Source organism: Cupriavidus sp. GW821-FHT02F09, from assembly GCF_059421605.1.
In genome coordinates this window covers 1-45,150 of sequence record NZ_JBWKVH010000053.1, presented here as the reverse complement: position 1 = coordinate 45,150, position 45,150 = coordinate 1, and the positions used below count along the sequence as shown (strand labels likewise).

Here is a 45,150-nt window from a genome sequence, read left to right as displayed (position 1 = left end):
CCCACTTATCGATAGGTGGGGACCTATTGTGCTTATCGGTGCTTCAGTGTCTAGACGGTCATGACCGGGTGCTTACGTATCACCCAAGGCGGAAAAGGTGTAGCAGACGCGTACAAGCGGATTCAGAACGATTGCGGGACGCCAGTAACCGTCGCTTTTTGCCTCGAGGCGCCAGGTCCGATTAACGAATGTCTGAATCCCGTTAAGTATGGCCTCAGCGACGTCATTCCGGCGCGCAAGTCCCAACTGACGGCGGATGCCATTCAAGGACCGTGGACCGCGTGGTCCTTTGTCTGTGACATGAGCAATCCGAAGAAGCAGACATGTCTGCCACCCAAAAATATTGCGGGAGGCGGGGCGTTTAGAGACTGACTGAGGGTGGCGCTACGCCAACCTCGCAACCACTATTAAAATTTCTTGTGGGACACACTGATGGCTGCTGAACTCTTCTAACTGGACGTTAGTAAATTAGGACACCAATGGCAGAGAAGGGGCGGTAGGGGCCTGTCGCATCTCTCATCTCAAGGTTTGTGGACACAGGTAGTTACTAGCTACCCTTTGGTGCCCTGGGACGCCACCATCCTGAGCGGGACGCAGCCGTTTCCGGCCAGCGTCACCGCCCGACGGCTACCCTCAGAAGCTTCAGACCCCGCACAAACCGACCAGCGTCCCGTCATCCTCAAGACGCTGCCGAACGCACGGGCGAAAACCCTGTTGCACGCCGCGTTGCAACCGCCGTAGCCATCGCATCTCTATCCTCTGCATTCCGGATTCTCCAGCGCCAGCTAACACTGCGAGATGGAGAGCTTACCAAACGTCGATGGACCGCGGCACGCCCCTCCGGGCATTCGCCCCCGGCCCGTTTGGAAGCAGCAGCCGCCTCGAAGAGGCGGTAGGTGGTTGCGAAGATCGACTTTCAGTATATACCTTCTGGAATGAACCAAATCGACCGCCTCTGGCTAACTAATCCGACCCTCGCCTATGCCGACTGGCAAGCCCGCGAGGCCGCCGGCGCGGACCGGCGCCCGTTCCCCGCGCGCTCCGTCGTCCAGCACGAGGCGATGTTCGAACGCTTCCGACGGCACCTGTTCGCGGTCGACGAGACCCTGGCCACCTTCGGCTCCGACCACATCGCCGCCTTCTGGCAGGTGCCGGAGGCTAGCAGCTACAGTGCAGCCACCCGCATGCGATACCTGAAACTGCTCGACCGGCTGTGCCGCCACCTGGTAGCCATCGGCGTGCGACAAGGCAATCCTGCCGAGAAATTGGCACGCGACGGTCAGTGGCCAAAGGACGACCCTGCTCCGATCTTCCTCCCGGAGGACGCCGATGCCCGGCTGCAGGCTTACGTTCAGCCGCATGCTGGCGACGATCTCGCGATGCTGCGCAGCCGAGCAATCGTCGCGTTTTTCCTGGGAACCGGTGTCACGGTCGCGGAGAGCCGAGTTGCCCAGGTGATCGACCTGCAGCCCGCGGCCGCGCCGCCCTATCTTCATGTTCCTGCGCATGGCGCGCGTGAAACCCGCACCGTGCATCTGGACACGTTCGCCGTACCCATCCTTTCGGCCTGACTCGAACGCCGTGCCGCCCTGCCGATCGCTGGGGATCTGCTCTTCTCGCTCAAGGCCAGCGGCACGCCAATCACGGAGATAAGCCTCGGCAGGATCGTGCGCGCTGCACTGGAGACCATCGCTTTCGAGGCGGACGACATGAGCCCCCGGATCCTGCGCAATACGTTCTGCCGGCGCCAGCTGCTCGCGGGCCGCTCTCGCGACAAGGTCAGCAAGGTGCTCGGACTGGCTAGCAACAGGACCTGCGATCGTATCGCGGCGACGATTGACGCTGCGTAAGCCCGCAATCCGTGGTTCCCTTGCGGTGCGCGAGATGAAACGGTGAGTCACAGATCGATTGGTTTTTGCTATTCTCCACGGAGCGCTTATGCCGCCGTCCGCTGAAGAAGCTCAAGGACGCCGCAGCCTAAACCACGTGCGAGTGCGAGGTGACGGGAGCCCTTGTGGCTCCCTCTGATTTGCTTGGTTGCTGCCGACTTGCATCAGAGCAACTCGATCGCAATTTCGCTCGCCGATAGATCACGCTCAGCTCAACGGGCGCGGCATCAGCACTGCTGCATCACATAGCGGGCAACCCGGAAAGGCATGCGCGCAGTGTATTCTAGCCGTGGGGCATCGTGATGCGCCGCCATCGATCATCTGAGGGGATCAAAATGGACGTCCAATTTGAATTGTTCAGCCCGCGCTGGGGCCACAACGATACGTATACCGTGGGACTGGAGCGCGACTACATGGAGATCAGCATGCAGGTGCGGACAGCGCGGGCAGAGTACCGGGAGAATCGCGATCCTGAGTGGAGTGGTGAGGCAATTGAAGATATTCTGTCCAACGACAACATCGCTGCACCGGATAACCTAAAGGCGCTGTTCGAGTTTGCGTGGCTGTCGTGGCGACGTAGCGAACTGTCCGACGAACAAGTGGGGGCGGAGCTTCAGGCACTAGCAACCTGGATTAATGCGATAACGGCAGCGAAACCGCGCACCGATTTCTGGAGGCGCTATTTTTAACCACACGCATTCTCCGGAGATACAGTGCGGCAGCGGTCGCGGCGAGGAACCTCCGCTTCCCGATAGCCCAGAAAGGAAGAAAGCCGCTCCCCGTAAGGAGAGCGGCCCACTTGAGATGAGTCTCGGCAAGATCGTGCGCGCTGCGCTGGAGGCGATCGCTTTTGAGGCGGACGACATGAGTCCCCGAATCCTGCGTAATACATTCTGCCGGCGCCAACTGCTCGCGGGCCGCTCGAGCGAGGATGTCAGCAAGCAGCTCGGCTTGGTCAGCTCCAGGACCTGCGACCGAATCGCTGCCACGATCGAATAATTGTCGCCGCATGATCGAACCTGCAAGAGTGTTGGAAATGCGACGGTGGGTCACAGTTCGCATGGATTTTGCTATCCTCCACGCAGCGCCGATGCCACCGACATGCTGGCGCTTCACTCAACATACGACGAGCACCCATCCATATGGCAACCAAAGCAAAACCTGTCGCGAAGAGCGCCACGCCTGTGGCCAAGAAGGCAGCACCGGCCAAGAAGACCGCCGCCGCCGCTGCCCCAGTCGCCAAGCCACTGGCGGAAAAGTTCAACAAGTCCAGCCTGCTCGCCCACCTGGTCGCAAAGACTGAGCTCGATGCCAAGACGGTAAAAACCGTGTTGGCTCATCTGGAGAACACGGTACTGAGCGCCGTGCACAAGAAGGGCGCTGGCGAATTCACGCTGCCCGGCCTGCTCAAGGTGGTGGCCACCCAAGTGCCGGCAACCAAGAAGCGCTTCGGCAAGAACCCGTTCACCGGTGTGGACCAGTGGTTTGCAGCCAAGCCGGCGAGCGTGAAGGTCAAGGTTCGCCCGCTGAAGAAGCTCAAGGACGCTGCGCTCTGAGCAAGGCATCGTGCCGCCGGATACCCTTGCCGGGCATCCCGGCGGCGCACGACAATCAGAGGCCACGCAACCCACAGCCGCGAGACGCGTGCTTTCCGCCGAATCCGGCTGCCAAATCGCCGCAGAAGCCGCTATGATTGGAGCTGTCGCAACAGCGGCAGGAAGCAAACAGTTCACCGAGCCGTTGACGGATCAACCGCTCAACGCACCCCGCCGGCATTGTCCATAGAGCGTCTGCCCATCCAATTGGCATCGGCATGCGCCTCTCTTCGCGCTCATCTCCTTTTTAACGCCGAGATTTCGGCAGAGGGAGAAAACGTTGAACACCGCAATCGAAACTCAACCCGCCGCGCGGGTAGCGGGCCATAACCAGATCTTCCGCCTGGAAGAGTTCGCGTCTGGCCGCTACGATGTCTACTCCGCGATCAATGGCCTGCGCGCCGGCTCGCTCATTGGCGGAAATGGTCAATGGTGCGCCGAGCAGGGCAGCAAGCCTCTGGGATATTTTGGGACCAAGGACGATGCCGCCATGGCGCTGATCCACGCCCGAGGGTTCCCGTCCCAAACGCTCTTCGAGCAGATGCGTGCCTTCGTCGAAGGTCCGCTGAAGCCACTGCAGCACTACCAGGACGACTTCTACAAGCACGATCGGGCCTATCTGGATGAGTGGCAGAATGCCACCGACATGCTGTGGTTCGTGACCGCCACGGCGACGCATCTCGTCCCGCTGGATCTGGACGAGATCACCAAGCGTGAGGGCAACGCCATCCTGGAGGCGCGGGATCCGGCGATCACGGGCCATCCGCTGCACATCCATCACCTGGACGTAGCGACAGGAAGGATGCGTCCATGCACGTTCGACAAGGCGCACTCCCTTATCAATAGCCTGACGCAAACCTATCGGCTTGGCTGGGGGAACCTCAAGAAGCATGGGGAGACCTTGGCGCGCGTCACCATCATGGTGAATCGTCCGCCGGCGCAAAGTCCCATCGCCAATGTCGCAATGGCTGTCACGCGCGAGCCTTCGCCGAAGGAAATCGCGGTGCTTCGCCGCTTTGCCGCCTATGCGGCCGTCCGCCATTTCGGCACCCTGTTCGCGGCCGTCGGTCACGTTCGTATCGCCGACGACGAGCGAGCCTACTTCGACTCCGCGCAAGAATCGTAACCTCCCCACCCCGGCTGATACCGGGGTGGAACCCCATCAAGCTTGTCCGTCCGGAGTCCTTTCGCCAGGCAGCAGCCTTGGGACAGGGTTTCCCCTGCGCTTCTTTCAACTGCGTCGTAGGACGCAAAGGAGCAAAAGATGGACCTCAGCAATTCCCGGCTCGGCGACTGCCAGCCGCTCGACAGCCTGCAGACGGCCAGCATTGGTATCTGCCTCACCACCGACCCGCGCATCACTCACCTCGAAGACACGCCAATCACTGGCGCCGTCATTGTCTACGGACGCCCGGCCAAGCAAGTCTGGGCCTCGCAAACGGCACACCCGTTTGCTGACCCGGCCACGCCGTTCGTCCGACTGCAATAGGAGCCATGGCATGACCAAGGCTATCGTCGTCTTCCGGGGAACATACCCGGGGGAGTACCCTGGCTCCTCTACCGAACTCCCGATCGTCTGGGACCAGACCGGCCACCACACCAATGTGACCGCACTGACGAGCCATCCCAATCTCCAGCTTCCGGCGAGCAGTGCAATCCAACTGGTCTGCCGGCTTCGCGCGCCACTGACCGTGCGGTCGGCTCCTGCAGGATGGCCAATAGGTGAGTCCGGAGAAATACCTGGCCACCTGGCGAACCGCCCCGCGGGTGTGCCACTCACGCGTAGCATTTTGTCGACAGCAGCAACCTCTGATGTACCAAGCCACGCCCTACCCTGGCGTGGCTCTTTGCTTTGGTTCAACGCGGCATTGTGAGCTGGTTGGAGTCAAGCTGATACCCACCGCAGAATGCGGAGCGACGGCCGAGTTCGACCCAACGCGGGCGCTCACTGGTACCGCCACCGTGAAGTGAGTTCAGCACATATCCCAGCCGAACAAGACTTGCTTACAGTGCCGACAGACAAACTTGTACAGTGCTGACGACCCTCCTGGCTGATATCCGCGCGTCGCGAATTCCCACCCTTCGTCGTTCTGTTTGTACTCACGAATCCAATTGAGCCTTGTTTCTTGAGATGCCTGGCTGACGTCCTCGACTGTAGCGTCCCCATGGAACTCACAGGCGTCATTGCAGTGAGCAAGCCATGACTCCTGCTGCCACGAGATATAACCCGGCGTCCGAAGACTGACTTCTTCGGCGACGTTGTCGGGAACACTTGCCTGACGCAGTGGATAGTTATCAGCAAAGGATACGCCGAGCTTGCGCGCCGCTGAACCGTCGGAAATGCACCAGGGGCACAGCGACTCATTCAGGTCGTTGATGCCATAAACGGGGCCTACGTAAATGTAGCCTCTCGGTTGATCGCAGCATGCGCATATTCTGTCACTGGCTACTATAGCGCCCGTGGCTTCAGGATTCGGGTGATAGCGAAAGTGGGGAAGTAGATCTGACATGATCTGCCGCAGCGAGGGTCGGTTGGAGGAAATGTTCCGCTCGACGCGTTTATACCAGAACGGCCGTTCCTGGCCCCGGAGAGGTCAGCGCGAAGAGAACCATTCCAAGAATTCATCGGCGACATCAGGATGTCATCTCAAGGACAACCACCGAGGTCAGCATCGGCTGGCCGGTCTTGATCGGGCTTTCGCGGTCGAAGCCAGCCAACGGATTCTTTGCGGACACGTCGTCCAGCGAGTGGCCGATCAGGCCATCGCCAGCCAGCGGGTCGCACTGCGCCGGGTCCACCGGGTCGCGCATGGTGCGCTCGGCTACGCCTTGCAGGTTCGCACCGGCAGCGCGCTCCGAGGCGTCCGGCATGTGGTTTCCACGCGGGACAAACAGGCGGCCCGTACCACCGAGGGCCGCGCCCATGATGGCCTGCTGAATCAGGGCCGGCACGTCGAGGTCTTGGTTGCGAACCTCGCGCATGGTGATTTCCTGCGCCACGTTGCCAGCAGCACCGGCAGCCGCTTCGTACAGCAGTCCGCTGGAGCGGGCAGCTACTGCGCCACGTGCCACGTTGACCACAGCGCCCGCGCCAATGGTTGCGGCCAGCATTACAGGGTCGCCCCAGCCAGCGGCAAATTGCATCGCGCCAGCGGTAAAGTCGGCGATGCCGCCGGTCTGCTCGTACCGTTTCTGGAAGTCGGCCCGCTCGATGGCGTTGCCCATACGCTGCGACCAATCCTTGTCGGATACCGCGCCCAGCACGTAGTTGCGGAGGTCGTCGTTCGCCCACACTGCGGGCGTCTCCTCGCGCATCGACTGCTGCTGGTCGTCACGGATGGTCCAGTTCGGCGTGGCCGCGTCCTGCGTGAAGGCGCGCTTGATGTCGCCGGCCAGGGTGTCCCAGCTTGCGGCTTGCGCGAAGGACTCCACCGCGCCCACTTGGTGCGTCGAATCCGCGGCGACCTGCATCGTCTGCGTAGACGCGTCTTCAAGGATCGTGGTGTCCGTCTTGCCGATGGGGCCTGCGTCGCTCGCGGCGGCTGCATCGGACATCGCCTGCACCTTCCCCCGGAGGCGGCGGCTCCGGTCCAACGTCTTCGCCACGGTGGACATTCCAACCGCGCCACCCCCGACACCACCCGTCTCCGCGCCGTGGCCGTAGATCGTGTCCACGTAGTCGTTCGTCTCTTCGTTGTCCCACTTCTCAGGCTCCCAGCCCGAGTTGTAGGCCCGCAGTGCATCCGGCACGTTGCCGAACTTGGTGAGGTTCTGCCGCATGACATGCCCGTGGGCCGCCAGCGCGTCGTCGAAGTTCGTCGGGTCAATGGTGCGGCCCATCTGCTTCTGGACGTTGGCGAGGGTCTTCGGCATGAGTTGCACGTAGCCCAGCGCACCCTTCGGGGACACAGCGTTCGGGTTCCAGTCGGATTCCTTCGTTATCTGCTTCGCGGTCAATCCTCGCGGCAGGCCCAGCTCCTCGTCTTGGGCGTAGGCCTTGTTGATCTGGTCCTGAGTCGGCATGTACTTCGCCATGTGATTCTCCTTGTAGGAAACGAGCATTGCAGGGCGGACTCGATTGAATCCGCCCCACACTGCCCGCTCAGTTACTCGATGCCGGCTTTGCGCATGGCTTCTTTTCGGTTGGCCTCGAACCCGGCTGGGTCGAGGGTCGGGGATTGCACAGGCCCGGGGGCCTTGCGTGTGCCGCGCTCCTTGGTCAGTCGGGTAATCTCATCAGCCACCGGCTGCGGCATGAGATTCACGATGGTCGGCCCCTGTAGAGCGGCCTTCGTGTCGTCCTTCGGGAACATGAACACGGTGAGCACGCCGTTGCCGACTTGCCGACCACTGCGGATGCCTGCGTCGATTCGCGGGCGCGTTCAGGAGGGTGCCTACGGGGGGAACACGGCCTCGCGTGCGCGGTGTGTGGCCTCGCAAAAATGCCGATCAAATTTTCGGTCGGCACTCCAATAACGGCTATACTATCCAGCACTTAGTTGCAAAACGAAGAAAAAATAGGGTCAAATCCGAGTCTTCATGTAGAGGGAGCATCACTTGAGCCTGCAAGCTGTTCAGCGTCCGATGAAGGACCAGCTTATCCAGTACATCGCGTCGCGGACGCCTGCCGTGTTCTTCCAACGCGTGGTGGAAGAAATTGAAGCTGCGCACTTTGTCGCGCATCAGCACGCCAGCACCTTTGAAGAGCCTGAGCGGTATCGCGTTCAACCGCAACTTCAGCATTACCGCTCCAATGAAGCGCTTCGAAAAGCAGCATTAGATGCCGGGATGGAGGTCGCCGCTCCTCATACTGAACCGAAGGGGGAGCGCTTTAGCCTCGTGGCATGCGGCGAGATTCGCTTCGGGCAGATTTGTGTCGCCTTCAACAACCGCACCCCTCGGCTGGCGAAGCACCGCGAGGCGATTGCGGCCGTGAACGAGTCGCTTGAGCCGGTCAATGCCGATCTTTTCAGCGGCCCGGTCGCGCCGATCCCAGATGGCCTTGGATGCCTTATCGTGGCTGTCCGTCAGCACGGAAGGGACTCACAATCGGTGCCCTTTAGTGTCATGGTCGGCGTGCCCTATACCAACCTGCGTGATTGGCATTTGTTCGTGCCCGTCTCCGACGTCATGGCCGCGTACCACCCGGCAGAGCAGATCGAGGTACCGGACTTGGCGTTCGCAACTCTGAAACGCCGCTTGCGCGGCTCTGAAAGCTAACAATGCGTACTGGAGTTACAGGCTTCCAGCCTGAGCGCCTGACACAGGCCCGCCTTTGCAAAGGACTAACGCAGACTGCGCTAGCGGCAAAGGTCGGGCGTTCGTCAGGCACCGTATCGAAGTGGGAAAAAGGCGACCAAGTTCCAGAGTCGGACGCTCTGGAACGGATAGCGGAGCACCTAGGCATGCCCGGCTCGTGGTTCCTCGCGAAGGTGCCAGAGTACGGCGACAGGGTTTGCTTCTATCGAAGTAACACCTCAGTCACCAAAGAAGCGCAGACGATTGCAGACATACGGCTGAAGTGGCTCAACGAAATCAGCCTCGTGTTGCAAGATTGGGTGGATTGGCCGGTAGTGAACGTGCCCCGCCTCGGTGCAAACGATCATCTGAAGATCACTGACGCTGACATCGAACAGGCAGCGGCAGAGTGCCGACGTAGGTGGAATCTCGGCCTTGGCCCCATCTCGGATGTCGTGCTGGCGATGGAGAACGCGGGTGTAATTTGTGTGCGCGAGGAGCTAGGGTTCACGCGCATGGATGGTGCTTCCCAATGGTTCGACACGGATGGACGCCCCTACGTTTTCTTGGCAGCCGACAAGGCGAACGGAGTCAGGAGTCGATTCGATGCTGCGCACGAACTCGGCCACCTGGTCTTGCATCGAGACATAGACGATCTTGAATTTCAGACTCGCTACCCGGAGATAGAGCGGCAGGCGCATCTATTTGCCGCAGCGTTTCTTCTCCCTGCAGAAACGTTTGCCGCCGAGTTGATCCGCCCCAGCTTGGACACCTTCGTCGCTCTGAAAGCCCGGTGGAAAGTGTCGATAGGGGCAATGATTATGCGTTGCAAGCAACTTAACATCATTGACGAAGACTACGCTGTGCGTCTGTGGAAGAACTACAGTGCTCGCGGCTGGCGCAAAGGAGAGCCGCTGGATGAGCGTGTAGGCTTTGAGCAAATCCGCTTACTTCCCCGCACCATCAATTTGCTTCTCTCAGATGGCGGACTGACCAAAGACGGACTGTTGGACGCGATTGGCTTCGGGGCGGCTGCCACTGAGCCTCTGTGCAGTTTGCCCTCGGGCTTCTTCAGCCAGCAATCAAGCGTGTCGTCGCTGGAAGTCGTGCGCCTCAGGAGGGAAACCCCTAGCGCCGGGCAGGTTCGCTCGAATGCTGGCGCACAGGTATTCGCTTTCCCGCCGAAGGCATAGCATAAAAGGCCACCAGAGCTAGTTAGGACACAACAATGGAAGAACAAACGGGATACCGGTTGCTACGCCTGAAGGATCAGATTGTCGAGCACTTCAACGCTGGCAACTGGGAAGAACTGGCGCTGCTGTCTGGGCACGCCGACGTAATTCACAATCACAACCGCCTCCTGCGCAGTTTGAGCTTTGGCGACGAGGACTACGAGGGCAATGTCATTCAAGTCCTCCGCCAAATCACTGCACGTGATCCGCGAAAGCTGGAGGTGATGGAGAATTACGTCAACAAGAAGTTCGGTGTTGACGTGAACGCCGAGTTCATTTCCGCAGCCCCGGCGGAGCGGAAGATTACCTTTGCACCCAGCGTGTTTCAGATTCCTAGCGGGCCGATCAGATCAGACCAAGTTGCGGTGATGATGCCGTTTGCACCGAACTTCACGCCGGTCTACGACGCCATCAAGAATGCCGCTTTTCCCCACTTCGAATGCGTTCGCGCGGATGACATCTGGAATCACACGACGTTCATACAGGACATCTTTTCGTTGATCTATTTGTCGTCAGTGGTGGTGGTTGATTTCACCGGCAAGAATCCCAACGTCATGTATGAAACAGGGATTGCCCATACACTCGGCAAGCATGTTGTTCCGATCACACAATCCCTGTACGACCTGCCGTCTGACATGCAGCACCATCGCGTACTGCAGTACCTCCCGAATGGTGAGGGCTTGCGCGCACTGGAACATAATCTCAGCAAGAAGCTAGAAAGCCTTGCGCAAACCGACGGGCTGCCCTTCTGATTTGACGGGAGGACGACGCCAGCCGCGCCACCTTCCATCTATCAGCACCATAAATACCGACCACTCCACCCTCGGCGTGGCCCAGGAGGGCCATGCAAGATTCTTGCAACCGCCATGAACGACATGCAGCAGCAGGTAGAATACGAGGCACAACTGGAGGGTTCAATAAATGGCTGATGAAAAAATGGTAGCGCCTCTACGTTGCGGCCTCGTGATGCCGATCTCAGACATCGAAGGGTATCCACCCGGACATTGGGCGGAAGTTAAGTCAATCATCACGGCTGCCGTCCGTTCACTGACTGATTTGCAGTTTGAAGTAGACCTCGTAAGTTCATCAGAGGTGGCCGGCGTGATTCAGCGGCGTATTGTTCAGCGACTCTACAGCGACGACATTGTTGTCTGTGACGTCAGCGCAAAGAACGCCAACGTGATGTTCGAGCTTGGGATGCGCCTCGCCTTTGATAAGCCGACGGTGCTCATTAAAGACGATGTGACACCCTACATCTTTGATACCGGCCCGCTGGAACACATCGAGTACCCCGCCAGCTTAAGGCACAGTCAAATTCAAGTGTTCACAGGGGCGTTGGCTGAGAAGGTGAAAGCCACGTACGAGCGGTCACGCGAAAACGCAGATTCGACCTCGTACCTAAAGAGCTTCGGTACATTTGAGGTCGCCAAGATACCGACTAAGTACGTCGAAGGCCAAGACGTGGTTATTGGGGAACTGAAGCAGATGCGGCAAGAGATAAGCGTTCTTCACCGTGTCGTGGCTGATACACATGCATCTTCGCGAAAGGCGCTTGCGGTAGCTCATTCAGCACAGTCATTGGGGTTGGGGTTGGCGGCTCCTGGGCTTGGTATGGTGCCGCCATCGCCCAAGGCTATGGCAATCTTAACCGGGGAACCGCTGTCAACCGCCGAGAAGAAAAACCTGCTTGCAGATGCGTTGCTCCGTGGAACTACAGGGGCCAAGGGTTAGGGAAAGTCGTGTCCCGCCTCTGCAAGCAACGCCACAGCTTCAATAAGCCGCTTGGCGGGCAAACCATCCCCGGCACCATAAGTCCCGGCCACTCCACCCTCGGCGTGCCCCATGAGGACCATGCGCACGTCCGGTGCAACGCCAGCGGCCCGACACATGTCGGCGAACCCGTGCCGCCAGGAATGGAAGGTGATACGCGTGTCAGCGATCTTGAGCGTCTTGCGCAGGAGCCGCCCGTATCGCTTCGAGAAGGCAGCAGACACGATGCCATGCACACCCGCCTTGGCGGGGAATAGCGGCCCCGCAGAGCGCGTGCTGGCCCACTCTGCGAAGTCCCGCACCGGCTCGGCCAGTGGAACCCATCTGCGGCTGCCCTCGTTCTTGAGGCGCATAGCCGCGCCCTCGCCGTGCTCACCCTCGTCGGTAATCATCAGTCCCGGCACGCCTTCCCGCTCTTGCACATCCTCGCGCCGTAGCTGATGCAGTTCGTTTAGCCGGGCACCTGTCCAGCGTGCCAGCCGGGGCAGCCAGTACATAGCCGGGTCGGATTCCTTCACGCCATCGGTGGCAGCCATGACGGACTTCATCTGCTCGGGGCTGTACGGCTTCCGCAGTTCTACGGCCCGCTTCGGGAGAGGCAGTTCCGCACCCTCTGCCGGATTCACGTCGATCAGGCCCCGGCCCTTGGCGACACCAAGCAGCAGCCGCAGGAATCCGATTTTCTTGTTGACGGTCGCCACACTGGCCCCTGAGGTCAGCCACTTGTCCCGGATGGCAACGATGCTTGCTCTCGTTACTGCGTGTATGTCCGGGTCCCCTGCTTCGCGGACGGCTCTGCGCACAGCGTCTACGGTCTTGCTCGTCGGCTTGCGTTCTAGCTCCCATGTCGGGATGAGGGATTCAAGATTCTGACCGGAGGCAGCGGCCTTGCTGGATTGGCCCGACGACGCCCTCTGAGGCGCTATGGCGGCCTTTATCGCCGGAGGTAGGGGGCCAGTACCAGCCTCGGCTCTGCGGCGCTCTACGATGCCAATAACGCGCATCAGCTTGTCCGCTTCTTCCTCGGCGGCTTCCTCGGCGTACTCGTCCGCGATGTACAGCCCGGCTGCTTCTTGGTCGGCCAGTTCAGCCGCGTCAATCTCTGCCTGCGTGACTTGCTGAGGTGCAGGGGCCGGGCCAGTCGAGATGGGGATCAGCTTGCCGGCAACGTCTACGAAGTCGGTATCGTCGGGCCATGCTGCCGGGCCGGATGGCTCTGCCCTCATGGCCTGCCATTCGTCATCAAGCTCAACAGATACCTTGCGTGCCAGACGTTCGGCCTCGGGACGATCCTTCGTGCCCAAGCTGCGGATAATCTCGCGCTTGCCGTTGTGCTGCTCAATGAGGTCTAGGGGAATCTTGCGGCGGAAGTAGTAGACGCTGCCGCGCTTCTGGATGTTGGTAGCCATCGGGTTCTCTACAGGTACGGGTGTAACACCTGCGCGGCATAGTGTACCGCTGGAACCCGCCACAAAAAACAAAACCCCGGAAGACCGCAATCTTCCGGGGTTCCGCCGCCAATACGATGTAGTGGCGGAGACGGAGGGATTCGATGTAACTGGTCGAACGCACGCTTGCCCTGCTCCAGGGTCAGTTTCTGTCGGGCCATGCTGTTCAGCAGCTTGACCGTGAAGGCGACAAATTCGTCGCCAAGCAAGGGAAACGGTTCGAGGGGTGCCCAATTGAAGAATGGCTCCGATGCCCGGGCAAACATCCCACGCAATGTCGTTTCCGAGCTGCCCGCGAAGATGACCTTGATGCGGTCTTTGCGAATATCGAGCGCCGCGCGTAGTGCATGGGCAAAATCACTGTGGTCCGCACCCGCCAGGTGCCTGAGCTTCGTCGATGACCAGCAGCAGCGGCTTCTTTTTGCGGTCGAGCTGCTTGCGTACCTCGTGCAGGGCCGCGGTTCTATCCATTCCCGCCTTACCCAGCCCAGCCTCCAATGAGCCCTCTACGCCGCCTGGAATCTTCGCGGTGGCTTTCACCTTCTTAACCGGTGCGCGAAGCTTTAACAGTACTGCCGCGGCCCCTTTGGGCTCAAGGGCTTCGGTGAGCGCCGCGACGAGCGCAGTCTCCTGCGAATTACGGTTGTCCCAGAGGTTCGTGTACGCCGTCAGATAGCCGCGCTCCACGGCAGCAGGCATCAGGTCTCGACGGAGGAACTCAGTCTTGCCCATCCGCCGGCGCGCGAACAGCCCGCGGGCTGCAGAGAGCTTCAAATCGAACGCATGCAGATAGGCGCTGGCCAGCTCCGGCCGCGCAAAGTGCCAAGGGTCCACCACCGTTGCATCATCTATTCTCATGGATTGTGAGAATTCTCAAAAATTGTGAGAAGCCTTGATACAAGTCGTCCCGCCTCTCGTAAAGGGAGTAGCCACGCAGCAGCGTTGGCCTGCGCTGGCGCCACCTTGATTGGCTTGTCCGGATCGACGTTGCGGATCCGCTGACGTTGGCGCCGCGGAAGCCTCGCCCTTGTCGATGAACTGAACTCAATTAGGGGGCACCGGTCTAGTCTCAGTCATGCTTGAGGGCCCCCTTCGCAGTTGCCCGTGCCTCGCGGACCGCGTGAGCGGCCGCCTGCTCAAGTAACGGTACGTGATCCCTGGGAACGACTAGCATAGTCAGCCCTAACCCTTCGAGCGCTCGAAGGACGTAGTCAAAGTTCACGCTCTTCCCGTTTTCCAGCTTCGATAGCATACCGGCTGACACACCACAGCCACGGGCCGCTTGATCGATGGGTAGGCCCAGCACGGCACGAGTGGCGGGGACGCGATCACCCAGATTGTCACTTGATTTGATTGCGACCCTAGCAGGCATCGTTGGATCAGGTAACGAACGCGGCATGGCCGATCCTTGAAAATCGGAAAATCCCCCAAGAACACGGGTTTTGCGATTGTTTCACGAAGGTGAAATTATATCCACGTGCGGCTATCCCACCAAAAAACGGGGTGCCAGCCGGCTGGCTCGCGCGGGCGTTCCAGAGCGGTCTGCGCTGCGTTACCCTCAGCCAAAGACCCCGGCGCCGTCGCGAAACAGACAAAGTTGCTGATGCCTATCATGAATTATCGGCATTTCATTTAAGTACACAACTTCGCATGGTTCGGATTTGAAAGTGGCAATATATGTTAAAAATCAATTACTTGGCGCCGTTCCGCGGCCATGTTACTGCGCGGATTCGAGAACGACCCGGCGGTCCGCTCGAGAGGAGATTTGGTAATAACTGACAACATGTGAGCATGAGGCTAGCCGTGCTCGCCGCTGACCTGTGCGCTGGATTGACTCGTTTCCAAAGCCACGCCACGTCGCTGTCTGGGGAGTGGTCAAGGCCCGCAGGAGCACCAGACTATCCGACGTGGCAGGCCACACGCGGTCGCAGGATTGCAGCATGAGTGTTCACGCACCCCCGTCGCGTCAAGGTCGAAAGGTGAAGACACTGTGCGAGTCGAGGCACGCATTCAGGAATGCCATGCAGCGCGATTGGCAATCGTCGCGAGCGTGGTCGCGCCCGATCTTCGCATTGACGCTTGCCCTGATTAGGTACCCCGTACCTCGCCACCGGCCCAAGTAACGAAAAGCAACGCGCAGGAGAGAATTCGCCGGATGTCCTACCAAGGAGTTAGATCAGCGCATTTAGAGCTAGGGAATTCGCTTGCGTTGCCCCGTCCCTGCGAGCCCAATGAAAGATATGTATAAGTCACTTTCACACTTGAAACTGCGAGAGGGCCAATGAGAACAACCTGATAGGTTTCTGCCCACCTCGGCACGAATGAATGCGCTTTTGCCGAAGTGGACGGGTTGATGCTCACTTAGGGGACCGGGCTGGCGCGAATCGCTCCTTCAATTCGTCGACAAGTGCACGCCGTTGAGCCGGATCGAGCAAGGTAATTTCGAATGACACCTTCCCGGAATCCCAATCTTTCAACACCCCAAGCGGCTTGCCGTCGGCGTCAATGAGTCGATGCTGGCGGGACGTCTCCTTCTGCTTACGTACAGGCTTGGACTCATAACGCGCGCGGGCCTCTTCTACGTCCCGGCAAAAGGCTTGTTCGTCAGCAATCCTCGTCGCCATTGCAACGGCGACGGTGCTGCCGGCGACCTTCTCCAGAAGCGTGAGTTGATACAGCGTGGAAAGGGCAAACGTCTCCGGCTTCTCCCGCACGATCTCGAGGACAGGCTCCGAGAGCTTCATGATGGCCAGAGTCTTATTGATATTCGGCAGTGACATCCCCGTAACTTCCGCGATCGCCGATTCGTTTGGGTAGACGCCTTGGTCAATCAACGACCTCCAAGCCAACGCATTATCCAGGGGAGATTGGGCCTCCCGCTCTGCATTCTCCTTGTAAGAGAGTTGATAGAGTTGCTGATCACTCAAGTTAGGGTGTACCAGCAGGCGCATGCTCTGAATGCCAGCAACCTTAAGCGCCTTGAAACGATAGTGCCCACCGGCGAGGACTCGGCGCCCGTCCCGAATCGTTGCGATCCCAGGGACCAATTGACCATCCGCCCGAATGCTCTCGGCCAACTCATGGACCCGTTCAGGGCGGTAGAGCCTACGGGCATTGAATGGATTGTCATCAATCAGTTCAAGATCCGCTTCTTCATAATACGGTCCACCCTGTTCCTCCACCGCTCTGGTCACGGTTGCGACAGTTTTCGCTGCGATTTCCCCGGCGCCATCATGTTTAAAGTTTGGCTTCAATACCTCGGCCGAATTGGGGGGGATGACAACGGGCGTCTCGGGTTGCTTCTCGGCAAATCCGTTCGGTTGCCGTTCAACAAGAGCCTGGGCACGCGCGAAACGGTCTGCCGGCGGTGCCGCTGCGACCGCCTTGTTAGCCTGTTCACGCATCAGTTCGAGCCTGCTCTTTCCCATTATGCGACCTCCCGTTGCTTGTTCACGCTGCCCTTGCCTTTGACTGGCTTGCGCGTCGATTCAATACCCAGTTTGCCCAACACAACCTTCGCCAGTTCCTCAACTTCTTTGGCGGCGGCGGAAGATCCAGACAGTCCGTGCACTGAGAGACCAAACATCTGGGACTCTCCATAGGCATTTCTTTGCTGGAGTCCGGTATCGAGTAGGGGAATACCTTGATCCTCCTGCAAGATTTCCGTGCAAGCCTTGAAGACATTCCCCCGCCTAGCCATTGACGGCACGCAGAAGGTCTGCAGATCCGGATTCTCTTCCAAGGCACGCCTAGCGAGTTCCTTGGCTTCTCGGCTCGCCCATACGTTGTCCATAAGTGGAATCACTGGAATCAACGCGAGATCGGAGATGTTCAGCGCAGCCCACGGGATCGAGGATTCAATGGCTGGAGGGCAGTCGATCAGGATAATCTCGTGATTCTCCGCGTGCTTCGCAATTTCGCCGATCAGCTTTTCGCGCAGTGGTGCAAGGCTAATGACCGTCGCTGGAAATGGCTTGTCCTGAGATGCCTGCCCCGCCCAAATCGTACTGGTTCCTTGCTTGTCCATGTCGACCAGCATCGTCCGGTGGCCACGCAGGGCAAAACTCGCGGCAAGCTGCATCGACACCATGGTCTTGCCGCAGCCGCCCTTCTGGTTGAAAACGGTCACGATCTTTGCTGGCATACGCCCCCCAAAAAATCTGATAAAAATAAAAATAACCAATGCACAGAACTTTAACTTGCCTCGAACTGTGATAGGCATTTTCACGCATAAAAGCCAGGAATTTATGAAGAATGCGTTGCCTGCCGACAACAGGAGAACCGTTGTGCGTGGTTTGCCTAGCTCCCGACTGTCCGTCCCTCCCCGCGCTTTCATGCATGAAAGCGGGTCGGAAGTTCAGACATCATCTTCCAGACATGCAAGCACAAAGCCTGAGGTCCCGTACGCAATGAAGATTTGCAAGCTATCCAGCATGCTCTCTGCACAAACGCAGGCGGCCGACTTTCAAGCGTGAAAGCGCCCACGTTGCCGGCGGGCAGGATGGACGTCGCCCACATCCCGGCCACGGCACGTCAGTTCTGATTTAATCGTCGCTGCAGTACCTACCAAGAAGACGGTAAGCGATTCGAGCACCCCTCAAATACGGCGCATCCCCGGACCAGGTCTAACCCTCTGGCAGGTCCCCATCCACTTTCATGCGTGAAAGTGGATGGGGACGTCCACGTCTCTGCATGATGTAGAACCGCGGCATCGTCCAAAGCTCCCTCAGCGGGGATTCGAACCCGGCTTTCAAGCGTGAAAGCGCGCGATGGTCCCATGGCAGGCGGCATCGCTCTCTCGCCATTCTCTATGAGAACGCTAGCTACTACCTTGGGGCTCGATCCGGTTTCAGGCGTGAAAGTCGTCTACTTCACCCAAAGAACGAAGTAGCAATCCCCTTTTGACTCAGCATCGCAAAGAACAAGTTTTCGCAGGGAATGCTCTCTAAACATGTAACTTCTAACCTGGACAACTCTCGGCTAAGAAGCTTTATTCGAGATCACTCGAAATTTTTGGCAATTCCCCTAACAGAATTTCATGTTTGAAAATGCGTCGAAGCGAGCTTCTGACGACCCATGAATTCGTGTGCCCACGAGACTATTAAAAATAAACAACGATGTCTGTAAATGGAATCCGTAAACCTGCCATCACAGTAAGACTTTCAAGCATGAAAGTCCGCCCGCACAACTACCGATGGCCCGCAGAGAGACCGGCCTCTCAAACCAAGGAGTGTTTTAAATACACACGGGACGTATCGAGTGCCACGGCGAGATGACCGTCTTACACGGATGAAAGACGGCTGAGGTCAAATATATTTGAATTAATTTTTATTATTTTAAGAACGGGAGGAACCGCTTTCACGCATGAAAGCACATTGCGATATGGCTCTGTCGCATGAACAATACACATGTTCGCGTACAAAACGATGGGGGCACATCCGCCCGGACAACCGGCCGTCGCAAGGCGTATTTGTCTGCCAACGATCCGACTTCCTGCGCCAACGCGAACCGCAATGCGAACCAGGTGATTGGCGACCAGGGCGTGGTACAGGTCCTCCCGGGAGACCTTCGGACAAGGGCAAGTAGAGGAAGATGCGCTTCAGAACTACGATAGAGCGGGAGCTGGGGTTCGAAGAGACCGCTACGCCAGGGGAGATTCGAGTGAGGCGCCGGGGGTAACTGCTCGGTGCATGAGTCACTGAACCCCAAAACACCGCCAAGCCAAATGCCTTGGCGGTGGGAGTACTCATCACGACGCGGCGCACGGCACACCGGTCGGCATCAGTCTGCACTCAAAGGCTCGGAGTCATCACAAAGGACTGACGTCACAGCAGTCGAACCCCCGACCGTGAAGGCTCCGCAGTCAGCACCCTGAAGCCAGGCCCTTGCCCGGTTCGCGGTCATGTCTACACCGAGACACCTGGTCGGAAAGAAATCACGGCAAAAAAACGGGAACGTTTATCGAAATTCACCGTTTCCAAAGATGCCCTGCATGCAGATTGTATTTCCGGGACCTGAGCAGGTCTCACAGAAGTCCGACTCGAAGCGAGAGATTCTCGAAACCGTCCGGCACTGCTCAGGCTCCGCGAATTTCAAGGTCATTGAAAGGAGGCTCACCCAAGCAGGGCTTGCCTAGGGCGTGGGCCGAGGCAGCTTAGGTGTAACTGATTGGTGCATCCGCTCGGACCTAGCTAACCAGTTCGGCAGTAGATGCCCGGCTCATGAAAGAACCAAGCTCCAGGCGCAGGGCAGAGTGCCCAAGGATCTCCAACTCGTCGGGCACGGCTTTGACCTTCACGCGCTTCGCGGCCATCTTGAAGGTGGCTTCCTTCTGCAAGGCTTTACGCACTCGGACACGCGCATCCTCGCCCAGGTCAAGGTAAGCCGTGATGCCCGCCTCGGCCTCGCTCTCGGCGGTCCTTGTCAGCTGCCGTTGCGCTTCGGTGGTCTCGGCGATCGGCTCTGCTACCGTCAGCTTAGGTGCGCCTGCATTTGCCATCTGCATCTCGATATCACTCAGGCGCAAATTATCGCGGATCGCTTTCATCAGGTACATCGCCGGCGCCTTCACCTTGCCACTCTTCACGCGGAAGCGCGTCAGCTCGATTGCGGCTTTAATGCGCTCGTCGGTAAATTCGTCCCGATTCTCCACCAGCTCGTCCAAATGCTTCTTACTGAGACCAAAGCCTTTGACAAGCGTCTCGTAGAGGTCCTTCAATTCGTGAGGCGAATTGAAGTCGAGAACCAGCTTACCAGAGGCGTTATCCCGAAGCTTGAACCGAAGCGCGGCAACGCGGCGAGAGCCTTGTTCGTTCTTCGTTTCAAATTCAACGTGCAGGTCGGTCAACGCGTTGATCTGCTTGATACCCTTGTCGAGAACCTGGCGCTTGAACTCTTTATATTCAGTGAGCGACTTGACCGAGTCCGCATTTACCCAGCGTCGTATCTCGTCCAGAGGGATCCACTCGGTGGTTCCCATGAATCGCAGTGAGCTCAAGCGTTCATAGAGAATGTAGGCATAGCTGAAGAGCGCCGCCGACATTCGCAACGATAGATACGTGTAGCGCTGAGGATCTTTCAGTTGTCGGTGGATCATCTCGTCGACCTTGAACGTGATCCTGCCGCCGGCAATCGCGACGGGTCCGAGCAAAGGTATGGAGGCCCACTGAGGATCGCCGCCTTTGGTGCCCTCAACAGTCACCTGCACCGACGACTGTTGGCACTCTCGAAGCACCTTCTTGAGGTGAGTGATGTTGTTCGACTTCTCGTACTTGGCCAGCCACTTAAAGTAGCCTAGATCGAGATCATAGTGGGTCTGGTCAGGTCGCTCCGACACCTCGAGCCAAAGCGCGTTGATCGTTCGGCGTGCCAACAGGCTCAGCGTGGTCACGTCGATCAGAACATTGGTCTTGCGGTACCCGATGTCGCGCGGCGATTCAGTAATCGCACTGTCCGGCCCAAGCTGCTCTCGCACGGCAGTGAAGATGTCGAAACCGAGCTGCTCCGGCGTCGTTTTCCTCACGATATTTGCCATGCTTTTCCCTCGTCCCTCAGCATCAATGCACGCTACTATCGTTGTTAAGGTGTAATTGGTCAAGTTAACAATGCCACCTTGACTAGCACTTGGTCGGTTTACGCGACAGGCACGTCAGGGCGAAATTTCCAAGGTGTTATCCATTGGTGCGAATCTGCTCTTGAGGGCGTGTTATCACCATTGCCTTACCGTACGCACGCATTGCCACCCCACCTTACCAACCAATGACACCATCGCGACCAACCAATATCACCATAGAAGTCACGGGCAGGCGGCTCAGCGAGCCGCAGCAAGGGTTCCAGGTACTTATCCACAGGCTAGACCAATGAACTACACCTTGAACCAACTGTTAACGCCTTGGCACCAACCAATGCCACCAAGAAGCACCAAAGCTTTACACGTTAACGTACCAACCAATGACACCTATCGACCAATCACTATCACCACCTTACCAAAGGTTAACGCTTTGCTCGTCGTAACTAGTTGATTTAAAAGACAAAAACTGGCCCTGTAATAGCTGTTTGTTTACAAGCAAGAAAGCTAGCTAGCAAGAAAAGGGGATACGCAACTTCGACACACCATTGCTCGCTTCATAGGCAGTGCTCCTCTATCTTGGCCTACCCAGTCGCTAGTAGAACCAGTTTTCGCTGAGCATACCCGGGGACCTACCGTAAGTCCGGACCCCACGAACCCTTGTGGCATCACGCGTTGTGCAAGATAGCCCCTTCTAAGGTGTAATCGATTGGTGCGGTTTCCTGTCGTTGGTAGACAAGGTGATAAGTATTCGTGCAGCGCAACATTCGGCGGGCGAGGACCAGCCCTTAAGGTGTAACTGATTGGTGCAAAATTGGCTCGAACATGGCTCGACCGGGCTAAAAGTGACTCAAGATCGTCACGGGACAAAGCGCCAAGCGGTATCGATATGGATCTCGCCCCCAAGCCTCCCCCCGCAAGGCCGAATATTCACCAACGAATACCACCTTGACCTGTATTCCAGCACGCAAGACGTTCAGAGAACCTTGCGAGTAGCACTTCTGGAAGTCGCGACACCAATGAATACCACTTTGACTCAAGGAACGAGCCGCATCCGACGTGTTGGCCCGCTTCTTGAGCTCGACCTTACTGGCTACGATCGAAGGAAGTAGGGCTCGTTAGTTGACGCAAAAGCCGACTAACGGAGAGCCGACAAGGCTTACGTGAAGGCAACACCTGCCTCGGGGCGAGGGACTGCCGCGGTTCCAGTCGTCACGGCCAGGATCCAGCTGGTCAGGGAAATACCACCTAGTTCGCCTTGTAACGTGTAATCGATTGGTGCTGCGAAGCCAGGGCAAGGTGATAGTGATTGGTGGTCCAGGGAGCCGCTCCACACACCTCCTGGCTCAGTCTGATGCTATCCGTTCGCCTGGGCCCCTATGGCAACAATTCAAGGTGGTATTTGTTGGTGCGTACAGACCAATGGAACCTCATTTACTGGAGTGACTTGCTCGCCCGTGGCTCACGGGTGATGCATTCTTAACACAGGAGCAACGTGGTATCCGTTGGTGCTGCGCTGCTGAGCAATGGCGCTAAAGGCCTCGATGATTGGCTCTCCACGCCCCGTACCCACGGGGCGAAGGTGGAAACGATTGGTGGCAGCAACGACTCCTGGGCTCACTACGGCATAAGTGATGGGTCTGATGTCGGCGGCGCAAGAACGATTCAATTAAAATGCAGGAAACGTATGTAACCTATTGATTATTATGAAAAAATTTCTCGATGCCCATGCCGAAACTCACGTCTTCCGCTGGCTAAAGTGGTAACCATTGGTGTTGGCTTTGGCAAGGCCTGCGCTAAAGTGATATCCATTGGTGCGATCAGACCGCCAAGGTGTCATCGATTGGTGCTGCCTGCCAACGTTGTGTGAAGTCTGAGATTTCATCTCTAAATTACTGATATTAAAAAGTAAATTGACTAAATGAAGAGCATGGCAATGCACCAACGATTACCACTTTGTCGGGATAACAGCGCGTTGGGGGGGCTCGGAGGCTCGCGACCGTTGTCAGATGCACCAAACAGTACCACCTTAGCTCACGAACGACATTGAGCTTATAGGTAAAATAACGGTTGCAGCGGTAGCGCCCACTCACAAATGTGAGTTGACTAGGGCAGAAATCAACCAACGGATATCACCATAGCGCCATGGAGGCTGCCACGAACCTCCTGGAAGCATGCGAATCTGTACCAACCGATGACACCTTGGACCGCTTGTCGGCGCCATAGAGCAAGTGGGTACTAACGTCGCCAACGAACTTCACCAATCCATATCACCTTGGCCGGTGCCCTTTCCCTGAACGGGGTGCGGGCTCCCCAGGACTAGCGTTTCGTCCCACGCTCAAGGGTGTGGCGGTTGCCCTGTAACGCGACAAAAGGCCGGCACCAAGGAGAGGCGCCGGCGGCGCCTGATTCTTTCGAGTCGCGCGGGCTATGCCGCCAGCCGTAGATGCGAAGCCCTGAGCCAAAGGTCGGAATAGTCCTCTCCTTCATTTTTTGGCACATGCAGCCTTATGGGAAAGCCGTCGCCGACTAGTCGCGCTTGCCGCACCTGGGCAAAATGCTCGCCAGGTCGCCAATCGTGCTTCGGATCGAGGAGATTCTGGTCTGCGCAGATGATTACCTCGTCGAAGCGGTCTCGTGGGATGTTGGCAACGGCAAGGTTGCTGGCGCTCACCAAGCTCGACTTCGATGCGGCTCAGGGCAAGGCCGGTTTCGATACCCTCGCGGACGATCACCTTTCGGTTCTCGGTGGTCGGGCAATTTAGGCGAATGGCAGCGCCGGCGAGCTTTTGAGGGCTAGCCATCTGCGCGTTTCCACATCGGTGAAGGGCGCCTTGTAGCCGTCCTTGCTGAGGTAGGTACGACGGAGCGTGACTGGCGTGCCATCGATGCGCCTCGCCCTGGCCAGCATCACTGGTTCGCAACCCCGATTCACCGGCTTGTCTTCATCGTCTGTATTCCAGCAGGACATGGAAGGGTGATACCGAAGGTCGGGGCGAGCCAAGCGAGCTGCAGGCCGGGCACCCGGCAACTGGAGCAGGCCCACACGGGCGAAGCCACTGTAATGGCCACCGAGCCTATCCAGGTCGCGTTCAGCTTCGCCCGCTTCCTTCTGACTTCGACTTCTGCCTTCGCCTTGAGGCTACGCTCGTCGTGGCGGGCGGCTGGCCGTCTTACCGGGCGACAGCATGCATCGTCCTTCAGGAACTCACGCGTTTCGCGATCGCTCGTGCCGGTGAAAGCGCGTAGGTCCCCGAGGCGCGGCCGTGAGCAGCGCCTCAGCCCCACCAATGCCACTTCCATCTTGCGCCCATCCATGCCAAAGCTCCGAATCCGTAGGCCCGCTCGCCGACAGTGTCGCGATGGCGGCTTCCAGATGATCGAGATGGGGCTGTACCTCATCATTGCCGCGATGATCATTGCGATGATGAAGCGGCACGAGGTGATCCGCGAGATCGAAGACAATCAGGTCATCGGCGCGGGGGCAATACGCCACCACGATGCGCATGGCGGTCACTCGCTTTGTGGTTGGGAACAAAACCCAGATCGTTGCAGGCGTGGTGCCGGGCTTTACCGATCCGCGTGCGCCTACGGTGCAGGAACTGATCACGACCAAGTACCTGTCGGCCTCGCCATGCACTTCCCCTTTTTCACGGCCATTTGTCTTGGGCCAAAGCCGGGTGACGGTGCATCCAATTCATTTTGGGGATTACAGCGGTGTCCAGTTTGAACGTTTGGTTTTTGCCTATCATGTTCTCGCTGGCTGGCACGACCTGGTCTGGCATGACCAGTCTGAAGGTGACCAAGGGCGGGACATCGCCTGTATCGAGGAGTTCTGTGATCGGCCGGTGCGCAGGACAATCATCCAGTGCGCGAACCGCGACACACTGACGCTTGCAAAAGCCAAGGCGGACATGACGAAGGCAATCAAGGCCGCTAGCGGGAAGGCGAATGCCTTCACGCTTGTTTGTCGCGGTGCCGTATCGGACATCATGAGAACACGGTCCAGCGAAGCTGCTACCGCGCTTGGTATCGGCCATGTGGCGATTTGGTCGAGCGTTGAGTTAGCAGAAAACTTGCGCCTCCGTGCAGGGTACCTGCTGCAATGCTTCGTCCACGGTGTCGAGTTTCCCGATGCCAAAGTGGCAATCCGCAAGTTCGTGGACGACTTCCCCGACATGTCGGACACCGAAGCGTTGCAGTTGATGGCCGCCGTATTCGATCGACCAGCCTTCCGCACACCGTTCCAGCAGGAAAGCCCTCTACTTGCGTCTCATCAGGCTATGGAAGACACCATCGGTGCACTCAATACGGGTGTATGGAAAACACGCGATGCTCATGAAATCCGGCGCATCCCTTCGATCCATCACCTCCGGGATCAACGTGTTCGCACGGTGCTGGCGAAAACTGTCCAACATGCCGATGCGCTGCGCCGTTTGTTTGTCGAGCGCCTTCGTGAAGGCGCGATAAAGCATTGCGGGTGCGGTCAGTCAGATTGCCCAGCTTTCATGCTCACCTCCCGCATTGCCGACGTGTTGAACGAAGCCCGTAACAGTGTCTTTGCGCTGTTTCGCTCGGTCTACGTGCCGTTCGAGGTGTCGCTTCATTAGTACTTCGATGCGGAGATCAAACGGAGAGAAAGCGGCGGAGCGCACTGGATTTCGTCCATCTCAATTCACCTGCAACTTGCGCTCGGCGTAGCGAGACGCCTAGTGTCTTGAGCGCGTCGATGTGGGATTGCATCTCGTCGTACACCTCGAATTTCTTCGTTTCGCTGTAGGCATCGGCGCAATCCCGGTAGTCCCGGAAATCGTCCACCACCGCGGCGAAGGTTTCGTCCGCTTCTCAGGTCAGCTCGAAGGCCGACTCCGACGGGTCCATCGTGCAGGTCTCCGCCAGCTTGGCCAACTGCTTATCCGTGGTCAGTGAAATTGCCGTCAAAGTGACGTGTTCCCTATCAAATTTGTTCTTTGCCGCCTTGAGTTCTTCTTCGGATGGAATGGAAAACGGCTTGTTGAGTGCGTCGATGTCCTCGAACTCGAATGCACCGGCAAGGGCGCGACGGGTGTCAAGGCTGGCCGACACGACTTGCTCAACGCGCTGGATCGCTCGCACGTTGAGGCCAGAGATCGCAGCCAATGGTTCCTGTGACCATTGCCGCATCTCGCGGAACAGTTTGATGCACAAGGCCAACTCAGCGGGCGTCAGCAGGCGAACTTGTTGGGTGCTTTCAGTCGCGTTCATTTCATAGCTCCATCGTCTTCGACCGATGTCGCGAAGTATGGGGAGCCGGAGGCAAGGGCAACACGACAGCAGCCTGACAGCCAGCCGACAAGCACGAGGATAGTCACCAACGCGGTTCGCTTCCAAACAATCTCAACGGTTCTCCCCGGGCGTGCCACCGTCGGGTTCGCGGGCTGCGCCCCGCGCCGAGTCTCGGCCATTCGGCTTTGATCCCTGACGCGTCCGGCCCCGTGGGCCTGCGCGCTCCGCTTGCCCATCCTTGCCTTCGTTGGAGGTGGATAGGCGGTCTTGCTGGTCCCTTCACCGTATCACGGCGTTCTCGCCGTCAAGGGCTGCGCGCTTTGGGCGCTTGCGGCCGTGGCCGTCTTCGACCCTGTGACCGCTGCGCTGCGCCGTGCAGGACGCGGTTCCGGGCAATTCCGCCCGAGCAACCGGAGCACGATCATGTCGCAACTGTCCTTTTCTTCATTCGCTTCCTCGCTGCTGGTGCGTGACGCGCAGGGGCGTTATCTGCCGGCGTCAGTGGAGCAGATTCTGGAGGCGGCGCGCCAGGTCATCGACCAGAGGATGCGGCGGGGCATGCCCTTTACGTCGTCGATGCTGGTCAAGGAGTACCTGAGCACCAAGTTGGCCGGCTTCGAGCACGAAGTCTTTGCGGTACTGTTCTTGGACTCGCAGCATCAGCTGATCGAGTATGTCGAGATGTTCCGCGGCACCATCGACAGCGCATCGGTGTACCCGCGCGAAGTGGTGAAAGAGGCGCTGCGGTTCAACGCGGCAGCGGTGATCTTCTCGCACAATCATCCAAGTGGGAACCCTGCGCCGAGCCAAGCCGACAAGCTGCTGACCCAGCGGCTCACGAATGCACTGGCGTTGGTGGATGTACGCACACTGGATCACATCATTGTCGCTGGCAATTCCACAACGTCATTCGCCGAGCGTGAACTGCTCTAACCTCGGGGGCCAAGGCCCCCTTTTTGCCGCGTCCGGCGCCGCTACTTGGTCCCGCTACGTTCGCGCTGGCGAAGCCGCTTCATATACGCATCGCCCACCAGATCGTCAGGGCCGAGGCCCGAATGGCCGACAGCACCAAGGCGATGCGCAAGAGCATCGTCGATCGGGACATACTGCCGGTCTCATCGAACCCAGCAGCAGCCTGGCGCTGGCTAAGCACATCCTGCCCGATGCGAGGCGGCGAGTCGATCCGCGTCTACGATTCGGCGACCGAAGCCCCGTTAGCCCAGGTCTGTCTCGGCACCGCAGACGATGTGGCCGCAGCCGTGCGGGCACGGCCTGGCTGGCAGGCGCTGGGCGCAGCCGGACGGGCGCCGTACCTGCGCGCGCTGGAAGGCTGCGCAGGGGAGCTCGCCAATGAGATCTCGCACGAAGTCGGCATGCCGCTGAAGCTGTTGCGCCGCATCCAGGTCGACGCACCGATCGCGGCGTGGCGCGCCATGGCGGCGCTGGCCGACGCGTTCGATTTCGTCCGCACGATCGGTAATTCCCGCGTGACGCTGGCACCGGTCGGGGTGGTAGCCGCCATTACGCCGTGGAACTACCCGTTGCACCAGATCACGGCCAAACTGGCGCCGGCGCTGCTGGCCGGCTGCACCGTGGTGCTGAAGCCGTCAGAGCTTGCCCCCGCCGTCACTGAACGGTTGACGGCCGCCTGCGAGCAGGCGAAGCTGCCGCCTGGCGTCCTCAATCTCGTGCTGGGTGGCGCGGCGGTCGGCGACGCGCTGGTATCGCATCCCGAAATTCAGATGGTGTCGTTCACCGGTTCTACGGCGGTCGGTCGCAAGGTCGCCGCGCAGGCGGCCGGCGACATGAAGCGTGTGTCGATGGAGCTGGGCGGGAAGTCGGCGGCTGTCGTGCTGCCGGGCGCGGATCTCGCCGGGGCGATCAAGGCGACGGTCAGCTCATGTTTTCTCAATTCGGGGCAGACCTGCAGCGCGACCACCCGGCTAATCGTAGCCCGCGAGGATTACCCGCAGTGCCGGCAACTGCTGGCCGAGGCGGCCGCAGCGATGAAACTCGGCGATCCCGCCGATGGTGAAACCCGGATTGGCCCCTTGCTGTCGGCGCAGCAGCGTCAGCGTGTGCGGGCGCATATCGCCGAAGCTGAGCAGGCAGGCTTTGACAGGATCGCAGGCGGTGCCGATGCGCCAGTGCCAGCGACGGGCTATTTCGTCGCGCCGACCATCTACGGCAACGTCGCCCCCGACAGCAGGCTGGCCCAAGTGGAGGTGTTTGGTCCGGTGTTAGCGGTGCTGTGCTACGACAGCGTGGATGAGGCGATTGAAGATGTCGCCCCGATCGAGGGGAATGCCAATCCAGCGCCGTATATAGGTAACCACCAAAGGAGAAACGTTATGGCAGATGTAGACAAGTGGCTCACGGGTGCAGCTGAAGTCACCCGAAATGATCACCATCGCGTCGATGCTGGACGAATCTTGCGGCGGCTTGCCACGGAGCCCTCGCCGGCGCTGGCCCTTGCCAGGCACGATGCGCGCCTCACCATGCTGTGCGCGGCCGCCGCTGCCATGATCGCGTTCGCGGGAATCGAAACCATCGCAACGAGCACCTGGGAGAAGCCCAGCGCAACTTGGCTGTCTATGCCGCCTGCCGCGTCGCCGTTCGGCCTCCTGGTGGGTGAATGATGACGCCTCGCATTCGAAGGCTATCCATTTCGACGCTGGCAGGTGCCCTCGCTGGCGTACTCATCGCGGGGGCCATCGTGATGGTCCGACACACCTCGCCGAGGCCGGAAACAGACCTACATGAGATGCTCCACCAGGCGGTGCCGCTCGATACCAACGAGAAACAGATATTGGACGCCAAGGAGCGCGCGTTCGATGCGCGTAGAGCGGAAATCGAGGGGAGACTGCGCGTCGCCAATGGCCAACTTGCGGATGCCATCTCGAAAAATCCCTCATGGTCGCCGGAGGTCGAAAGCGCGATTCAACAGGTTGAGCGGGCGGCGGGTGACCTGCAGCGCGCGACGTTGATACACGTATTCGAGATGCGTGCCGGACTCAAGCCGGAACATCGTCCAGCCTATGACAAAGTGCTTATAGATGCACTAAAACGTGGGTCGCAGTGACCGTGCACGAATCGGACAGCGCACTTGCCGTGCGCTCCGCGCGGGGCGATCATCGCGCTTTCGCGACGCTGGTGCGGCGCCATGCTGCTGCCGTGGCCCAGGCAGCCCGCAGCTTTGGAATCCCGGAGACGGACATCGACGATGTGGTTCAAGACACCTTTGTTTCCGCTTGGCGGGCGCTGGGTGACTACGACGACTCGCGTCCGTTCCGCGCTTGGCTGTTCAGTGTCGCGCTCAACAAGATGCGGGATCTGTACCGCTTCCGGAAAGTACGGCATTTCCTGTTTGGCGCGTTCGATATCGACAGTCCCGATGCGCCCCCACTGGAGGACCCCCGCCCCGGGCCGGAGCGGCAGACCGCTGCAAAGCGCGATCTCGCGCGCGTCACCAAAACGCTGAAGCGGCTGGACCGAGACCAGCGCGAAGCGATTGTATTGACCGCTATCGTCGGATTGTCGCAACCCGAGGCCGCCTCCGCCCTCGGCGTCACCCCCAAAGCTCTGGAAGGACGAATTGCGCGCGCACGTTTCAAGCTGAACGAGCTCATCGAGCGCGACGGGACAGAATAAATTTCGCTTCCATGCGAGGGGACGACTAGCGCAGCGCCGTAGAGAAGGAAGGCACCCGCAATTGGACTGCCGACTGCCCGAAAGGAGGCTCGTCATCGTTCCCGCATTTTTTAACGCTAGCTCCACAATGGCCGTGGCGCTGGTCATCTCTAGCGCTTCCCTCGCCTACGCGGCCGATGCGCCACCCTATGGTGTGCTCTTGCAGCAAGCCCTTGCAGAAGCGCCGACGCTTCTTGAGCAACAGGCCAATGTCAGTGCGGCGACTGCGGATGCAGCACAGACCCGGGCCTGGCCGAATCCCCGCGTGGATACGGTCATTGAGAACCTCGGGGCACCGTCAAGCGGCAGTGCAAGTCAACGTCAAAACACCTATTCGATTACTCAGCCATTTGAAATCTTGGGCAAGCGCGGCGCTCGCATCGAAGCGGGCGAGCGCAACCTTGTTGCGGTCGAAGCGCGCCGCCGCCAGGCGCAGATCGCATTCGCGGCAGAACTCGCTGTCGCTTACGCCACCGTCGAAACGACGCGAGCCCGCATGATACTCGCGCAAGATGATCTGGCCCGCGCCAACGACGACCTGCGCGCCGCGCGCGCCCAGGTTCAAGCAGGGAAGGAAGCTGATTTGCGGCTAGCCCAGGCGCAGGCCAGCGTCGCCGCGGCTCAAGCGGGCGAACAGGCCGCCAAGGCGGATGGCACCCAGGCACTCGAGCGCTTATCCGCACTGGCCGGAGCGAGTACCCCCTATTCGGGTGTCACTGGCTCGTTGCTGACCACGACCAAGAGCAGGGCGATGGGTGGTGAAGCGCTGGGAGAAACACCCGCAGTCGTGACGGCGCAGGCCGAACGCGACGCCTTGGATGCCCAGGTCCAGGTCGAAGAGAAAAAGTGGATCCCGGATGTTGGCCTAAGCGCGGGGGTTCGGCGCTATGGCTGGACCAATGAGAGCGGATACGTGGTTGGCGTATCCGCGACGATTCCGATTCTCGACCGGAACAGCAATGCGGTTGCGGCCGCGAAGCAACGTGTCATTGCAGCGGAGGCCCGGCTTGCATCGGCACGACTCCAAGCCGCTGCGACGCGCCGCTCCGCAGAAGCACAGGTGATAGCTGCGGAACAACGGCTGAGTGCTGCCACGGAGGGTGAACGCGCCGCATCGGAGGCATACCGTCTCGGGCGTATTGGCTACGACGCCGGAAAGACATCCCTGTTGGAACAGCTCGCCATCCGACGCGCGTTGTCGGATGCGAAGGGATTGACCATTGACGCGGGCCTGGCGCGCGTGCGCGCGCTCGCCGCGCTTGCGCAGGCCGATGGCCGCCTAGCTTTTGGAGAATGACGAAAATGACCGAGAACCGCCGATCGGCAAACTGGCCGATGATCGCGGGGATTGCGGGTGTCGCCGCCGTGATCGGATTTGGCGCTGCCCGTGGACTTGCACCGGCCAGCGGCCGGGCCCCCAGCCAGGCGCCCGCAGCCTCCGCGCCCGCCGCCGCAGCTAGCGATGCGCTGGATGAAGTCAAGATTCCGAATGACTACCTCTCGGCTGCCAATATCGCCGTGGAGCCGGTCGCCTCCGGCGATGTGGGCAATGAGATCCTGGCACCGGCCACGGTCGCCGCCATCCCCGGCGGGGAGGCGGTCGTCGTGGCGAGAGCATCCGGTACCGTCCAGCGCGTGAATCGACGACTCGGGGATTCCGTGCGAGCCGGGGAGGTGCTGGCGACCGTAGACAGCCTTGACGCGGCCACCATGGCTGCCGAGCGCCGCGTGGCGCAGGCCAAGGCGGACCTGGCCCGCAAGACGTACGCGCGGGAATCGAGCCTGTATCAGCAAGGCGTGACGCCAAGGCAGGAGATGGAAGCAGCGAAGGCCGGCTTGGATGTAGCTGAAGCCGAGGCCCAGCGGGCGGCGGCCGTGGCGCGTGCCGCGCATGTCTCCGATGACGGCCGCGCTGTCGCGTTGGTCAGCCCGATCGCGGGCAGGATCACCAACCAGAGCGCCACCATCGGCGCCTATGTCGCGCCGGACGCCGAGCTCTTCCGCGTCGCAGCCTCCGGCGCGGTGCAGGTCGAGGCATCGGTGACGGCGGTCGAAATGAGCCGCATCGCGGCAGGCGACCGAGCGACCATCTTGCTCGGAACCGGTTCTCCGGTCGCGGCAACGGTGCGCTCCGTGACCCCCACGGTGAGCGGAAGCTCGCGTGCGGCAACGGTCGTGCTGGCGCCAAAAGACCCTTCGCCTGCACTCGTTGTCGGCGAAGGGGTGCAGGTACGCCTGCACGCCCGAGCCAGCAGCGAGGGAGGCCTGACAGTGCCCGAGGATGCCGTACAGAACCTGGATGGCCGGGATGTACTCTTCGTGCGGACGGCCCAAGGATTCCGTCCCCAACCGGTGTTGATCGGTGCACGCAGTGGCGGTATCGCCCAGATCGTTTCGGGAGTCCGCGCCGGCGAACGCGTGGCCACGCGCAATGCGTTCCTCGTCAAGGCTGAAGCGAAGAAGAGCGCCGGGGACGACGAATGATCAATGGCATTCTCTACGGCGCCGTCCGGCTGCGCTGGCTGGTCCTGTTCCTGACTGCCGTAGTGGCGGCGGTCGGGGCGTGGCAGCTCAACGTCCTCCCTATCGACGTCACGCCTGACATCACCAACAAGCAGGTCCAGATCAATACGGTCGTGCCGACCCTAAGTCCGGTCGAGGTCGAGAAGCGTGTGACCTATCCGATCGAGACGGCCCTGGCCGGGCTGAACGGGGTCGAACGCACGCGCTCGTTCTCCCGCAACGGCTTCAGCCAGGTCACGGCGATCTTCAAGGAGGACGCCAACCTCTACTTCATGCGCCAGCAGGTGACGGAGCGGCTGGCGCAGGCGCGTCCCAATCTGCCTGACGGGGCTGCGCCGCAGATGGGGCCTGTGTCCACTGGGCTGGGCGAAGTATTTCACTACAGCGTCGAGTATGCGCACCCCGATGGCAAAGGCGCGACAGTAAAGGACGGCCAGCCGGGTTGGCAGAGCGACGGTGGTTTCCTGACGGATCGCGGCGAGCGTCTTGCGGATAGGGTGTCGAAGCTTGCCTATCTGCGCACCGTGCAGGACTGGATTGTCCGGCCGCAATTGCGAACCACGCCGGGTGTTGCCGACGTGGATTCGCTCGGCGGCTATGTAAAGGAGTTCGTTGTCGAGCCGGATACGGCGAAGCTGGCCGCGTACGGCATCTCCTACGCAGATCTCAGCAAGGCACTGGAGGATGCGAACCTGTCCGTGGGTGCGAACTATATCCGCCGCTCCGGCGAGTCCTATCTGGTGCGTGCGGATGCGCGCATCCGTACCGTTGACGAGATCGCGCGGGCCGTCGTCGCACAGCGCCAGGGCGTTCCTGTGACGGTTGGCCAGGTCGCAACGGTGAATGTCGGCGGGGAGTTGCGTTCGGGGGCTGCCAGCCGCAACGGCTATGAGACAGTTGTCGGCAGCGCGCTCATGCTGGTTGGCGCAAATAGCCGAACCGTGGCACAGGCGGTCGGCGACAAGCTCAAGGAGATCGAAAAGACGATGCCGGCCGGGGTCGTCATCGTACCGACTCTGGATCGCTCACAACTGGTGGTGGCGACCATCAAGACCGTTGCGAAAAACCTGGCCGAGGGCGCCGTGCTGGTCGTTGCGATCCTGTTCGCCCTTCTGGGGAACTGGCGCGCGGCAGTGATTGCAGCCCTGGTCATCCCGCTGTCGCTGCTGATCAGCGCCATCGGCATGAACGCGTTGAACATCTCGGGCAACCTGATGAGCCTAGGGGCACTCGACTTCGGCCTCATCATCGACGGCGCCGTGATCATTGTCGAGAACGCGTTGCGCAGTCTTGCGGAGCGGCAGGCCCATGAGGGGCGGCTGCTAACCCTCAACGAGCGGCTGGAGGAGGTTGTCGCGTCTTCCCGCGAGATGGTCCGCCCGACCATCTACGGGCAAATGGTCATCCTCCTCGTCTTCCTCCCATGCCTGACGTTTCAGGGTGTGGAGGGCAAGATGTTCTCACCGATGGTGATCACGCTGATGCTCGCACTGGCCTCGGCATTCGTGTTCTCGCTGACGTTCGTGCCGGCCATGATCGCGGTGCTGCTGCGCAAGGAAATCTCGGAGAAAGAAGTGCGCGTGATCGTCGCCACCAAGGCGCGATACAAGCCTTGGCTGACGCGTGCGGTAACGCAGCCGCTTCCCTTCATTGGCGCGGGCGTTGGCGTGCTGCTGCTAGCCGTGGTTGCCTTCACCTTCGTCGGCCGCGAGTTCATGCCCACGTTGGATGAACAGAACCTCAACCTTTCTTCGGTGCGTATCCCGTCGACCTCGATCGACCAGTCTGTCGCCATCGACTTGCCTCTCGAGCGGGCGGTATTGAGTCTGCCCGAGGTGAAGACGGTGTACTCGAAAGCGGGTACGGCGAGCCTGGCCGCCGACCCGATGCCGCCGAATGCTTCCGACAACTACATCATTCTCAAGCCGAAAGAGCAATGGCCGGCGGGGGTCACAACCAAGGAGCAGGTCATCCAGCGGATCCGGGAAAAGACCGCGCCGATGGTGGGCAACAATTTCGATGTGACGCAACCGATCGAGATGCGCTTCAATGAGCTGATCGGCGGCGTTCGTAGCGACGTGGCCGTCAAGATCTATGGTGAAGACCTGGACGAACTGGCTTTCACCGCGCAACGCATCGCCGCTGTGCTGCGCAAGACACCCGGATCGTCTGACGTGCGCGTGGCACAAACGACGGGCTTCCCCACCTTCGATATCGCTTTCGACCGCGCGGCGATCGCTCGCTTCGGACTGACGGTGAAAGAGGTAGCGGATACCGTTTCCACGGCGTTGGCAGGCAAGCCCGCCGGGCAGGTTTTCGATGGCGACCGCCGCTTTGACATCGTGGTGCGCTTGGCCGGGGAACAGCGTAACAACCTCGACGTGCTGGGCGCCTTGCCGGTGATGCTGCCTATGACCGAAGGAAGACCCCGCGCATCGGTCCCGCTTCGGCAACTTGTGCAGTTCCGTTTCACGCAGGGCTTGAATGAGGTCAGTCGAGACAACGGCAAGCGGCGCATCTATGTCGAGGCCAATGTGGTGGGCCGAGACCTTGGCGGTTTCGTCGACGACGCAGCCGCGCGCATTGAAGCCGCGGTCAAACTGCCGACGGGATCCTGGATCGAATGGGGCGGCCAGTTCCAGAACTTGCAGGCGGCAACCAAGCGGCTGGCCATCATCGTGCCGATCTGCTTTGTGCTTATCGCTGCGGCACTGTACATGGCGATCGGCAATGCCGCGCTGACTGCCACGGTGCTGACCGCCGTGCCGCTCGCCCTGGCCGGAGGCGTCTTCGCACTAGCGCTGCGCGGCATTCCGTTCTCGATCTCCGCCGCGGTTGGGTTCATTGCGGTGTCCGGCGTGGCCGTCCTCAATGGGCTGGTGCTGATCTCGGCCATACGCAAGCGGCTGGAAGACGGGATGGTTGCCAATGCGGCCATCATCGAAGGCGCAATGGAGCGTGTTCGTCCGGTGCTGATGACGGCACTAGTCGCATCGCTGGGCTTTGTCCCGATGGCGATTGGGACCGGTACCGGTGCCGAGGTGCAGCGGCCCCTGGCAACGGTGGTGATCGGCGGCCTGATCACGGCCACGGTGCTCACCTTGTTCGTGTTGCCAGCCGTTTGCGGCATGGTGCTGAGGCGGCGTGAAGCCGCCGGGCGGGGTGCTGGCAAGCTGGCGGAAGTCTAGTCCCTCGGCAATCTGTCGGCAGTCGGCGAGGACGGAAGCAAGCTCCCGTCGTCCGCTGGCATGTGAACGTAACAGGAGATATGGATGCTAGATGTACTAGCAAATCGAACTTACCGGCATCTGTTTCTGGCGCAGATCATCGCGCTGGTTGGAACCGGGCTCGCCACGGTCGCGCTGGGCCTTCTTGCCTATGATATCGCCGGCCCCAACGCCGGCAGCGTCCTGGGCACGGCCCTCGCGATCAAGATGGTGGCCTACGTCGGCGTCGCGCCAGTGGTCGGCGCTTTCGCAAACCGGCTGCCAAGGCGTGCGTTCCTTGTCACGATGGAATCTGATCCGGGCGGCGGTTGCCGTGTCATTGCCGTTCGTCAGCGATATCTGGCAGATCTACATCCTGATCTTCGTTCTGCAATCGGCTTCGGCAGCATTTACGCCAACATTTCAGGCCACGATTCCGGATGTGCTGCCGGACGAGAAGGACTCTGTCGCGCCTCGCCTACGACATGGAAAGCCTGGTGAGTCCCATGTTGGCTGCAGCCCTGTTGACCGTCATCACCTTCCACGGGCTCTTCGCCGGCACCGTTGTGGGCTTCCTGTTCTCCGCAGCGCTCGTCGTTTCCGTTCGCCTGCCGCAGTCACACGCGGTCGAGCGTAGTGGCAGCATCTACGCAAAGACGTTCCGCGGCATTTCCATCTACTTGCGTACACCGCGCCTGCGCGGCTTGTTGGCCCTCAACCTTGCAGCAGCAGCGGCCAGTTCGATGGTCATCGGGAATACGGTGGTCTACGTCCAGGGTAAGCTTCACCGACCGAGCACCGACGTGCCCTTTGCGCTGGCGGCCTTCGGTTTTGGCTCGATGCTCGTCGCGTTGCTGCTGCCTTGGCTGCTCGACAAGCGCCCGGACCGGCCCGCGATGCTGGCGGGGGCATCGATCATGGCGATCGGGTTGCTTGCCGGGATGGCTGTGGCCAGCTCGGGCGGCATATTCGAGTGGCCAGCATTCCTTCTTACCTGGTTTGGCATCGGGGTAGGCTATTCAATGACCCTGACGCCGAGCGGGCGCCTGCTGAAAAGATCAGCCGCGTCATCCAATCGCCCGGCGGTCTTCGCGGCGCAGTTTTCGCTGTCGCACGCGTGCTGGCTCATCACCTATCCGCTGCCGGGCAACTCGGCGCACGAATCGGCATGGCATCGACCTTCGGCGTACTCGCCGCGGTGATGTTGATTGGACTCGTTATCGCATGGCGCGCGTGGCCGGCCTCTGACCTGGACGAGCTCGCCCACGAGCACGCAGGCGACCCGCGTCTGAACGAGCACCTCGCAGAGGGTCACCGTATCGGGGATCGTAGTCACCGGCACGCGTTCACCATCGACGATTACCACCCGAAGTGGCCGGAGGACCATTGAGGTACAGCCTGAACGTCCCCCATGTCTAGCCTTTGGGTTCCATGATGCGCAACATCGCTTGTCCCTGAACATTCTTGAGCGGAAAGAATGCACGGTGCGTCGAACCATCGACCGCGACGACGTGCGCATTGGAGCCGATGCGGCCTTCGCCGATCTTCGACACTTTGCCGGCCTCGGCTTTGAACATCGAGACTGTGCCAGCTTCGCCGGCGACATAGAGCAGATGCAGCTGCGGGTCGAAGGCAAGGACGTCCGGGTCTTGACCGACGTCGAAGGATGATGTGACTCGCATCGTACGCATGTCGAGCACCAGCAGCTTGTCATTGCCTTCGCAGGCAATGAACGCGAGTCGTTGCAGCGGTTCGATCAGCAGCCCATGATTGCCTTGCGCGCCCGGTAGGTCGATCCGCGCGATGATCCGATCAGTGACGGGGTCGATCTCGACTAGTTGTCGCCGTGATTGCACGTTTACAAAAATGTGCCGGGAAACCGGATCGTATGCGGTATTGCCGACCTCCCCACCGAGCGGGATAGTCGTAATCCGAGTGTTCGAGAGCACGTCGATCACTGTCTCAGCCGCCCCCCTTTCGTCGGAGACATAGAGCTTATGTGTGTGGGGCGCGTAGGCCATGCCATCCGGGTAAATTCCGCCCGGCATGCGCGCTGTGATCCTAAGCGTGGATTCGTCAAGCTCGACGATTTCATTTGAGCCGGTAGCAGACGCATACACCCGTGACAGTTCGGGTATTGCGAGTACGCCGTGGACCGAGGCGATACCAGGAATCCGGGCGATCACGCGTGCAACGCGCGTGTCGAAAGCGATCACTTCGCCGTCTCCCAGATGGGCGATGAACAGCAAGTGTCGATCTGGGTCGAAGCTTGCATAGTCCAGCCGGCTCGGCCGCCCGCCTAGCGGAACGTCGGCCACTTGCTTGAGCGGCAGGCTGCCTGGAGCCCATTCGTCATCCGCGCCCAATGCATGGAACGCTATCCCCCCAAGTGCCACCGCGGCAATGCACGGGAGCATGAGAAGCCAACGAGTGATGGATCGTCGGGAGGTTGCGTTCATAAATTGCCGTCATCCGTGATGATTGACGTGCGTATCGCCTCACCACGCATACACTGAGTACCAGTGCTTGGAAGAATCAATCTCCCGCCAAGCTCGGTAAACGTCTCCGTGCGGTAGTGCTGATCGAGAATGCCCTCGAGGTGAGCACCCTCCCTGCGTTACTTGCGTAGGCTGGATTGGACGTCCAAGGCCTTCCTTACCGCTTTCGCCAGATCCACGGCATTTCCCTTGCCCCAGTAGTGGAGAAATAGGTAGTGAGGCTGCTCTTGAGTCATATGCTGGTGAATCGCCACGATATTGATGCCATCTGCTCGCATGGTCTTCAGTATCGGTTGTAGCTCTTCCTCGAGCATTGCGAAATCCCCATCCACGACCGCTTCGCTGTCGGAGCCGGCAAATGCCGCCCAGGTGTTGATACCCATCTCATTGCCGACCGTAATGCCGTGCATCTTGGCCTGACGGCCGATGACGACTTTGAACATTCCGTTGCTCGACTGCCCCTTCATGCCAAAGATGGCCTCCAACGGGGCGGGGCTGATTTTGCTGTCCGCGGCGATCGTCGACGGAAACCCGGTGGAGGATGTCGGATGCGCAGCTCGGATTTCAGCGACTGTGTCGTAGACTCTCTTCACGCCGCCGGCAAGATGATTGACGTCACCCATCCCGCCAATGTGCATGAAGTAGACTTTGGGCTGGTCGAAGAAGAAATGGTTGTGTAGCGCGGTGACTTCGAGACCGGCGTCGAGCGCAGCACTCATGACCGGATTGACTTCGTCTTCCAAAAGGACCGTGTCGCCCATCAGCATAACTTGCGAGCCGTGGGCCGGCGTGAAGGCAGCCCACGAGGTCAAGCCCATAAACGGGGGCATGCTCCAAGAGTCCACCTGCACCTTGATGTCGGTGCGCGGCTTCGATACCTTGAAGACGTTTTCTTCCTTGGAGAAGGTACCCTTCAAGCCGGTGATCTGCTCAATGCGAGGCGTGTCCACTGCGGGCCGTTGTTGCGCTTGCACTGTGCCGGCAATAGCAAAAGCACCAAGTGTGGCCGTGAGAATCTGGGAAAGCCGTTTCAACAGTAGCATTTGAGGGTCCTTTTCGGTGATGGTCCAAGCTTGGGTCGGAGTTTCTGGAAGGGCTGGATGAGCAGGTTGGCCGCAGTGCGTGTGTCGGGGCGAAGCTCAAGCGGCTTGGGTTGTAGGTGTTCATACCATGCACGGATCAAAGTCGACTTCCAGTCAATCGACCGGTTTGATACGTCGAAAGGCGCCCAGGAGCGCCAGGTCATAGGTGATTTTGAGCAGGCCGCAGGCGACCAGCGGTGCACCGACCCAGCCCAAGGCCAACAGCGCGCCTGCTAGGGTCGGACCGAGTGCGGAAGCCAGGCTTCTGGGGACCGCGGTCAGGCTTGCGGCCGCCGGTCGCTCCGGCGGCGTGACCACCGCCATCACATAGGCAGTCCGGGTCGGTACGTCCATCTGGGACAGCGCGCTGCGCACGAGCAACAAGGCCAGGGCCGCCACCAGGGAGTGGGAGAAGGCGGCCGCGATCAGGCAGAGGCTGGATGGAATATGGGTAAACACCATCGTGTTCAGCAAGCCGAACTTGCGGGACAGCGGCACAGCAACGAGTTGGGAGCCGGCCGTGAGCATCCCCGCCCAGAAAAAGAACTGGCCAGCGGCGCCAAGGGAAAGACCGAAGCGCTGCATCAACCACAGCGCCAGCAGCGAGTTCACCACCAGCCCGCCGGCAAAGGCGTCGACGCTAAAGAGCAGTGCAAGGCGGGTAACGATCCGGCGAGACGGACCAAGCGGTACTCGCACCGATGTCGCGTGCGGGTGTGGCTCGGGGATGCGCGCATAGAGGAACCAGAGTGCGACACCCGTCAATGCATAGATCATGAACATCACGCGCATGGCGCTGAGGAACGATATCCCCAACTGCGGGGCAAGCCAGCCCGGCAGCGCTGCCGCCAGCGCGCCGATGGCGGCGGAGAAGGCGCCAGTCAGGCTATAGCGGGCGAATAGCGCAGTGCGAGCATCAGAGGTGGACGAGTCGGCGAGACGAGCCTGCTCCAGCGGCAGGAAAACACTAACGTCACCGGAACTCGGGTTGAGCGTGCCGACGAATGCGACGAGCAACAGGGGCCATAGGGAGGACAGTCCGGCGAAGCCGATGCCGGTTGCGACCATCAATGCAGCCGCCAACACCAGCAGGCGGCGCTGCGGGTAGCGATGGCCGAGAATGCCCACCAGTATCGTCGCCAGTGCGGAGCCGATCAGGGTTGCACTGCTGATCAACCCCACTGCCAATTGCGCGAAGCCGAGCGCCAGCAAGTACGCTGGCAGCAGGACAGCGATGAACCCGTCACAGAAGCCGCGTAACGCGCGGCCGACGAGAAGCGCCAAGGCGCCGGCGTGGACGCCTGCCGGCAATACCTGGCGCGCAAGCCAGCCTCGGCTGCTGGGTGCAACTGGGTCTTTAAGGGTATGCATTGCGAAGGTGCCGTCTATGTGACGTGGCATAGCCGCCGTACCGAAGTGGATCCGGTCAATTCAGGTGGGTTCTCGAGCAATAAGATCCATGAGGCTCTCCCGATTGGCAGCTTGAGCCGTTCCCCTGTGGCCAACTTGCGTCAATCATCTTCGTCATCATCATCGTCGGCACGGGCGGCGAGCTGTTTGCCGTCTTCGCCAATGAGAACGGTTTGTTTCTCGCTACCGGTGCCGAGCGTAACCTCATAGCGGGTCTTGCCGTTTGCTGTCTGCTTCTCGATCTCGCCGACCGTACGGCCCTGCGCTTGCTTCTCGATTGCCGCTTTGACCGGAGCAGGTACTTGCGCAATATCAATGGCCTGATGACTGCGCTCACCGAATGGATTTTTCCCGCAACCAGCCACGATGAGTCCTAAGGAAACTAGAACGGCTGCAGCGAGCTTAAGGATGGGATTCGACATGACACGCTCCGCAACTTCATTTGTCCGCCAACTCGCCCTCGGCGATGGTGACGTCATCCCTTCGATATTCGATCCGTTGTTGACGCCGCCAGACCTGATAGCACTCCTCGGCGTTCGCATTGCTTGTCGAAAAGGTCATACACAGGTCGTTGTTCCGCAGCCTCCAATGCTCCTTCTGGATTTGGCCGTGCATGATGGATTCAAGGGTGCCGTCGGCCTTGAACTTATCTGACCAATGGGCACCGTCAGTGACGACTTTGCCAACAATCCCCTTCTTGATTTCAACAGCAGATGGGCGCTTGAAGGCGCCCTCGGCCTGGGTCGTGGTAGCAGAGCAGAGAATTGTGACGCCGATCCATAGGCTGGCGCGCGACATCGGCGTCCGAGCGGGACCGGCTTCGGCCGCTGCCAGCCGTGGCACGCCAGCCGTCGTCTGGCATTCCGGGTTGGCGGCGCTGTCCCACCCTTGTTCTGATGTGATCATTGGTTTAGCGCTTCCTTGTTGTCACTTCGTGCTGGCGTTTCCGAATGAGACGGTGTCGAACAAGGTCACGCTATCCGCCTTGGTCCATACGCCGACCCTGCCGGCGCCGCTGATGTGATTGTCCGCGACATCGATATAGCGCTTGCCGTCCAGCGCTACCTGGATGCGGTTGCCCACGAAGTCCACGTGCAGCGTATGCCAGACCCGGGCAGCGACAGGGGCTTCCTGGTACTGGATCGTGTGCCGGCGGCCCCCCGTCGTGTAGTACAGGGAGACGTTGTTTTCCAGTGCGTTTGCCCGCGCGACATAGTAGTTATCGCCGTCCTTCCAACGCCAGACAACGCCGCCAGCTTGATCTTCGCGGCCTGAAACGGGCTTGAACTTCGCCTCCACGAAGCCATCGGCGATAGAGACGTCTTGCTTCACGCACCAGAGGAAATCTCCGGAGCCCGATTGCTTGAGCACGTTGGCGCCGTCCTGCGCGGTCGGGTCTGTCTCGACGGTCCATTTCGGCTTGCCGCGGCCGGTGACACCCGCCACCCATCCCGCCGGCAATGCACCTTGTTGGTCCTGGTTGAACATCAGCGTCTCTCCAGTTGCCGGCATGGCTGTCAGAAGCATCGATACCATGAGCAGGATCGGTTTCACGGAGCACCTCCTGGGCGATGCGGTAACGGAACGATTTACGCCGGCATCTTCGGCGGCCATCGATGCGTTTCCGCCTGGCAATGCTGGCACCAGGCATACAAGGCGTCGTACATCACCATGCCGTGTCGGAGCATCTCGTGATCGTCGGCGAACACTTGCGAGAGACCCAGTGAGATAGCGTAGAGCCCGCCGGATTGCGGGGTGAGATCCAGCTTTGACGTGTCCGCGCCCCGCACAATGCCAGCGAGTTGGCGCAAGGCAGGATCGTTCAGATGGTACTTATCCAGGAACGCGTCGAAGCTGCACAGTTCGCCGACATGCGATAGCTCCACGCCGGGGATGTCATAGGGAACAGCACCGGTCTCGCCGGCGACTTTCACGACGTCACCGGTGGGCACGTACAGAAACTCTGGTTCCTTGTCGATAAAGCGGGCGATCAGCCAAGGGCAGGCAATGCGGTCGATCTTCGGGCGTTCGCGAGTGATCCATTTCATGACACCACCTCTTTGGGCTGAAGCGGCTTGCCTGCTTCCCGCCAGGCATCGATGCCGCCGTTGAGGTAGCGAACATCGAAGCCACGCCCTCGCAGCCACAGCGCCGTGGAGCGACCGATGTCCAGCCCCTTCATGCAGTACACGAAGAGCGGCTGCGTGGCATCGATCTTGTCGCTCCACTGATCGACGGTCGTTGGGTCATGCCAGGTAGCACCGGCCACCATGTCCGGAGCGACCGCGAAGTCTTCCGCGCGTCGCACGTCGATGACATGCGGCGCCCCACCATCGAGGGCGCTGATGCCCACGCCGAGCGGCGCAGCGTCGCCCGCCACGGCTGCGCCATAGCGCCGGTAGACGGCATCCCAGCGGATGTTTTGCATGAAGGCATCGACGTAGGCCGCCGCCTTTGCACCGAAGTCCATGTGATACGCGTGTTCGTACATATCCAGGGCAAGCACCGGAGTTGCACCGGCGAGCAGGTTCGTGTGGTCTGCGGCCCAGTGGTTTACCAGCCGACCCTCGCGCGCGGACCATGCCAGGATCGCCCAGCCCGATCCACCGCCCATTGCCTTGGCCAGTGTGGTGAACTCGGATCGCCATTGCTCGACGGAGCCGAAGTCGCGCGCCAACGCCACCGAGAGCCCGCACGAGGGCAGCACCCCATCACCGCCGAGCGCATCGAAGTACAGCTCGTGCAGGACAGCAGAGTTCGCAGCGACCAGCTCCTCGCGCTTGAGCCCATTGATCAGAAAGCCCTGCGTCGTGCTCCAATCCAGTTCGGCGAGTTCGCCGCGAATGGCGTTCAGACGTTTCACAGCGCCGGTGTAGTTGTTCTCGTAATGACTGACGATCAGCTTCTCCGAGAGGCCAGTGAGCTTGCCTGGATCGACGCCCAGCGGCTTCATTTGATAGGTCATGATGAATTCCTTGTTCGTGTGGCTCATGCGTGGAGGAATGGGTAGGCGACCAGGCCGATTAGTGCGGCGCCGACGACGATGACTGGCTCAGGCAACTTCTTGAATTTCCAGAGCAATGCGACCGTGACAAGCGCAAGCAAGACAGTGGGCAGATCGATAATTGAGCGTTTGGCCAGGACGATCACGGCGCCCGTGATGGCCCCGACAGCCGCCGCCGTCACGCCATCGACGAAGGCGATGATGCCGGGGCGCTTCCCGTACTTCTTGAAGTAGGGTGCCGGGATCACGGTGAACAGGTAGCAAGGCAGGAAGGTGCCCAGCGCGGCCACGGACGCCCCTGGCAGGCCGGCAACCAGATAGCCGATGAACCCGACCGTGATCACCACGGGGCCCGGCGTGATCATGGCCACTGCCACTGCGTCGACGAACTGCTTGTCGTTCAACCAATGGTGCTCGGTCACTACGCCGCCGTACAGGAACGGCACGATGGCAAGTCCGGACCCGAAGACGAAGGCGCCGGCCTTGGCGAAGAACACGCCGATTTGCGTCAGCAGCGGCCAGTCCACGGTGCTGACGATCCCGCCCACCGAGGGCACTTGCGTCGCCGCGAAGGCATTGAGGCCGCCTTGTCGCAGCGACTTCGGTGGCGCGCGCCAAAACCACACCACGATGCCGGCCGCCAGGAACAGCCAGGCGATCTCGGATTCGGTCACCACGGTCACTGTTGCCAATACCAGGTAGATCACCCACAGCAGCTTGTCCTTGCCCACGCTCTTGTTCGTGAGCTTGTAGGCGCTGATGGCAATGATCCCGATGACCGCGGCACCGACCCCATAGAACACCGACTGCATCCAGGTTAGCCCGCCAAATCGCACGTAGGCCCAACCCAGCGCCACCACCATCAGGAACGACGGGATGACGAACGCAATGCCGACCAAGGTCGCTCCGACGAGGCGATAGTGCACATAGCCGAAATAGATGGCGAGCTGCGCGGCCAGCGGACCGGGAGCCAACTGCGCCAGCGCTAGGCCTTCCTTGTAGTCGGCATCGTTGATCCACTTGCGCGTATCCACCAGGTCCCGGTGCATGTAACCTGCGAGGGCCACGGGGCCGCCGAAGCCCAGCGTACCCAGGCGCAACATATAGAGCACAAGTTGCCAGAGCGTATAGCTCGGCCGTTCGGCCGCCGGGGCCTGCGGAATTTCGGTTTGCTGCAGGTTGCTCATTGATCCTCCTTGAGATGGGTTCGGTGACGGCTAGCGTTTCTGGTTATTCAAAAAGTGGGCATGCAGGGAATCCAGCACCAAGCCGATTTCGGCCAGCAGCGCATCGTCGTCGGCTAGCCGCTCGCGGGCGCCGGCCAGAATCGCCTCGAACCCGCTCGCTTCGGGGACGGTCGGGCCGCCGACATCCAACGCGTGGACCATTCCCGCCAGACGCTGCAATCCAGGGTTCGCGTCAAGGCCAAAGCTCGCTAGCAGCACTTCGAAGGACACCTTCTCGCCGACGTGGGTGAAGGTCGCCCCGTCGTAGTCAAAGCCCAACGCGTCTGCGGGGCAATCGCTGGGGCTTTCGAGCCACAGGAATCGGGCGTGGGGGTCAATAAAGCGCTGGATCAGCCAGGCGCAAGTCACCCGGTCGACCCAAAGATGGCGGCGGGTGGCCCATAGCCGTCCCTGATACTGCGCGGGGTCACGCCGGGCGATTGCCCCGGAAGCGGGATGCGGTTCTCCCGGCGACAGGATCGTTTCAACGGCGCCCGTGAAATCTCG

The 45,150-nt window shown here is 60.2% G+C and carries 42 protein-coding genes and 1 pseudogene; 20 read left to right on the top strand and 23 right to left on the bottom strand.

The genetic code is table 11. The annotated features are described in order from the left end of the window. Nucleotides 1–935 precede the first annotated feature (935 nt). The 7 genes from AC07XB_RS34375 (at nucleotide 936) to AC07XB_RS34345 (ending at nucleotide 4,973) form a co-directional block, all read left to right on the top strand. Nucleotides 936–1,571 (top strand): site-specific integrase, encoded by a 636-nt coding sequence (locus AC07XB_RS34375; protein WP_492831907.1) that lies wholly within the window; start codon nucleotides 936–938, stop codon nucleotides 1,569–1,571. Nucleotides 1,572–1,709: 138 nt separating this feature from the next. After that, on the top strand, nucleotides 1,710–1,850 hold the full coding sequence (locus tag AC07XB_RS34370) for a hypothetical protein (protein ID WP_492831905.1): 141 nt from the start codon (nucleotides 1,710–1,712) through the stop codon (nucleotides 1,848–1,850). Between the two features lie 374 nt (nucleotides 1,851–2,224). Beyond that, a complete protein-coding gene (locus tag AC07XB_RS34365) occupies nucleotides 2,225–2,578 on the top strand; it encodes a hypothetical protein (protein WP_492831903.1) in 354 nt (117 codons plus the stop codon). Nucleotides 2,579–2,693: 115 nt separating this feature from the next. Continuing rightward, a complete protein-coding gene (locus AC07XB_RS34360; RefSeq protein ID WP_492831901.1) occupies nucleotides 2,694–2,888 on the top strand; it encodes a hypothetical protein in 195 nt (64 codons plus the stop codon). Between the two features lie 143 nt (nucleotides 2,889–3,031). Next, nucleotides 3,032–3,445, top strand: a complete 414-nt coding sequence (locus AC07XB_RS34355) for an HU family DNA-binding protein (protein ID WP_492831899.1) — start codon at nucleotides 3,032–3,034, stop codon at nucleotides 3,443–3,445. A 319-nt stretch (nucleotides 3,446–3,764) separates the two neighbouring features. Further along, complete coding sequence (locus AC07XB_RS34350) at nucleotides 3,765–4,610, top strand: hypothetical protein (RefSeq protein WP_492831897.1); 846 nt, start codon at nucleotides 3,765–3,767, stop codon at nucleotides 4,608–4,610. Nucleotides 4,611–4,748: 138 nt separating this feature from the next. Next, nucleotides 4,749–4,973 (top strand): hypothetical protein, encoded by a 225-nt coding sequence (locus AC07XB_RS34345; protein ID WP_253932976.1) that lies wholly within the window; start codon nucleotides 4,749–4,751, stop codon nucleotides 4,971–4,973. 484 nt (nucleotides 4,974–5,457) lie between these two features. Here the strand turns inward: AC07XB_RS34345 and AC07XB_RS34340 are convergent, their stop codons facing one another. The 3 genes from AC07XB_RS34340 to AC07XB_RS34330 form a co-directional block, all read right to left on the bottom strand. Continuing rightward, complete coding sequence (locus AC07XB_RS34340) at nucleotides 5,458–5,994, bottom strand: CbrC family protein (RefSeq protein ID WP_492831895.1); 537 nt, start codon at nucleotides 5,992–5,994, stop codon at nucleotides 5,458–5,460. 124 nt (nucleotides 5,995–6,118) lie between these two features. Then, nucleotides 6,119–7,519 carry a lytic transglycosylase domain-containing protein gene (locus tag AC07XB_RS34335; protein ID WP_492831893.1) on the bottom strand — a complete coding sequence of 467 codons (1,401 nt, stop codon included), beginning with the start codon at nucleotides 7,517–7,519 and terminating at the stop codon, nucleotides 6,119–6,121. 71 nt (nucleotides 7,520–7,590) lie between these two features. Continuing rightward, on the bottom strand, nucleotides 7,591–7,812 hold the full coding sequence (locus AC07XB_RS34330) for a hypothetical protein (protein ID WP_492831891.1): 222 nt from the start codon (nucleotides 7,810–7,812) through the stop codon (nucleotides 7,591–7,593). A 229-nt stretch (nucleotides 7,813–8,041) separates the two neighbouring features. Here AC07XB_RS34330 and AC07XB_RS34325 point away from each other — a divergent pair, with 229 nt between their 5' ends. The 4 genes from AC07XB_RS34325 to AC07XB_RS34310 all read left to right on the top strand — a co-directional run bounded on the left by AC07XB_RS34325 (nucleotide 8,042) and on the right by AC07XB_RS34310 (nucleotide 11,685). Beyond that, entirely contained in the window at nucleotides 8,042–8,704 is a 663-nt protein-coding gene (locus AC07XB_RS34325; protein ID WP_492831889.1) for a hypothetical protein, read from the top strand. Nucleotides 8,705–8,706: 2 nt separating this feature from the next. Then, nucleotides 8,707–9,915 carry a helix-turn-helix domain-containing protein gene (locus tag AC07XB_RS34320; RefSeq protein WP_492831887.1) on the top strand — a complete coding sequence of 403 codons (1,209 nt, stop codon included), beginning with the start codon at nucleotides 8,707–8,709 and terminating at the stop codon, nucleotides 9,913–9,915. Between the two features lie 35 nt (nucleotides 9,916–9,950). Next, nucleotides 9,951–10,706: a hypothetical protein gene (locus AC07XB_RS34315; protein ID WP_492831884.1), complete on the top strand. Its 756-nt coding sequence runs from the start codon at nucleotides 9,951–9,953 to the stop codon at nucleotides 10,704–10,706. A 169-nt stretch (nucleotides 10,707–10,875) separates the two neighbouring features. Beyond that, complete coding sequence (locus tag AC07XB_RS34310; RefSeq protein WP_492831883.1) at nucleotides 10,876–11,685, top strand: hypothetical protein; 810 nt, start codon at nucleotides 10,876–10,878, stop codon at nucleotides 11,683–11,685. On the opposite strand, the gene AC07XB_RS34305 is transcribed toward AC07XB_RS34310, so the two are convergent. From AC07XB_RS34305 to AC07XB_RS34265, 9 genes are all read right to left on the bottom strand, one after another. Beyond that, complete coding sequence (locus AC07XB_RS34305; protein WP_492831881.1) at nucleotides 11,682–13,133, bottom strand: DUF6538 domain-containing protein; 1,452 nt, start codon at nucleotides 13,131–13,133, stop codon at nucleotides 11,682–11,684. The two genes, AC07XB_RS34310 and AC07XB_RS34305, sit on opposite strands and share 4 nt — an antisense overlap. 396 nt (nucleotides 13,134–13,529) lie before the next feature. Beyond that, entirely contained in the window at nucleotides 13,530–14,030 is a 501-nt protein-coding gene (locus AC07XB_RS34300) for a hypothetical protein (RefSeq protein ID WP_492831879.1), read from the bottom strand. Between the two features lie 211 nt (nucleotides 14,031–14,241). Next, nucleotides 14,242–14,544, bottom strand: coding sequence for a helix-turn-helix domain-containing protein (locus AC07XB_RS34295; RefSeq protein WP_492831913.1), 303 nt, complete (start codon nucleotides 14,542–14,544; stop codon nucleotides 14,242–14,244). A 985-nt stretch (nucleotides 14,545–15,529) separates the two neighbouring features. Next, nucleotides 15,530–16,576: a ParB/RepB/Spo0J family partition protein gene (locus AC07XB_RS34290; protein ID WP_494752819.1), complete on the bottom strand. Its 1,047-nt coding sequence runs from the start codon at nucleotides 16,574–16,576 to the stop codon at nucleotides 15,530–15,532. 23 nt (nucleotides 16,577–16,599) lie between these two features. Further along, complete coding sequence (locus AC07XB_RS34285) at nucleotides 16,600–17,394, bottom strand: AAA family ATPase (RefSeq protein ID WP_493688168.1); 795 nt, start codon at nucleotides 17,392–17,394, stop codon at nucleotides 16,600–16,602. A gap of 1,965 nt (nucleotides 17,395–19,359) precedes the next feature. Further along, nucleotides 19,360–20,706: a RepB family plasmid replication initiator protein gene (locus tag AC07XB_RS34280; RefSeq protein WP_492831873.1), complete on the bottom strand. Its 1,347-nt coding sequence runs from the start codon at nucleotides 20,704–20,706 to the stop codon at nucleotides 19,360–19,362. Nucleotides 20,707–23,167: 2,461 nt separating this feature from the next. Then, entirely contained in the window at nucleotides 23,168–23,413 is a 246-nt protein-coding gene (locus AC07XB_RS34275) for a hypothetical protein (protein ID WP_492831871.1), read from the bottom strand. Nucleotides 23,414–23,500: 87 nt separating this feature from the next. Next, a complete protein-coding gene (locus tag AC07XB_RS34270; RefSeq protein WP_492831869.1) occupies nucleotides 23,501–23,785 on the bottom strand; it encodes a DUF7146 domain-containing protein in 285 nt (94 codons plus the stop codon). Between the two features lie 162 nt (nucleotides 23,786–23,947). Further along, entirely contained in the window at nucleotides 23,948–24,247 is a 300-nt protein-coding gene (locus AC07XB_RS34265; RefSeq protein ID WP_492831867.1) for a hypothetical protein, read from the bottom strand. Between AC07XB_RS34265 and AC07XB_RS34260 the strand changes: the two genes are divergently transcribed. Continuing rightward, on the top strand, nucleotides 24,246–25,349 hold the full coding sequence (locus tag AC07XB_RS34260; RefSeq protein ID WP_492831865.1) for a hypothetical protein: 1,104 nt from the start codon (nucleotides 24,246–24,248) through the stop codon (nucleotides 25,347–25,349). The genes AC07XB_RS34265 and AC07XB_RS34260 overlap by 2 nt on opposite strands. A 235-nt stretch (nucleotides 25,350–25,584) precedes the next feature. Here AC07XB_RS34260 and AC07XB_RS34255 read toward each other — a convergent pair whose 3' ends face one another. Then, a complete protein-coding gene (locus tag AC07XB_RS34255; protein ID WP_492831863.1) occupies nucleotides 25,585–25,983 on the bottom strand; it encodes a helix-turn-helix domain-containing protein in 399 nt (132 codons plus the stop codon). A 444-nt stretch (nucleotides 25,984–26,427) separates the two neighbouring features. Here AC07XB_RS34255 and radC point away from each other — a divergent pair, with 444 nt between their 5' ends. The 8 genes and pseudogenes from radC to AC07XB_RS34215 all read left to right on the top strand — a co-directional run bounded on the left by radC (nucleotide 26,428) and on the right by AC07XB_RS34215 (nucleotide 36,813). Further along, nucleotides 26,428–26,937 (top strand): RadC family protein, encoded by a 510-nt coding sequence (gene radC / locus AC07XB_RS34250; protein WP_492831911.1) that lies wholly within the window; start codon nucleotides 26,428–26,430, stop codon nucleotides 26,935–26,937. Between the two features lie 122 nt (nucleotides 26,938–27,059). Then, complete coding sequence (locus AC07XB_RS34245; RefSeq protein ID WP_492831861.1) at nucleotides 27,060–28,643, top strand: aldehyde dehydrogenase family protein; 1,584 nt, start codon at nucleotides 27,060–27,062, stop codon at nucleotides 28,641–28,643. Next, nucleotides 28,640–29,086: a periplasmic heavy metal sensor gene (locus AC07XB_RS34240; RefSeq protein WP_492831859.1), complete on the top strand. Its 447-nt coding sequence runs from the start codon at nucleotides 28,640–28,642 to the stop codon at nucleotides 29,084–29,086. Before AC07XB_RS34245 ends, AC07XB_RS34240 begins: the two co-directional genes overlap by 4 nt. After that, nucleotides 29,083–29,655, top strand: coding sequence for an RNA polymerase sigma factor (locus tag AC07XB_RS34235; protein ID WP_492831857.1), 573 nt, complete (start codon nucleotides 29,083–29,085; stop codon nucleotides 29,653–29,655). The genes AC07XB_RS34240 and AC07XB_RS34235 overlap by 4 nt, the downstream gene beginning before the upstream one ends. 193 nt (nucleotides 29,656–29,848) lie before the next feature. Beyond that, the gene (locus tag AC07XB_RS34230; RefSeq protein ID WP_493688167.1) at nucleotides 29,849–30,991 is read left to right on the top strand and encodes a TolC family protein; all 1,143 of its coding nucleotides are present in this window, start codon (nucleotides 29,849–29,851) and stop codon (nucleotides 30,989–30,991) included. Nucleotides 30,992–30,996: 5 nt separating this feature from the next. Next, a complete protein-coding gene (locus tag AC07XB_RS34225; RefSeq protein ID WP_492831853.1) occupies nucleotides 30,997–32,178 on the top strand; it encodes an efflux RND transporter periplasmic adaptor subunit in 1,182 nt (393 codons plus the stop codon). Further along, nucleotides 32,175–35,405, top strand: a complete 3,231-nt coding sequence (locus AC07XB_RS34220; RefSeq protein WP_492831851.1) for a CusA/CzcA family heavy metal efflux RND transporter — start codon at nucleotides 32,175–32,177, stop codon at nucleotides 35,403–35,405. The genes AC07XB_RS34225 and AC07XB_RS34220 overlap by 4 nt, the downstream gene beginning before the upstream one ends. An 84-nt stretch (nucleotides 35,406–35,489) precedes the next feature. After that, nucleotides 35,490–36,813 (top strand): annotated as a pseudogene (locus tag AC07XB_RS34215) (MFS transporter). Between the two features lie 25 nt (nucleotides 36,814–36,838). On the opposite strand, the gene AC07XB_RS34210 reads toward AC07XB_RS34215, so the two are convergent. From AC07XB_RS34210 to AC07XB_RS34165, 10 genes are all read right to left on the bottom strand, one after another. After that, nucleotides 36,839–37,840 (bottom strand): hypothetical protein, encoded by a 1,002-nt coding sequence (locus AC07XB_RS34210; RefSeq protein ID WP_492831909.1) that lies wholly within the window; start codon nucleotides 37,838–37,840, stop codon nucleotides 36,839–36,841. 200 nt (nucleotides 37,841–38,040) lie between these two features. Beyond that, the gene (locus tag AC07XB_RS34205) at nucleotides 38,041–38,964 is read right to left on the bottom strand and encodes a DUF1259 domain-containing protein (protein ID WP_492831849.1); all 924 of its coding nucleotides are present in this window, start codon (nucleotides 38,962–38,964) and stop codon (nucleotides 38,041–38,043) included. A 153-nt stretch (nucleotides 38,965–39,117) separates the two neighbouring features. Continuing rightward, a complete protein-coding gene (locus AC07XB_RS34200; RefSeq protein WP_492831847.1) occupies nucleotides 39,118–40,404 on the bottom strand; it encodes an MFS transporter in 1,287 nt (428 codons plus the stop codon). A 110-nt stretch (nucleotides 40,405–40,514) separates the two neighbouring features. Then, a complete protein-coding gene (locus tag AC07XB_RS34195) occupies nucleotides 40,515–40,835 on the bottom strand; it encodes a PepSY-like domain-containing protein (RefSeq protein ID WP_492831845.1) in 321 nt (106 codons plus the stop codon). A 16-nt stretch (nucleotides 40,836–40,851) separates the two neighbouring features. Next, complete coding sequence (locus AC07XB_RS34190; RefSeq protein WP_492831843.1) at nucleotides 40,852–41,319, bottom strand: hypothetical protein; 468 nt, start codon at nucleotides 41,317–41,319, stop codon at nucleotides 40,852–40,854. 21 nt (nucleotides 41,320–41,340) lie between these two features. Continuing rightward, nucleotides 41,341–41,967: a 3-keto-alpha-glucoside-1,2-lyase-like domain-containing protein gene (locus AC07XB_RS34185; protein ID WP_492831841.1), complete on the bottom strand. Its 627-nt coding sequence runs from the start codon at nucleotides 41,965–41,967 to the stop codon at nucleotides 41,341–41,343. A gap of 35 nt (nucleotides 41,968–42,002) precedes the next feature. After that, nucleotides 42,003–42,461, bottom strand: coding sequence for a chromate resistance protein ChrB domain-containing protein (locus AC07XB_RS34180; protein ID WP_492831839.1), 459 nt, complete (start codon nucleotides 42,459–42,461; stop codon nucleotides 42,003–42,005). Continuing rightward, nucleotides 42,458–43,378 carry a Fe-Mn family superoxide dismutase gene (locus AC07XB_RS34175; protein WP_492831837.1) on the bottom strand — a complete coding sequence of 307 codons (921 nt, stop codon included), beginning with the start codon at nucleotides 43,376–43,378 and terminating at the stop codon, nucleotides 42,458–42,460. The genes AC07XB_RS34180 and AC07XB_RS34175 overlap by 4 nt, the downstream gene beginning before the upstream one ends. 23 nt (nucleotides 43,379–43,401) lie before the next feature. Then, nucleotides 43,402–44,604: a chromate transporter gene (locus AC07XB_RS34170; RefSeq protein WP_492831835.1), complete on the bottom strand. Its 1,203-nt coding sequence runs from the start codon at nucleotides 44,602–44,604 to the stop codon at nucleotides 43,402–43,404. A gap of 30 nt (nucleotides 44,605–44,634) precedes the next feature. Further along, the coding region (locus tag AC07XB_RS34165) for a chromate resistance protein ChrB domain-containing protein (RefSeq protein ID WP_492831833.1) at nucleotides 44,635–45,150 on the bottom strand (516 nt) is incomplete at its 5' end.

Excerpts from the sequence above, each read along its gene's own strand:
- AC07XB_RS34375 (WP_492831907.1), top strand. The coding sequence starts at position 936 with ATGAACCAAATCGACCGCCTCTGGCTAACTAATCCGACCCTCGCCTAT.
- AC07XB_RS34370 (WP_492831905.1), top strand. The coding sequence starts at position 1,710 with ATGAGCCCCCGGATCCTGCGCAATACGTTCTGCCGGCGCCAGCTGCTC.
- AC07XB_RS34365 (WP_492831903.1), top strand. The coding sequence starts at position 2,225 with ATGGACGTCCAATTTGAATTGTTCAGCCCGCGCTGGGGCCACAACGAT.
- AC07XB_RS34360 (WP_492831901.1), top strand. The coding sequence starts at position 2,694 with ATGAGTCTCGGCAAGATCGTGCGCGCTGCGCTGGAGGCGATCGCTTTT.
- AC07XB_RS34355 (WP_492831899.1), top strand. The coding sequence starts at position 3,032 with ATGGCAACCAAAGCAAAACCTGTCGCGAAGAGCGCCACGCCTGTGGCC.
- AC07XB_RS34345 (WP_253932976.1), top strand. The coding sequence starts at position 4,749 with ATGGACCTCAGCAATTCCCGGCTCGGCGACTGCCAGCCGCTCGACAGC.
- AC07XB_RS34340 (WP_492831895.1), bottom strand. The coding sequence starts at position 5,994 with ATGTCAGATCTACTTCCCCACTTTCGCTATCACCCGAATCCTGAAGCC.
- AC07XB_RS34335 (WP_492831893.1), bottom strand. The coding sequence starts at position 7,519 with ATGGCGAAGTACATGCCGACTCAGGACCAGATCAACAAGGCCTACGCC.
- AC07XB_RS34320 (WP_492831887.1), top strand. The coding sequence starts at position 8,707 with ATGCGTACTGGAGTTACAGGCTTCCAGCCTGAGCGCCTGACACAGGCC.
- AC07XB_RS34315 (WP_492831884.1), top strand. The coding sequence starts at position 9,951 with ATGGAAGAACAAACGGGATACCGGTTGCTACGCCTGAAGGATCAGATT.
- AC07XB_RS34310 (WP_492831883.1), top strand. The coding sequence starts at position 10,876 with ATGGCTGATGAAAAAATGGTAGCGCCTCTACGTTGCGGCCTCGTGATG.
- AC07XB_RS34305 (WP_492831881.1), bottom strand. The coding sequence starts at position 13,133 with ATGGCTACCAACATCCAGAAGCGCGGCAGCGTCTACTACTTCCGCCGC.
- AC07XB_RS34300 (WP_492831879.1), bottom strand. The coding sequence starts at position 14,030 with ATGAGAATAGATGATGCAACGGTGGTGGACCCTTGGCACTTTGCGCGG.
- AC07XB_RS34295 (WP_492831913.1), bottom strand. The coding sequence starts at position 14,544 with ATGCCTGCTAGGGTCGCAATCAAATCAAGTGACAATCTGGGTGATCGC.
- AC07XB_RS34290 (WP_494752819.1), bottom strand. The coding sequence starts at position 16,576 with ATGCGTGAACAGGCTAACAAGGCGGTCGCAGCGGCACCGCCGGCAGAC.
- AC07XB_RS34285 (WP_493688168.1), bottom strand. The coding sequence starts at position 17,394 with ATGCCTATCACAGTTCGAGGCAAGTTAAAGTTCTGTGCATTGGTTATT.
- AC07XB_RS34280 (WP_492831873.1), bottom strand. The coding sequence starts at position 20,706 with ATGGCAAATATCGTGAGGAAAACGACGCCGGAGCAGCTCGGTTTCGAC.
- AC07XB_RS34260 (WP_492831865.1), top strand. The coding sequence starts at position 24,246 with ATGGCGGTCACTCGCTTTGTGGTTGGGAACAAAACCCAGATCGTTGCA.
- AC07XB_RS34265 (WP_492831867.1), bottom strand. The coding sequence starts at position 24,247 with ATGCGCATCGTGGTGGCGTATTGCCCCCGCGCCGATGACCTGATTGTC.
- AC07XB_RS34255 (WP_492831863.1), bottom strand. The coding sequence starts at position 25,983 with ATGAACGCGACTGAAAGCACCCAACAAGTTCGCCTGCTGACGCCCGCT.
- radC (WP_492831911.1), top strand. The coding sequence starts at position 26,428 with ATGTCGCAACTGTCCTTTTCTTCATTCGCTTCCTCGCTGCTGGTGCGT.
- AC07XB_RS34245 (WP_492831861.1), top strand. The coding sequence starts at position 27,060 with ATGGCCGACAGCACCAAGGCGATGCGCAAGAGCATCGTCGATCGGGAC.
- AC07XB_RS34240 (WP_492831859.1), top strand. The coding sequence starts at position 28,640 with ATGATGACGCCTCGCATTCGAAGGCTATCCATTTCGACGCTGGCAGGT.
- AC07XB_RS34225 (WP_492831853.1), top strand. The coding sequence starts at position 30,997 with ATGACCGAGAACCGCCGATCGGCAAACTGGCCGATGATCGCGGGGATT.
- AC07XB_RS34220 (WP_492831851.1), top strand. The coding sequence starts at position 32,175 with ATGATCAATGGCATTCTCTACGGCGCCGTCCGGCTGCGCTGGCTGGTC.
- AC07XB_RS34210 (WP_492831909.1), bottom strand. The coding sequence starts at position 37,840 with ATGCTCCCGTGCATTGCCGCGGTGGCACTTGGGGGGATAGCGTTCCAT.
- AC07XB_RS34205 (WP_492831849.1), bottom strand. The coding sequence starts at position 38,964 with ATGCTACTGTTGAAACGGCTTTCCCAGATTCTCACGGCCACACTTGGT.
- AC07XB_RS34200 (WP_492831847.1), bottom strand. The coding sequence starts at position 40,404 with ATGCCACGTCACATAGACGGCACCTTCGCAATGCATACCCTTAAAGAC.
- AC07XB_RS34195 (WP_492831845.1), bottom strand. The coding sequence starts at position 40,835 with ATGTCGAATCCCATCCTTAAGCTCGCTGCAGCCGTTCTAGTTTCCTTA.
- AC07XB_RS34190 (WP_492831843.1), bottom strand. The coding sequence starts at position 41,319 with ATGATCACATCAGAACAAGGGTGGGACAGCGCCGCCAACCCGGAATGC.
- AC07XB_RS34180 (WP_492831839.1), bottom strand. The coding sequence starts at position 42,461 with ATGAAATGGATCACTCGCGAACGCCCGAAGATCGACCGCATTGCCTGC.
- AC07XB_RS34175 (WP_492831837.1), bottom strand. The coding sequence starts at position 43,378 with ATGACCTATCAAATGAAGCCGCTGGGCGTCGATCCAGGCAAGCTCACT.
- AC07XB_RS34170 (WP_492831835.1), bottom strand. The coding sequence starts at position 44,604 with ATGAGCAACCTGCAGCAAACCGAAATTCCGCAGGCCCCGGCGGCCGAA.